Annotated in this window: 57 protein-coding genes (2 of these 57 cut by a window edge); 12 read left to right on the top strand and 45 right to left on the bottom strand. The window is 63.0% G+C overall.

The features are described 5' to 3' along the window. Nucleotides 1-688 carry the 5' portion of an ABC transporter substrate-binding protein gene (locus K0P03_RS01970; RefSeq protein WP_272788757.1) on the bottom strand. It extends 671 nt beyond the left edge of the window, so 688 of the gene's 1,359 nt are visible here — the first part of the coding sequence; the start codon lies at nucleotides 686-688; its stop codon lies off the left edge, out of view. A 311-nt stretch (nucleotides 689-999) separates the two neighbouring features. Between K0P03_RS01970 and K0P03_RS01965 the strand changes: the two genes are divergently transcribed. Further along, nucleotides 1,000-2,028: a substrate-binding domain-containing protein gene (locus K0P03_RS01965; RefSeq protein WP_037408163.1), complete on the top strand. Its 1,029-nt coding sequence runs from the start codon at nucleotides 1,000-1,002 to the stop codon at nucleotides 2,026-2,028. A gap of 190 nt (nucleotides 2,029-2,218) precedes the next feature. Here the strand turns inward: K0P03_RS01965 and folD are convergent, their stop codons facing one another. After that, a complete protein-coding gene (folD, locus tag K0P03_RS01960) occupies nucleotides 2,219-3,118 on the bottom strand; it encodes a bifunctional methylenetetrahydrofolate dehydrogenase/methenyltetrahydrofolate cyclohydrolase FolD (protein WP_023515738.1) in 900 nt (299 codons plus the stop codon). A gap of 526 nt (nucleotides 3,119-3,644) precedes the next feature. Here folD and K0P03_RS01955 point away from each other — a divergent pair. Further along, the gene (locus tag K0P03_RS01955) at nucleotides 3,645-4,448 is read left to right on the top strand and encodes a WecB/TagA/CpsF family glycosyltransferase (protein ID WP_272788756.1); all 804 of its coding nucleotides are present in this window, start codon (nucleotides 3,645-3,647) and stop codon (nucleotides 4,446-4,448) included. An 82-nt stretch (nucleotides 4,449-4,530) separates the two neighbouring features. Here the strand turns inward: K0P03_RS01955 and K0P03_RS01950 are convergent, their stop codons facing one another. The 20 genes from K0P03_RS01950 to K0P03_RS01855 form a co-directional block, all read right to left on the bottom strand. Next, the gene (locus tag K0P03_RS01950) at nucleotides 4,531-5,061 is read right to left on the bottom strand and encodes a hypothetical protein (RefSeq protein ID WP_272788755.1); all 531 of its coding nucleotides are present in this window, start codon (nucleotides 5,059-5,061) and stop codon (nucleotides 4,531-4,533) included. Then, nucleotides 5,058-5,426, bottom strand: a complete 369-nt coding sequence (locus K0P03_RS01945) for a hypothetical protein (protein WP_023515741.1) — start codon at nucleotides 5,424-5,426, stop codon at nucleotides 5,058-5,060. The genes K0P03_RS01950 and K0P03_RS01945 overlap by 4 nt, the downstream gene beginning before the upstream one ends. A 15-nt stretch (nucleotides 5,427-5,441) precedes the next feature. Next, nucleotides 5,442-5,999, bottom strand: coding sequence for a rod-binding protein (locus tag K0P03_RS01940; RefSeq protein WP_023515742.1), 558 nt, complete (start codon nucleotides 5,997-5,999; stop codon nucleotides 5,442-5,444). A 280-nt stretch (nucleotides 6,000-6,279) separates the two neighbouring features. After that, the gene (locus tag K0P03_RS01935; RefSeq protein ID WP_024270947.1) at nucleotides 6,280-6,678 is read right to left on the bottom strand and encodes a hypothetical protein; all 399 of its coding nucleotides are present in this window, start codon (nucleotides 6,676-6,678) and stop codon (nucleotides 6,280-6,282) included. Nucleotides 6,679-6,680: 2 nt separating this feature from the next. Then, nucleotides 6,681-7,433, bottom strand: a complete 753-nt coding sequence (gene fliR, locus K0P03_RS01930; RefSeq protein WP_023517399.1) for a flagellar biosynthetic protein FliR — start codon at nucleotides 7,431-7,433, stop codon at nucleotides 6,681-6,683. Next, nucleotides 7,430-9,517: a flagellar biosynthesis protein FlhA gene (gene flhA, locus K0P03_RS01925; protein WP_024270946.1), complete on the bottom strand. Its 2,088-nt coding sequence runs from the start codon at nucleotides 9,515-9,517 to the stop codon at nucleotides 7,430-7,432. Before flhA ends, fliR begins: the two co-directional genes overlap by 4 nt. Nucleotides 9,518-9,624: 107 nt before the next feature. Continuing rightward, the gene (gene fliQ, locus K0P03_RS01920) at nucleotides 9,625-9,891 is read right to left on the bottom strand and encodes a flagellar biosynthesis protein FliQ (RefSeq protein WP_023516601.1); all 267 of its coding nucleotides are present in this window, start codon (nucleotides 9,889-9,891) and stop codon (nucleotides 9,625-9,627) included. Then, nucleotides 9,888-10,337, bottom strand: a complete 450-nt coding sequence (gene flgD, locus K0P03_RS01915; protein ID WP_024270945.1) for a flagellar hook assembly protein FlgD — start codon at nucleotides 10,335-10,337, stop codon at nucleotides 9,888-9,890. Before flgD ends, fliQ begins: the two co-directional genes overlap by 4 nt. Then, nucleotides 10,331-10,777: a flagellar biosynthesis repressor FlbT gene (gene flbT / locus K0P03_RS01910; protein ID WP_024270944.1), complete on the bottom strand. Its 447-nt coding sequence runs from the start codon at nucleotides 10,775-10,777 to the stop codon at nucleotides 10,331-10,333. Before flbT ends, flgD begins: the two co-directional genes overlap by 7 nt. After that, nucleotides 10,774-11,127 carry a flagellar biosynthesis regulator FlaF gene (gene flaF, locus K0P03_RS01905; protein WP_024270943.1) on the bottom strand — a complete coding sequence of 118 codons (354 nt, stop codon included), beginning with the start codon at nucleotides 11,125-11,127 and terminating at the stop codon, nucleotides 10,774-10,776. Before flaF ends, flbT begins: the two co-directional genes overlap by 4 nt. 38 nt (nucleotides 11,128-11,165) lie before the next feature. Then, a complete protein-coding gene (locus tag K0P03_RS01900; RefSeq protein WP_024270942.1) occupies nucleotides 11,166-12,224 on the bottom strand; it encodes a flagellar hook-associated family protein in 1,059 nt (352 codons plus the stop codon). 3 nt (nucleotides 12,225-12,227) lie between these two features. Beyond that, on the bottom strand, nucleotides 12,228-13,640 hold the full coding sequence (flgK, locus tag K0P03_RS01895; protein ID WP_272788754.1) for a flagellar hook-associated protein FlgK: 1,413 nt from the start codon (nucleotides 13,638-13,640) through the stop codon (nucleotides 12,228-12,230). A gap of 44 nt (nucleotides 13,641-13,684) precedes the next feature. Continuing rightward, nucleotides 13,685-14,911, bottom strand: coding sequence for a flagellar hook protein FlgE (locus K0P03_RS01890; protein WP_023515618.1), 1,227 nt, complete (start codon nucleotides 14,909-14,911; stop codon nucleotides 13,685-13,687). Between the two features lie 100 nt (nucleotides 14,912-15,011). Next, a complete protein-coding gene (rem, locus tag K0P03_RS01885) occupies nucleotides 15,012-15,686 on the bottom strand; it encodes a transcriptional activator Rem (protein WP_023515619.1) in 675 nt (224 codons plus the stop codon). A 281-nt stretch (nucleotides 15,687-15,967) separates the two neighbouring features. Next, nucleotides 15,968-16,546, bottom strand: a complete 579-nt coding sequence (locus K0P03_RS01880; protein ID WP_050745445.1) for a transglycosylase SLT domain-containing protein — start codon at nucleotides 16,544-16,546, stop codon at nucleotides 15,968-15,970. Next, nucleotides 16,470-17,882: a flagellar hook-length control protein FliK gene (gene fliK / locus K0P03_RS01875; protein WP_272788753.1), complete on the bottom strand. Its 1,413-nt coding sequence runs from the start codon at nucleotides 17,880-17,882 to the stop codon at nucleotides 16,470-16,472. The genes K0P03_RS01880 and fliK overlap by 77 nt, the downstream gene beginning before the upstream one ends. Next, complete coding sequence (gene motC, locus K0P03_RS01870; RefSeq protein WP_130516289.1) at nucleotides 17,879-19,216, bottom strand: chemotaxis protein MotC; 1,338 nt, start codon at nucleotides 19,214-19,216, stop codon at nucleotides 17,879-17,881. The genes fliK and motC overlap by 4 nt, the downstream gene beginning before the upstream one ends. A gap of 4 nt (nucleotides 19,217-19,220) precedes the next feature. Then, a complete protein-coding gene (locus tag K0P03_RS01865; protein ID WP_023515230.1) occupies nucleotides 19,221-20,444 on the bottom strand; it encodes a MotB family protein in 1,224 nt (407 codons plus the stop codon). Continuing rightward, a complete protein-coding gene (locus K0P03_RS01860) occupies nucleotides 20,441-21,094 on the bottom strand; it encodes a hypothetical protein (protein WP_023515229.1) in 654 nt (217 codons plus the stop codon). The genes K0P03_RS01865 and K0P03_RS01860 overlap by 4 nt, the downstream gene beginning before the upstream one ends. Nucleotides 21,095-21,408: 314 nt before the next feature. Next, nucleotides 21,409-22,371: a flagellin N-terminal helical domain-containing protein gene (locus K0P03_RS01855; RefSeq protein ID WP_023515228.1), complete on the bottom strand. Its 963-nt coding sequence runs from the start codon at nucleotides 22,369-22,371 to the stop codon at nucleotides 21,409-21,411. A 774-nt stretch (nucleotides 22,372-23,145) separates the two neighbouring features. On the opposite strand from K0P03_RS01855, the gene K0P03_RS01850 reads away from it, so the two are divergent. The 4 genes from K0P03_RS01850 (at nucleotide 23,146) to glf (ending at nucleotide 31,964) form a co-directional block, all read left to right on the top strand. Then, entirely contained in the window at nucleotides 23,146-27,225 is a 4,080-nt protein-coding gene (locus K0P03_RS01850) for a beta strand repeat-containing protein (protein ID WP_272788752.1), read from the top strand. A gap of 180 nt (nucleotides 27,226-27,405) precedes the next feature. Further along, nucleotides 27,406-29,454, top strand: coding sequence for an O-linked N-acetylglucosamine transferase, SPINDLY family protein (locus K0P03_RS01845; protein WP_272788751.1), 2,049 nt, complete (start codon nucleotides 27,406-27,408; stop codon nucleotides 29,452-29,454). 47 nt (nucleotides 29,455-29,501) lie between these two features. Beyond that, nucleotides 29,502-30,794, top strand: a complete 1,293-nt coding sequence (locus K0P03_RS01840) for a hypothetical protein (RefSeq protein WP_272788750.1) — start codon at nucleotides 29,502-29,504, stop codon at nucleotides 30,792-30,794. A gap of 12 nt (nucleotides 30,795-30,806) precedes the next feature. Further along, complete coding sequence (gene glf / locus K0P03_RS01835) at nucleotides 30,807-31,964, top strand: UDP-galactopyranose mutase (protein ID WP_272788749.1); 1,158 nt, start codon at nucleotides 30,807-30,809, stop codon at nucleotides 31,962-31,964. 79 nt (nucleotides 31,965-32,043) lie between these two features. On the opposite strand, the gene K0P03_RS01830 is transcribed toward glf, so the two are convergent. The 16 genes from K0P03_RS01830 to K0P03_RS01755 form a co-directional block, all read right to left on the bottom strand. Further along, the gene (locus K0P03_RS01830) at nucleotides 32,044-33,225 is read right to left on the bottom strand and encodes a flagellin N-terminal helical domain-containing protein (protein WP_024270502.1); all 1,182 of its coding nucleotides are present in this window, start codon (nucleotides 33,223-33,225) and stop codon (nucleotides 32,044-32,046) included. Between the two features lie 327 nt (nucleotides 33,226-33,552). Further along, entirely contained in the window at nucleotides 33,553-34,734 is a 1,182-nt protein-coding gene (locus K0P03_RS01825) for a flagellin N-terminal helical domain-containing protein (RefSeq protein WP_272788748.1), read from the bottom strand. 293 nt (nucleotides 34,735-35,027) lie between these two features. Further along, nucleotides 35,028-35,774, bottom strand: a complete 747-nt coding sequence (fliP, locus tag K0P03_RS01820) for a flagellar type III secretion system pore protein FliP (RefSeq protein ID WP_024270504.1) — start codon at nucleotides 35,772-35,774, stop codon at nucleotides 35,028-35,030. Next, on the bottom strand, nucleotides 35,771-36,289 hold the full coding sequence (locus K0P03_RS01815; RefSeq protein ID WP_272788747.1) for a flagellar basal body-associated FliL family protein: 519 nt from the start codon (nucleotides 36,287-36,289) through the stop codon (nucleotides 35,771-35,773). The genes fliP and K0P03_RS01815 overlap by 4 nt, the downstream gene beginning before the upstream one ends. Nucleotides 36,290-36,318: 29 nt before the next feature. After that, a complete protein-coding gene (gene flgH / locus K0P03_RS01810; RefSeq protein ID WP_023517384.1) occupies nucleotides 36,319-37,029 on the bottom strand; it encodes a flagellar basal body L-ring protein FlgH in 711 nt (236 codons plus the stop codon). Further along, nucleotides 37,026-37,574: a MotE family protein gene (locus K0P03_RS01805; RefSeq protein ID WP_023517383.1), complete on the bottom strand. Its 549-nt coding sequence runs from the start codon at nucleotides 37,572-37,574 to the stop codon at nucleotides 37,026-37,028. Before K0P03_RS01805 ends, flgH begins: the two co-directional genes overlap by 4 nt. Then, nucleotides 37,571-38,683: a flagellar basal body P-ring protein FlgI gene (locus K0P03_RS01800; RefSeq protein ID WP_037407019.1), complete on the bottom strand. Its 1,113-nt coding sequence runs from the start codon at nucleotides 38,681-38,683 to the stop codon at nucleotides 37,571-37,573. Before K0P03_RS01800 ends, K0P03_RS01805 begins: the two co-directional genes overlap by 4 nt. Continuing rightward, entirely contained in the window at nucleotides 38,683-39,192 is a 510-nt protein-coding gene (gene flgA / locus K0P03_RS01795) for a flagellar basal body P-ring formation chaperone FlgA (protein ID WP_272788746.1), read from the bottom strand. Before flgA ends, K0P03_RS01800 begins: the two co-directional genes overlap by 1 nt. Before the next feature lie 19 nt (nucleotides 39,193-39,211). After that, nucleotides 39,212-39,994 (bottom strand): flagellar basal-body rod protein FlgG, encoded by a 783-nt coding sequence (gene flgG, locus K0P03_RS01790; protein ID WP_272788745.1) that lies wholly within the window; start codon nucleotides 39,992-39,994, stop codon nucleotides 39,212-39,214. 9 nt (nucleotides 39,995-40,003) lie between these two features. Next, nucleotides 40,004-40,342: a flagellar hook-basal body complex protein FliE gene (locus K0P03_RS01785; RefSeq protein ID WP_023516326.1), complete on the bottom strand. Its 339-nt coding sequence runs from the start codon at nucleotides 40,340-40,342 to the stop codon at nucleotides 40,004-40,006. Then, on the bottom strand, nucleotides 40,339-40,758 hold the full coding sequence (flgC, locus tag K0P03_RS01780) for a flagellar basal body rod protein FlgC (protein WP_024270506.1): 420 nt from the start codon (nucleotides 40,756-40,758) through the stop codon (nucleotides 40,339-40,341). The genes K0P03_RS01785 and flgC overlap by 4 nt, the downstream gene beginning before the upstream one ends. Before the next feature lie 3 nt (nucleotides 40,759-40,761). Continuing rightward, a complete protein-coding gene (flgB, locus tag K0P03_RS01775; protein WP_024270507.1) occupies nucleotides 40,762-41,145 on the bottom strand; it encodes a flagellar basal body rod protein FlgB in 384 nt (127 codons plus the stop codon). Nucleotides 41,146-41,452: 307 nt separating this feature from the next. Continuing rightward, entirely contained in the window at nucleotides 41,453-42,019 is a 567-nt protein-coding gene (locus K0P03_RS01770) for a hypothetical protein (RefSeq protein ID WP_023516097.1), read from the bottom strand. Continuing rightward, nucleotides 42,016-43,401, bottom strand: a complete 1,386-nt coding sequence (gene fliI, locus K0P03_RS01765; RefSeq protein ID WP_088016502.1) for a flagellar protein export ATPase FliI — start codon at nucleotides 43,399-43,401, stop codon at nucleotides 42,016-42,018. The genes K0P03_RS01770 and fliI overlap by 4 nt, the downstream gene beginning before the upstream one ends. 27 nt (nucleotides 43,402-43,428) lie before the next feature. Next, on the bottom strand, nucleotides 43,429-44,154 hold the full coding sequence (flgF, locus tag K0P03_RS01760) for a flagellar basal-body rod protein FlgF (RefSeq protein WP_023516095.1): 726 nt from the start codon (nucleotides 44,152-44,154) through the stop codon (nucleotides 43,429-43,431). Between the two features lies 1 nt (nucleotide 44,155). Beyond that, entirely contained in the window at nucleotides 44,156-44,935 is a 780-nt protein-coding gene (locus tag K0P03_RS01755) for a DUF1217 domain-containing protein (protein WP_023516094.1), read from the bottom strand. A gap of 172 nt (nucleotides 44,936-45,107) precedes the next feature. On the opposite strand from K0P03_RS01755, the gene motA reads away from it, so the two are divergent. The 6 genes from motA (at nucleotide 45,108) to K0P03_RS01725 (ending at nucleotide 50,301) form a co-directional block, all read left to right on the top strand. Continuing rightward, the gene (gene motA, locus K0P03_RS01750) at nucleotides 45,108-45,980 is read left to right on the top strand and encodes a flagellar motor stator protein MotA (protein WP_024270508.1); all 873 of its coding nucleotides are present in this window, start codon (nucleotides 45,108-45,110) and stop codon (nucleotides 45,978-45,980) included. Nucleotides 45,981-46,019: 39 nt separating this feature from the next. Next, on the top strand, nucleotides 46,020-46,931 hold the full coding sequence (locus K0P03_RS01745) for a FliM/FliN family flagellar motor switch protein (protein ID WP_037407022.1): 912 nt from the start codon (nucleotides 46,020-46,022) through the stop codon (nucleotides 46,929-46,931). Nucleotides 46,932-46,993: 62 nt separating this feature from the next. Further along, nucleotides 46,994-47,590: a flagellar motor switch protein FliN gene (gene fliN / locus K0P03_RS01740; RefSeq protein WP_272788744.1), complete on the top strand. Its 597-nt coding sequence runs from the start codon at nucleotides 46,994-46,996 to the stop codon at nucleotides 47,588-47,590. A 30-nt stretch (nucleotides 47,591-47,620) separates the two neighbouring features. Then, entirely contained in the window at nucleotides 47,621-48,661 is a 1,041-nt protein-coding gene (gene fliG, locus K0P03_RS01735) for a flagellar motor switch protein FliG (protein WP_272788743.1), read from the top strand. A gap of 57 nt (nucleotides 48,662-48,718) precedes the next feature. Continuing rightward, nucleotides 48,719-49,852, top strand: coding sequence for a flagellar biosynthesis protein FlhB (gene flhB / locus K0P03_RS01730; RefSeq protein WP_081870590.1), 1,134 nt, complete (start codon nucleotides 48,719-48,721; stop codon nucleotides 49,850-49,852). Nucleotides 49,853-49,857: 5 nt separating this feature from the next. Continuing rightward, nucleotides 49,858-50,301, top strand: coding sequence for a hypothetical protein (locus tag K0P03_RS01725; protein WP_024270512.1), 444 nt, complete (start codon nucleotides 49,858-49,860; stop codon nucleotides 50,299-50,301). Nucleotides 50,302-50,480: 179 nt separating this feature from the next. Here K0P03_RS01725 and visR read toward each other — a convergent pair whose 3' ends face one another. The 7 genes from visR to cheB all read right to left on the bottom strand — a co-directional run. Continuing rightward, nucleotides 50,481-51,224, bottom strand: coding sequence for a transcriptional regulator VisR (gene visR, locus K0P03_RS01720; RefSeq protein WP_023517008.1), 744 nt, complete (start codon nucleotides 51,222-51,224; stop codon nucleotides 50,481-50,483). Nucleotides 51,225-51,359: 135 nt separating this feature from the next. Then, the gene (gene visN / locus K0P03_RS01715; RefSeq protein WP_088016503.1) at nucleotides 51,360-52,103 is read right to left on the bottom strand and encodes a transcriptional regulator VisN; all 744 of its coding nucleotides are present in this window, start codon (nucleotides 52,101-52,103) and stop codon (nucleotides 51,360-51,362) included. A gap of 564 nt (nucleotides 52,104-52,667) precedes the next feature. Continuing rightward, nucleotides 52,668-54,362, bottom strand: coding sequence for a flagellar basal-body MS-ring/collar protein FliF (gene fliF / locus K0P03_RS01710; protein WP_023516891.1), 1,695 nt, complete (start codon nucleotides 54,360-54,362; stop codon nucleotides 52,668-52,670). Nucleotides 54,363-54,628: 266 nt separating this feature from the next. Then, a complete protein-coding gene (gene cheT, locus K0P03_RS01705) occupies nucleotides 54,629-55,018 on the bottom strand; it encodes a chemotaxis protein CheT (protein WP_023516890.1) in 390 nt (129 codons plus the stop codon). A gap of 96 nt (nucleotides 55,019-55,114) precedes the next feature. Further along, a complete protein-coding gene (gene cheD / locus K0P03_RS01700) occupies nucleotides 55,115-55,669 on the bottom strand; it encodes a chemoreceptor glutamine deamidase CheD (protein WP_023514235.1) in 555 nt (184 codons plus the stop codon). Continuing rightward, a complete protein-coding gene (locus K0P03_RS01695) occupies nucleotides 55,666-56,055 on the bottom strand; it encodes a response regulator (protein WP_023514236.1) in 390 nt (129 codons plus the stop codon). The genes cheD and K0P03_RS01695 overlap by 4 nt, the downstream gene beginning before the upstream one ends. Beyond that, on the bottom strand, nucleotides 56,055-56,099 hold the end of the coding sequence (cheB, locus tag K0P03_RS01690) for a protein-glutamate O-methylesterase CheB (RefSeq protein ID WP_037407012.1). It continues 1,014 nt past the right edge of the window; 45 of the gene's 1,059 nt are visible here — the last part of the coding sequence; the start codon falls outside the window, past its right edge — the gene reads right to left on this strand; its stop codon occupies nucleotides 56,055-56,057. The genes K0P03_RS01695 and cheB overlap by 1 nt, the downstream gene beginning before the upstream one ends.

Below are 56,099 nucleotides of genomic sequence, written 5' to 3'. Positions count from 1 at the left end.
GGTCTTCGACCCAGTCGGTCGCCGGCCAGCCGGTCGCGCCGCCGGAACCGAGACCAATGCACCAGGGCGTGCCGCCGTCGGCGACGATCTGCTCGGTCAGCGCCTTCAGGTCTTCCATGGTCTTCGGCACTTCGTAGCCGGCATCTTCAAAATTTTCCGGCACGTACCAGACGAGGGACTTCACGTCGATCTTGTAGGGGAAGGCGAAGAGCGCGGCATTGCCGTCCTTGCCCTTGTAGGTCGAAAGATCGACCCAGGACTGGCCGGCGGCGTAATTGTCGAGCAGCCATTGCTTGGTCTCGTCGCCGAGCGGGGTCAGATAACCCTTGGAGGCAAGGTCAGCGATGAGGCCCGGCTGCGGCAGGATGGCGACGTCAGGCGGGCTGCCGGCCTGGGTGTCGATGACGATCTGCTGCTCGTAGTTTTCGGAAGAGGAATATTTGATCTCGACGCCCGTCGCCTCGGTGAAATAGGCGTAGACGATCTTGAAAAGCGCCTCGTCCTCACCGCGCCAGGGGCCGAAAATGGTCAGCGTCTGACCCTTGAGGTCGTGGCCCTTCTTGAAATCCTCGAAACTCTGCCAGTTGAACTTGGAATCCTCGCCCGGCTTGAATTTCAAGTCGGCCGCAGCGGCGCCGCTCGCCATCAAAAGAGCGAGCACGGCCGTCATCAGCAATGTCTTTTTCACGAGATTTGCCTCCCATAGCAAACCCGCCCTCTCCCGGGGCAGGCATTCTCTAAAATACCCCAAAATTCAAAGCGCTTTGGATTTCCTTTCATCCCATTTCCTTCCGAGCTTCGTCAAGTACCCCTCAGAGGTTTGTGGATAAAAACGCAGGATTTAACGCAGTGCAGCGTAGTTTTGCGGCGCAAAAAGGCCAAATCCGCTTTTCCTAAATGATTTGCTGATGTTACATGCCAAAACGCTTTGGGACACATCCAGGGAACGAAAAGAGAAGACATCCAAAGCGCTTTTAATGTTTCAAGAAAGCTAAGCATGTGAATCTCAAGCAATTATCGCAGTTGCTGGGCCTCTCCCAGACAACCGTGAGCAGAGCATTGAACGGTTATCCGGAGGTCAATGCCGAGACACGCCAGCGCGTGCTCGACGCTGTCCGCGAGACTGGATACCGGCCGAACCGGGCGGCGCAACGGCTGGCAACGGGCCGGGCGGGCTCGATCGGCCTTGTCATGCCGACGGCCGACGGCATCGAATCCGACGTGCATTTCGGCGAATTCCTCGCCGGCCTCGGCGACGAGGCGGTCAAACACGACTTTCATTTCGTCATCAACCCGAGCCATCCGGAAGAAGAGGTCGCCACCTGCCGACGGCTGGTGGCGAGCGGCAATGTGGATGCGCTGTTCCTCGCCTATATGCGCGAGAAGGACCCGCGCATTGCCATGATGAAGACGTTGAAGACGCCCTTCGTCGTGCACGGTCGGTCGATCGGCGTGCCGACGGACTATCCCTATCTCGACATCGACAACACCGGCGCCTTCTACGATGCGACACGGCTGCTGGTGCAGCTCGGTCACCGGCATCTCGCGCTGATCAACGGACCGGATTATCTCGCCTTCTCGATCCGCCGCAAGAAAGGCACGGAGCGGGCGCTTGCCGAGCACGGCCTCACCTTGCGCGACGACTGCGTGCAGCATTCGCAAATGACGGACGAACACGGGTTTCGCGCCATGGAGCGCTTCCTCCAGCTTGAAGCGCCGCCGACCGCGGTCCTGTGTTCCAGCACGGTCCTGGCGCTTGGCGCCGTCCGGGCGATTAACCAGGCAGGGCTGAAGCTCGGCGTAGACATTTCGCTCATCGCCCATGACGACGTGCTGCCCATGCTGAAGCCGGAGAATTTCATGGTGCCGCTGACGACGACCCGCTCGTCGCTGCGTGCCGCCGGCCAGCGCATCGCCCGCCGCCTCATCGCCGACATCCTGACGCTCGAGACGCTCCCACAGCAGGAGCTCTGGAAGACGGACCTCATCGTGCGCGCTTCGACAGGCCCGGCGCCGGCGGGGAAGTAGGCTTCTGAGGAGGGCACTGCGCCGGGCCCTGCCCCTCACCCGAACCCTCTCCCCCCAAGGCGGGGAGAGGGGACGCCCCCACGAATGACGAGTGACTGAAGAAGGCGGCGCGGCACTTCTTCCCCGCTTGCGGGGGGAAGGTGGCCGGCAGGCCGGATGAGGGGCCGCTCTGGACCGATGATGTTTCCGCTCAGAACTTCGGTGGCGTGCGCCCGGCCTTGCGATAGGCGGCAATGACCGTGTTGGCCATCAGCATTGCAATGGTCATCGGACCGACACCACCGGGAACCGGGGTGATGGCGCCGGCAACCTTGGCAACCTCATCGAAGGCGACGTCGCCGACGAGACGGGACTTCCCCTCCCCCTTTTCCGGCGCGGCGATGCGGTTGATGCCGACATCGATGACGGTCGCGCCCGGCTTCACCCAGTCGGCCTTTACCATTTCCGGGCGGCCGACAGCAGCAACGAGGATATCGGCGTTGCGGCAGGCGCCCGCGAGGTCTTTCGTGCGCGAATGGGCGGTCGTCACCGTCGCGTTTGCGGCGAGGAGCAGAGCGGACATCGGCTTGCCGAAGAGGTTCGAGCGGCCGATCACCACGGCGTTGAGGCCGGACAAGTCCTCGCCATGCGTGCGGCGTACGAAAACCATGGCGCCGGCCGGCGTGCAGGAGACGAGCCCTCCTTCGAGATCGCCCGTCGCGACCTTGCCGGCGTTGACGACGTGCAGGCCGTCAACATCCTTTTCCGGCTTGATCGACTGGATGATCGGCTCGGAATCGAGGTGCTTCGGCAGTGGCAGCTGGACCAGGATGCCATGGATGGTCTCGTCGGCGTTGAGCGTCTCGACGAGGCGGGCAAGCTCCTCCTGCGTGGTCTGCTCCGGCAGCGTATGCTGGATGGAGGTAAAGCCGCATTCCTTGGCCATGCGGCTCTTGGAAGAGACATAGGCATGGCTTGCCGGATCGTCGCCGACGATGATGACGGCAAGACCAGGCTTCACGCCGGCATCCTTCTCCAGGGCAGCGGCAGCGGACTTCACGGTGTCAATCACGGAAGCGGCAACCTGCTTCCCATCGATAATGGTGGTCACATTTCTCTCCCTGGATGAAGTGCGCCCACTCTAGTGGGACGCCCGCGCGGCGGGATGGCCTCTTAACGCCCTATGCTGTCCAAAACGCATAATTTCAAGCATATCCTGCCGGAAAGCACAGATCCGGCCGACGAATGCGCTTTTTCCTGTCAGCAATGAAAGGCAGGACCGCGGCATGACGGAACCGCGCACAGCCATGCAGAAAGTCCTTTTTTGACGCAGATTGCGGGATTCTTTTTCTTGAAGCAGCCGGAGTAGGAAAACTCAAATGGTTGTTTTTCAAAGAATTTATCGGCAGCGCACCATCATGGTTAGCAATGCGTGAACACGGTCCGCCGCCTTTTCGGGAAATCCTTAAACGGCCTTTCAGGGGAACTTGCTAAATCGGCAGGCACCAATAGCAGCCTTGCGGGAACAGCATGACGCCCTATCCCACAGATCCCGTCGAACCCGCCGCTTTCGAGGTCATGACGACCTTGAAGACAGGCCGCTGCCCGTCTGCGGATGTTTCGAAAGGACCCTTGCCATGAACCTCGTGTCCGGCAACATCACCGCCTCGCAGCGGGATATTCTCGGCCTGCCGGTCTGCGATCTTGGCTGGGCGGAAGCCTTCGCCTTCGCGGAGGAGGTGGCGACCATGCCCTTCGGCCAAAGCGTCATCGCCTTCATCAATGCCGGCAATGCCAACCTGATGATGCGCGATCCGGAATACCGTTCCGTACTGGAGCGCCAGGTCGTGCTGCCCGACGGCGACGGCGTCGATATCGCCTCCATGGTGTTCCACGGCCGCAAGTTCCCGGCGAACCTGACAAGCATCGCCTTCGTTCCAGCGCTTCTCACCTACATTGCAAAACCGATGCGCGTTGCGCTGATCGGTGCACAATCCGAGACGCTGGTGCGCGCCGCGGACACTCTTCGCCAGCATACGCCCTGGCACGAGTTCCTGCCCATTGCCGACGGCCATTTCGACCAGGGCCAGTCGGATGCGATCATGGAGCGAGTGCGGGAGGCGAATGTCGACATCCTGCTCGTTTCCATGGGTAGCCCGGCGCAGGAGAAATGGATCGACCGGCATGTCGGCCCCGGCCATGCACGGCTGGTGCTCAGTCTCGGCCCGCTGTTCGATGCGCTCGCCGGCAACACCCCCGCGATCCCCGAGGCCGTTCGGCGGTTCCGGCTCGGCTGGTTCTACCGGCTGATGAAGGCGCCGTCGCGCCTGCCCCAGCACAGGGCACAGGCTGCCTTCGCCTATCATGTGCTGCGCTACAAGCTGTCCGGCACGGTGATGGTACGGGACGACGGTCACACGGCAAAGGCCGGCTTGCTCTGAGGCGGCCGGCCAGACTCATACGAATGCATGTATCCGCGCTAAGCGCCTGAAGCCTCTCCGGTTCCCTTCGGCCGGAATTGCCTTAGTGGCCGCCGCTCTTCTCCGCCGGTTTGCCGGCCGGAACTTCGCCCTTGACGAGCGTCTGGCCACGCTTGGGCGCGGGGTCCTGCACGGATGCGGTGGTGATGTAGTCGATCTGCTCGACATAGACCTCGGCTATGACCTCCGCCCCGAAACGGCGGTTCAGCCCTTCCTTGACGATACCGCGGAAGGCCTCGACGTCGAAGCTGCCAACCGTTGCAACGTCGATCATCTTCTTGCCGACGAGCAGCGTATAAAGCTCGTCGGTGATCATCTGCGGCAGGGGAACGGTCTGCTTGGCCGCCAGCTCCTTGTTCGCCTTGTAGGCAAGCTTGGTCAGCAGGTAACCACTGACGCCGCCCTCCCCGATCACAGGCACCGTCGTCGTGTATCCGCTGACGAATTCCAGCGCCGCCTCGCGCTCGGCCGCGGCCGTGTCCACCTTGGGGGCCGAGGCCATCTTCAGCGAAAAATAGACCGAGGCGAGCGTGATGGCGAGAATCCAGACGCCGGTGCCGATGAGCTTGATCATGTGCCGTAACCCAGGCGGAACTGCTCCTGCGAATAGGTACCGTCCGCCTCGAGATCCTGCACGGCATTCTTCAGGATAGAGACGACTTCGCGCACGGCCTCCAGATGGGCGGAAACGCGCTGGGCGTTGGTGGCGAGCTTTTCACGCACCCGGCCGAGCTGACTGGAGAAGGTCTGCGGCACCTCGTCAGGGCGCACGTCGCGTGTCAGCATCGCCAGCTCATAGAGGCAGCGGCTCTTGTGGGCGTTCGAGGTTGGCAGATCGAAATCGGGATCACGACCGATATTGTCGTTCTCGTTGTCGATGATCGTTTCGAGCCGGCCGAGGACGGTGCGGATCCGCAGTTCGTTGGTTGCCTGTTCCATTTTGTTGTTCTCCGCTTAGATCTTCGTCTCGTGTTCTTTGATGCCCGGCGTCAGATCGGCAAAGGCTTGCCGCTGCAGGGCCTGCACCATGCCGGCTGCGACACGGTCGGTATTCTTGTCCTTCTCGGGCGAAGCCGCGCCGATGCCGCTGCTCTTGGCAAGGCTTTCGGCAATGCCGATGCCGCCGCCCTTGGCAAGCGCCTCGCCGAGCTGATCGGCCATCATGCCGCGCCACATTTCGCCGGCCGTGCCCTTGCCGTACATTTCCTCGCTGTCGGTCGGCAGCATGGACTTCACAAAATTCTGCAGCACCATCGATTCGAACTTGCGCATATGCTCCGGCACGGCCTTGCCGCCCACGGCGGACACGCCTTGTGCCGACTGGGCGCCGGCCGCATCCCGGTTGAGAATGCTGCCGACGGTGGCCTGGAAGCCTGCGCCGGCCTCGGCAAGGCTCGTCGCCTCGAAGGCGGCCTTGTTCGACTTCAGCCTGGCTTGCGCTTCCTGAACCTGGGTCGGGTCGGCAGCACGCACGACATCGAGCACCAGGTCGCTGGGGGGAGAAATTGCCACGTCCTTGAGCCTTTCAGGTGATCCTCGTGAGCCGAACCCGTCCTCATGGCGGTTCGCCGGCCTCTGACCGTTCAGGACAGCAGATCCGCCCGCGCCGCACCTGCGGCTGCTTCGGCAAACCCCGTCATCGTCCTGATGCGACTATCGCTGCTCAACCTTACGGGAGGCTGGTGGCAGATGACGAAGTCGTGACGCGGCTGCAGAGTAAATCCATATTGACGCAAGCTTGAAAAGGCCGCGAGAAATCGCCTGTCCTTACAGCGCCTTATTCCAAAACCACCTAATCGTCATTGCCCTTGTAGGCGATGTGCTGGTCGATGAGGTCGTAGATCGAATTGTCGGCGGCCTCGCGCTCCTCGGCGCTGCGGGCTTCCTTGCGATGCTCTTCCATGCGGTCGCCCTTGGTGCGCTCGCGCACCACGCGCATCTCGTGCATCTGCTGCACATTGGCCAGCATCTGGTCCTGCTGCTGCAACTTGCTGTACTGGCCGGAATAGTGCCGCGAAAAGCCGCGATGGATCGGATCCAGCGAGTTGATGGCGCCCGCGACGACCTCCATCGTCTCGCTGACCTCCTCGCGCTGGCGCGTGGTATTGGCAAGGTCGATCTCCGCCATCTTCTCCAGATGGCGCTGCACGCTGACGAGACGCTTCAGCTTGTCCGAGCGGTTCTGCGCCATCGCTATTCCCCCCGGAAGACCGGGGTGAAGCCGGCCGCAAAGATCTCGAGCAGAGAGGAGATGCCGAAGTAGAGCAGGAGCAGCCCCCCGGTGATGATGAAGGGCAGCGAGACGAAATAGATCGGGATCTGCGGCGCCAGCTTGTTGATGAGGCCGACGGCCACGTTGAAGACGAGACCGTAGAGGATGAAGGGGCTCGCGAGCCTCAGCATGATCATGAAGGTCTGGCTCAGCGTATCGGTGAGCGTGATCAGCGCGCCCTGCGGATTGAAGCCGGCACCGATCGGCATGACATTGTAGGATTCCACCAGCGCCCGCATTACGACATGATGGAAATCCAGCATGAAGAGCACCATCAGGCCGGCAAAGGAAAGCAGGTTCGTCAGCTGGTTTTCTGCCGTGTCCTCAAGCACATCGGGCGTCGGCGGCGCATTGAAGCCCATCATCATCGTCAATACCGTGCCGGCGAATTGCAGACCAAGCACATAGTAGCGGGCGATGAGGCCGATAACGGCGCCCGTCAGGGTCTCGAAGACGATCAGCGAGAGATAGCTGTCGAGCGAGCCCGACGTGCGGGGGTAGATCGTGTCCCACAGGATCGGCAGCACCGCCATGGAAACCGCCACCGCAAGGAACAGACGGATCTGTACGGTGAGGCGCGCGGAAGAGAAGCCCGGCAGCAGCATGAAGCACCCGCCGACACGGCAGAAGGCGGCGAACAGCGCCAGCACCGTGCCCTGCGGGTCCGTTATCATGAAATGGAGCCGAGGATCTTGATCTCGATGCCCTTGGCGAGCTCGACATGCGAGAGAACCGGCAATGTGGCGAAGAGGCGCTCGATGATCATGCGCACATAAGAGCGGGATTCGGGCGACGTGACCAGTACAAAGGGCGTGCCGCGATCGAGAAACTCGCGGATAACCCGGGTTGCCTGCTCGGAAAACTCCTCAAGCTGGCGCGGATCGATATCGAATTCGACGATTTCGCCCTTGGTGTCGCGCTTGAGCGCCTGGTGGAAGACCATGTCCCACTTGTTGCCGAGGCGCAGCACGGGCAACACGCCGTTCTCCGCAAGGTCGCCGCAGATCTGCTGCGACATGCGGATGCGCACGTGCTCGACGATCTGCTCGGTCTTGCGCACATGCGGGGCAAGCTCGGCGACCGCTTCCAGGATGAGATGCAGGTTGCGGATCGAGACGCGCTCGGCGAGCAGCAGCTTGAGGACGGCCTGAAGGCCGGAATAGGACATGTGCGACGAGCAGATCTCGTCCGCGAGCTTGCGGTATTCCGGATCCAGGCGCTCGATGAGCACCTTGACGTCCTTGTAGGACAGGAGCTGCGGCAGGTTGTTGCGGATGACTTCGGACAGGTGCGTGAGAACCACCGAGACGTTGTCGATCGGGTGGAAACCTTCACGGCGCAGGTCGTCTGCGAAGGTTTCAAGGATCGACACGGCCGGCATTCCGAAGGCGGGCTCGCGGATATCGTCACCCGGCACGCTCGGCTTGCGGCCGCCGCCGGTGACGACGAGGACTTCGCCGACGCGCACGATGTTGGATGCGATCGTCGTGCCATGGATTCGGATCTGATAGGACTTGTCGGGAATGGAGATGTCATCCGACACCTTGATTTCCGGCACGACGAAGCCGTACTGCCCAGCGAACTTCTTGCGCATCTTGCCGACGCGGAAGGCAAGCTCCTGATGCGCGCCGAGAAGGCGCGTGGAGACCTGCTTGCCGAGCAGAAGCTCGATTTCGGCAGTCTTCAGCACCGACTTGACCGAATCCTTCTCCTGGTCACGGCTTTGCTGGACCTGCTGGGCCTCCTGCTCGCGCTTGACGCGGTTTTCCTCGGCAATGCGGCGCGGAATGATCCAGGCGCCGAAGGCCATGAGGCCGCCCAGTGCCATGAACGGGAAGAACGGCAGGCCCGGCATCAGCGCCAGCAGGATCATCAGGCCGGAGGCGACGAAGAGCGCGCGCGGATAACCCGAGAGCTGGTTGACGACGGCCTGGTCGGTGGAGCCCGCCGTGCCGCCGCGCGAGACGATAAGGCCGGCGGCGAGCGAGACGATGAGGGCCGGGATCTGCGAGACGAGGCCGTCACCGACCGACAGCTTGACGAAGACGTCGGCGGCTTCGCCGAGCTCCATGCCGTGGCGGAAATAGCCGATGATGATGCCGCCGAAGACGTTGATAGCGGTGATGAGCAGGCCGGCAATGGCATCGCCGCGCACGAATTTCGAGGCACCGTCCATCGAGCCGAAGAAGGAGCTTTCCTCTTCCAGTTCGCGGCGACGCAGCTGCGCCTGCTTCTCGTCGATGAGGCCGGCCGAAAGGTCGGCGTCGATCGACATCTGCTTGCCGGGAATGGCATCGAGGGTGAAGCGGGCGCCGACTTCCGCGATGCGCGTCGCGCCCTTGGTGATGACGATGAAGTTCACCACGATGAGGATCATGAAGACGATGATACCGATGACGAAATCACCGGACATGACAAGGCTTGCAAAGCCGGCGATCACCCCGCCCGCAGCGTCGTGTCCCTCGTTGCCATGCGAGAGGATGACGCGCGTCGTCGCGATGTTGAGCGCGAGGCGCACCATGGTCGCGATGAGGAGAACTGTCGGGAAGGACGAGAAGTCGAGCGGGCGCTGGATCCACAGCGCGACCATCAGGATCAGCACCGAGAAGGCGATGGAGAACGCCAGCCCGATGTCGATCATGAAGGCCGGGATCGGCAGGAAGAGGATCGACAGGATTGTCAGGATGCCGACGGCGAATGCGATATCGCGGCCGCTGGGGCTGACCTTCGGAAGGTTTATTGCCGGTACTTGCGCCATCTGAATGCGTCCCGTCTCGTCATGAGAGGCGGCGGCGCGTCACACGCGTCGCCCATTTCATCTCATGACCTACCCGGCGAAGCTTGCGCGAGGGTGGCAGGAGCGGACTAGAAGCCGCTTTCTATTCGGGAGAAGACGATGTTCGTGAAAATGGAGATCTGCGAGCCGATGAACGGGGCAGAGATGGCGATCGTCACGAAGATCGCCAGGATTTTCGGCACGAAGGTGAGGGTCATTTCCTGCACCTGGGTCAGCGCCTGCACAAAGGCAATGGCGACGCCGACGATCATAGCCGCAAGCACGGCCGGGCCGGAGGCCACGACCACCGTCCAGATGGCGGCTTGCGCTATATCGAGGGCGTCTGCCTCATTCACGTTTCGGGATCACTCGCCTTGGGTTCGCTGATCTTCACGCCGGGGCCGATGACGAGGGTCTTGCCCGAATCAAGTGTCGCGACGATGCCGTCATTGTATAGCGTGACTTCCTTGACCACGCCAGAAATCTTGCCGTCCTCGCTGGTAACGGTGCGACCGATGACGGAGTTGGCTTCTTGCAGCGAGGTGCGCTGCAGCAGGCTTTCCAGGTTCTTGTTCGTCTTGATGGTCTGCTCGACCTGAGAGAAGGTCGCGAGCTGCGCCATCTGCTGGGTCGCGTCCATCGGCTCGGTCGGATCCTGGTTCTTCATCTGCGCCACGAGCAGCTTCAGGAAGCTCTCGTAGTTGATGGTCGCCGACTTCTCGTCGGTGCCGGATTCGGCGCCGGTGACGGTCGGAGTGTAGGGCTTTTCTGCCGCCGATGCGGCGCCGACGGGCGTTACCATGGTGCAATCTCCCTGCGGATCTGTTCGATCGTGGCCGGTGCCATTTCCTGGTTGTTGAGGATGCGATCCTCGATCGGGTAGAGCGCGCGGATCGCCTTCAGGGCTTCGAAGGCGCGGCCCTGCGTGACCAGCGCGTCGACGCGCTTGAGCTCCGCCAGCACTTCCTCGTTCTTGAAGCACGAGAGCAGCATGATCACCGACTTGCGGAACATGGCGATCGACTGTTCGGCGCCTTCCGGATTGATCAGCGACATCTGCGCGATGAAATAGAGCTGGCGAAGCGGCGTGGTCGCCTGTTCCGGCTGCAGGACGTGGTTTTCCAGAAGGAACGTGACATCGTTCAGGAACTCGATCGCGACCTTGCGATCGACCCTGAGAACTGCGCCGTTGACGAAAATGCGCTCACCAGACTTCAGCGATATACGCAGTGTACTTTTCATTTTATGCCATCCTTGATGATGGTGGTGATGTCGATGATGCCCTGGAAGTTCGAGGATTCGCGTTTGCGGATCTTCTCGATTTCCTTGAGTATCCAGATGGCGATGGAGATGAGGTTGGCTCGCAGCTCCGCTTCGAGCTGGTTTTCCGAATCTCCGAGATCTTCGATGAAGCGGATCCAGACGCGGCGCGTGAAGTAGATCGCCTCGATAGCCTCCCGGCTCTGGTTGCCGCCATCGCTGGCCATTGCCGCTTTCAGGAGCGCAATCGACCGGTCGAGGACCTGCCGTTCCCGATCTTTCGAGACGGCGACGCCTTCCTCCATGATCTCGGCATATGAAAACTGGTACATTCAGACATCCTTCATGTGTGTCCGTACCCTCTGGTTCATCAGAGGTAGTTCAGTAGGCTCAGGTTCTGGATCCTCGACGTGAGCGTGTAAGCGAGAGAAAGCTGCGATTCGAGTGTGGTTACGCGCGTCGCCGCTTCGTAGGTATCGATGCCTTCCATGTCCTTGATGCTGGTGCTCAGGATGGTGACCTGGGCATCGAGCGATGTATTGGCCTGGCTGACGCGTGCTTCGGAAATGCCGAGCTTCGAACGCTCGCCATCGACGCCGGAGATCGCGCGTCCCATGTAGTCGATCGCGGCATCGCTGACGGTCTTGCGGGCCTGTTCGCTGATGCCGAGCGACAGCATTTCCTGGCCGATGACGAGGCCGAGCGCCATGTATCGCATGCCGTCGACATTGGTGTTGGTCGAGCTTTGCACCGTCTCGGCAGCGCTGATGCGGCTCTGCATGTTCTCGTCGGACGCATTCGACCAGTTCGTCTGCCAGTCCACCGGGTCCATGAAGCTGGTTTCAAGACTGTCGATGAAAGCCTGCATATCCGTCGCCGAAATGGCCGCGACGGCCGGATCGGTCTGCGGAAAGCCGAAATGCGCGGCAAACGCGGCATCGAAGGCGACCTTCGCATCCGAGGCCGGCGACGTTTCCAGATAGTCCTTCAGCGGCATCACGTCGGTATTGATGCCCGCGAAGAGATACTCGCCGCTGAACGAGGTGTTGGCAGCCGAGGTGAAGGTGGAAAGCGCGTTGCCGAGGTTTTCCTTGGCGAGATCCAGCTGGTCCTGCGAGGTGATGCCGGAAAGCGCAATCAGCACGCCCATCGCGTCGTTCGCCGCCGTCGACATCTGGCCGAGCGCCTCCTGCGAAGCGGCGAGACGCTGCGTCGTCAGCGCGTTTGTGCTCTTCAGCGATTCCATGCGCTGGAGATCGCGGTGCAGGTTCAGCGTGCGCGCGGTCTTGGCACCCAGTACGGCGCCGACATCGGCATGACGGCCGGTGACCGTTTCTTCTTGGAGCTGCAACATCTCCTTCTGCGCGCTGGCCACGGTGAGCCGCATCGCATTTTGAAGGGACATGTTGGAAACGAAAGAAGTCTTCATAACTTACCCCGCCGCCTGGAGGAGAGAGGCGATCATCTCATCGACCGCCGCCACGAGTTTGGCCGACGCCTTGTAGGACTGCTCGAGATCGAGCAGCAGGGCCAGTTCCTCGTCGAGGCTGACGGCCGTGACGTTGAGAAGCGCTTCTTGAGTGCGACCGAGCAGGGCAGACTTGTCTCCACCCGCCGTCGTCGCCGCGCTGCGGATCTCTTCCAGCCAGCCGACCGAACTGCTGGAAAAGGAAAGCAAGGTCGTTGTCGTTTCGATGGACGCGTCCGGATCGAAGGACACCGGTGCCTCGAAGGCCGACGCATAGCCATTCAGAAGCTCGGAGAAACTGGCATTGTTGTCCGTGTTGTAGACGGCGTTGATCCCGTCCCGCAGCTTTGTCGGGTTTCCGCCTTCGCTGGAGATGACATCGGGATTGACCCTGATGACCGCAGCAAGACCCGGATCCGTAACAGCGGGCAGGCCGTTGCTGATGAAGAGCCCCTCGACCCCGCCTTCGGAAAACACCTCGATCGCACCGCGCGCGATCTCGTCGAGTTGCTTCTGGAAGGTCGGCGCGACGTAGTCGCGAACCTGCAGCAGGGCGGCGATCGACCCTTGTGCGCTGGTGTTGCCGCCGGCGCCCGCCTGGACCGGCACCCCGTCGATGAGGACCTGGTTGCCGTCGACGGCCGCGGTGAAGGTGGTCGTGGGCAGGAAGCTCACGGTGCGCGGCACCGTTTCGAACAGGACCGTGCCGTCGCTGGTATAGAGCGCAAGGTCATTGTTCGTGCGGTTGACTGTCGTAACGCCGATGAGACCCGAGATTTCGGTCAGCAGCTTGTCGCGCTGGTCGAGCGCGTCGTTGACATCGGTGCCGGCAGCCGTGCCTTGGCGGACCTTGTCATTGTAGGTCTTGAATTCCGTGAGCAGGCGGTTGAGTTCCACCACCGCCGTATCGATGTCGGCATCCGCCTCCGCCCGCAGCTTCTGCAGGGCGTTCGACGTGCTGTTCAGCGCATTGGCGACGTCGATCGCATCCGACACCACCGTCTCGGCGAGCGAGACTTCGCTCGGCTTGTCGGCAAAGGTCTGGAGATTGTCGCGCAGTTTCGCCAGATAGGTGGAGGGGGCGAGTTCGTAGTCCTCGCCGCCCATCATCATCTTCATCTGCGTGAGACCGGCCAGGAGTGTTTCCTGGCCGCTCGACTTGGAGATCGAAAGCAGATTCTGCTTCAGCAGCGCCTCGTTCTGGGCACGCTGCGTTTCCACCACGGTGGCACCGGAGGACGCCGTGGCGAGGATCGCCGCGCGGCGCGCGTAGTTCGGGTTGCTTGCATTGGCAATGTTCTTCGACGCGACGGCCGATTGCAGGCCTACGTTGGAGAAACTGGACTGAGCAGTCTTCATTGCTGCTGAAAGCGACATCGGATCTACCTAACTCTCGAATGCACGCGCGGCGTCATGCCGGCTTATCTCTTCAGATTGACGAGGACTTCCATCAGCTCGGAACCGGTCTGGAAGACCTTCGAGTTGGCCGTGTAGTTGCGCTGCGACTCGATCATGCTCGTCAGCTCTTCGGCGATGTCGACGTTGGAGTCTTCCAGCGCGCCGGAGATGATGGTGCCGTAGCCGCCATTGCCGGCGTAACCCATGACGACGACGCCCGAATCGCTGCTCTGCGAGTAGACGTTGCCCGGCAGCGGCTTGAGGTTGTCCGGGCTCTGCACGTTCGCCATCGCGATACGGTACTTCGGCGCAAGGTCGCCGTTCTCGTATTTCAGGTAGACGATGCCGTCGTCGCTGATCTCGTAGCCGGCAACACCGCTCGGGCCGATGCCGTCGATGTCGCCCTTGGCCGCGAAGTCCGCCGCAAGCTGCGTGCTGCCGCCGGTGGCGCCGCCGATTGAGATTTCCAACGGGTTGAGCACGCCGCCGCCGATGGTCGTGGGACCGGCGAGCGTGATGTCCGTCGGAGAGACGAGCTTGCCGTTCGTGTCGAAGGTCAGGGTCGTCGCGGCCAGGAGCGGCGTGACCGTGCCGCTGTCCGGATCGGTGTAGCTGACTTCCAGGCTCCACTCGTTCGGCGTACCGGTAGTGGAATACTTGAAGTCGAGCTTGCGCGTGTTGCCGAGGCTGTCATAGGCGACGAGCGAGGTGGTCTTGGAGAAGGGATCCTCGGCATTCGACGGCAGATTGGTGTGCAGGTAGCCCTTTTCGGACGCCTTCACGTTCAGTTCGCCGGATGCAAGGTTGATCTGCTCGAGGCCGGCAAAGCCGTTGATGACGATCGTCGGATCTTCGGTCGAGGAATAGGGGTAACCCATCAGCGTGAAGCCGGACGAGTTCTTCAGCGTACCGTCGTTCATCGGCGTGAAGGCGCCGGCGCGCGTCATGTATTCGACGCCGTCGGAACCCTGGACGATGAAGAAGCCCTTGCCGTTGATGGCAAGGTCGGTCGCCGAGGTCGTGTAGGTGAAGGTGCCCTGTGCGGAGATGGAGTACCGCACGTCCGTGTTGACGCCGCCGGAATTGTAGGCGCCGCCAGTGGAGGGCAGGATAAGGGAGGAGAACTGGGTTCCGGCCTTCTTGTAGCCGGTCGTGTTCGCGTTGGCGATGTTGTCGGCAACGGTGCTCAGGCGGTTCGCCTGTGCGTTCATGCCGGAAACACCCGTTCTCATCGTACCGTAGAGGCTCATGTCATTTCCCCGTTCGTCTCGTCACTACGACCCTATGGGACGGGCCTTGCGTGAAGCTGGCTGCCGGGGTCCGCCTTCCCCGCCAGCCGGCAATGTCGTGTCAGCTCTGCCAGTCGATGCAGTAGCCAAGGAAGCGCTTGGAATCGATCGGGTCGAAACCGAGCTTCTTGCGCAGCTTTTTCCGCAGCTTGCTGATGTGGCTCTCGACCACGTTCTCCTCGACGTCCTCGTCGAAGATGCCGTAGATCGCGTTGAAGATCTGGGTCTTGGAAAGCCGGCGGCCGCGGTTGGCGACCAAGTATTCGAGGATGCGGCGCTCACGGCGCGGAAGGGGGAAGACGTCCCCGGTGATTTCGGGATCGCGGCCATCGGAGAAGACGCGGATCGGACCGATATCGGTGTAGTTGGACAACGCCTTCAGGCGGCGCCGGATGGCCGCCGCACGGGCCAGGATTTCACGCGGATGAACCGGCTTGCGCACGACATCGTCGACGCCGCTGTCGAACAGCGCAAGGGTGGTTTCCAGGGAGGGCGTGTCGCTGACCGCGATCACAGGGGCCTGCGAGCGATCACGGATCGCGCGCGGCAGCTCCATGGAGAGCTGGCCCTGCCCGATCAGGAATGCCTCGACCGCATCGATGTCCGAATCGGCAGCGGTATTCACCCACTCGCCGAACTCACGGGGATCGAACCCCGTCGAGGGCACGCCCTCGCGACCAAAAAGAGAAGTATAGCCGTCTTTAACGAGCTCGCGCTCATCAACCACTACGATCATTCGTCCGCCTCCGAATCAGTGTGGTGCCTCGTTCAGGCAGTGGTACGAATCGGGCGAATCACCGGCAACTAGAGGAAGTGACTGGGTGGAATTAACAGTTGATTAAGAATTGCGTGCCGATTTGATCTATATATAGTAGGTTAATTCGGATTTTGCCACAATTTTACGGTGGAAAAGTTAACAAAGGTTAACGCTTCGCCTTGTCATCCCAAAACAGGGCGCATTCCTGCCACAATACGGCACAGGCCCCATCAAGGTCGAAATCTCAACTTTTAATAGAATTACTGACAGAACTGTTTCGCGTTCGCCGTCCAGCTTCCATAGCCCGTCGCGACCAGGTTTGCGATCACCCGGCAGACGTAGCGCTTCTGCGCGGGGTCATTGTTGGGACCGGCGTGATAGCGCGCCACGGCCATCGTCCAGGTCTCGTGCCGGGCGTGCAACCGCGCGAGGAATGCCGCCGCATACTCGACATTCTTGCGCGGGTCGAACATTTCCGCAGGCGAGGAAAACTGCTCGCCGTGGAAGTAGTGGTTGATCTGCATGCAGCCGAGATCGATCAGCTTGGCGCCCCGCGCCCGTGCCGCCTCGAAGGCCTGCAGGGCGTCCTGCCGGTCGCGGCCGAAGAAGGCCTTGCCTTCGATGTTCATGGCATAGGGTTGCAGCGAGCCCTTCCGGCCGGTCTCGGTGAGACCGACGGAATAGAGGATGCCGGCGGGGATGTCGTATTTCGCGGCCGCGGCCAGGATTTCCCGCTCGCACGCCCCGACGGAGGCTTCCGCGTCAGAGATAGACACCACCAGAGCGCTGAGGCTGGCCGCCAGCAAGGCCAGGAGCGTTGTCCGACGTGGTGCCTTCATGGGATGGTCCCTCGTGTGAAAAATTGCCTGCGCCCTCTCCACTACTCCCCTGACGGCCATTGCCGCCCTCGCGGGCCTGCGGCTGGTTGGAGAACTGCTGTTGCTGCTGGCTCTGGCTGTCACCCTGCTGCGCATTCGAACTCCTGTCGGCCGGCGCGAGCTGGACGTTGACCTGATCGACGGCAAAGCCCTGCCCGCGCAATGCGCGCACGATGGCGTCCTGATCGTCGGTGAGCTGGCGATAGGCCTCGCCCGTCTCCACCTGCAGCGAGACGACGAGATCGTCGCCATGCAGGCGCAGCGTCGCCGTGACGAGACCGAGCTCGATCGGATGCATCTGGATCTTCAGCGTGTTGACGACCTTGCCGGTCGCTGCGGCCTCCGAGTGGCTGAGCCCGCCGGTGGCGCTCAGCGACGCCGCCCATTGCGGGTCCTGCGAAATCGCCGTCGTCACGGCAGCCGCGTTGCCGGCCTGAGCAAGGCCGATATAGCGGCGCGCATCGACCACGGTCACCGTCTCACCCTTCGGCCCGGTCGGGGTGGCATCCCGGAAGGTCGCACGATCGCCCTTGTCGGAAAGACTCATGTCGAGGTCCCGCCCCTTGCCATCGGCACGGATCAACCGGAAGAGCTGATCGGTATCGGACTGCGGCACCTCGCCGGCATCTGCCACGTGGGCTCCGTCGGCCTTGGCAGCAGCGTCGGCATGGGCATCGACCTTGGCCGATCCCTTGCCACCCGTCTGTACTTTTCCATCCGCCCCGGCGCCCGGAACGCCAGCCTTGGCGGCCGCCTCCAGCGACACTGCATTCGGCGCGGCCAGCATTTCGAGAAGATTGCCGACATCCGTCCCGACTTTCGGTGCAGCCTCCTGCGTTCCGTCCGCCGCCGCAGCGTCCGCGTCCACGGCCGCCTCCTCATCAAGGTGCGCGGCGGTCTTGCCGTCACGCAGTTCGCCCTGTGTCTTGCGCCCCTGCCGGCTCGCCGCCTCCAGCAAGGCAGCCGCCTTCTCGTCGAAAGGCCTGCTGTCCGCGTCGGCGGCATCCACCGCATGCTTGCCGGCGGCCTCCGCCGATCCCGCGGCATCACGGCGCCCGAGCTTTACACGGGTCTGATCCGTTTCTCCGCCGTCCTGCTCACCGCGGACAGCCGCACCGGAAATCGACAACCGCGCGCCCTTGCGCCCGCCGTCGCCTTCGCGCCCCGAAAGGCTGGCGATCGCACTGGCGAAACCGCCGTCCTCCGAAGCGCCGGCGGTTTGACCGTGGCTGGCCTTGCTCTTCCCGGGTGCCTGCCCCTGCACGACGCCCAGAACTCCACTACCGATGGTGCTCAACTGCCTTCTCCTTTCAAGAGCGCGTCGATTTCGTCGAGCTTGGACCTGCCGCCCGAGACGAATGTATCGAAGGCCGGGTCGATGCCGGCACTTTCTGGCTGCTCTTTCTTTTCCTGTTCCGGCTCGACCGCGGCGGCGACCGGCGTCTCTTCGCCACCCGCCCGCGGATCCATCGCCCGGTCTGCCAACTCGGCTTCGCTCAGTCCATCGGACGAGGCGTCCTCGGCCTGCTGCACGGGCTTGGCGAGGTCCGTCTCGGTCTGCGTCTCCGCCGCCACGGATACCGCCGGTTCGCGCAAGACCTCCTCGGCCACCGCGCGGGCCGCCGCCTTCAAGGCGCGGTCCTTGGTCGACAGTTTGTCGTCGGGAATTGCGATGATCGATTCCATCGCCTCCGCAACATCCCCTGATGGCACCGAGGCAAGGCCCGAATAGAGGTCTGCCAGCACCTTCGGCACGCTCTCCCCGTCGCCGGACAGCACCTGAGCCCGCTCGGCGGCAAGCGAAGCAAGCTTGTTCTTGCCCGAGATCGCCGCAAGGCGCGCCATACGCAGATAGACCTCGCGCTGGCGCGGCACGTCCATGAAGGAGAGGATTTCAAGGATGTCGTCCTCCTTGATCGCCTCGAAGTGATCGACCGCCAGTTTTACGAAGAGATCCGCGAACTGGCTGGCATAGGGCGAGCGCAGGTAGCGCCGTGCGTAGCGGTTGGCATAGGCCATGCTCTTGTCGATCCAGTCCGCCTCGCTGGCGATATAGATCGAGCGGCGCAGCGCCGCCTCCTCGACGATCGTGCCGGGGGCAACGAGCCGCGCCCAGTCGAAATAGGTAAGCGCGAGTGCCGGGTCCTTGCGCATGACCGAATTGGCCGACACCAGCGCCAGATAGGGGCCGACGCGCGAGCGCTTGTATTCCGGGAAGATTTCCGCGAGCGACTTGACGCTCTGGGTGCCGCGGCCGCTGAGGTAGCTGCGCAGGGCATCGGTCAGGCGGGAATCGAAGTGCCCGTCGACATCCTTCTTGATGAGCACTTCCAGCGTCTCGGGGTTGCCGCCGCTCATCGCATAGACGAGCGCGGCATCCACGTTGCGCGGATCGTCGAAGAGCGCGGATTCCCCCGTTCGCAGGCGCTCATCGATGGTGCTCAAAAGGAAACGCTGCATCTCCATTGCCGAGTGATCGCCAAGCGCCACCGTGTCCTGCACATATTGCAGAGAGCGGATCATCTTGTAGGGCGCAAGATCGTCGAGGTCTTCGGCGCGCGCGGGTGCGACGGCAGAGAGCGCTGCGCACAAGACCGTACCTGTCAGGAGAAAGCGCCGCAAGAAACCCATGGCGTCAACCGCCCTCGGCCTGGATAAGGATTTCGATACGGCGGTTGGCATCGGCCATCGGATCGGCCGGAACCTTCAGCCGCCGATCGGCAAAGCCGGTCACCTGACTCACGCGCTTCTCCTCAAGGCCGCCGCGCACCAGCATGTAGTAGGCGCTTTGCGCACGATCCATGGAAAGCTTCCAGTTGTCGTTCTTGCCACCGGCGAAGGGACGCGCATCGGTATGGCCACGGATGGCAATGGCGCCCGGCCGGCCCTCGAGGACCTTGCCGATCTTCTCCATCGCCAGCACCATTTCGCGCTTGGGAACGGCCGAACCGACATTGAACATCGGCGTGTCGAGCTGGTCGGTAAGGCTGACGAGCAACCCACCCTCGGCCGGCGTCACGCTGAGCCCCTCGGCCAGCTTGCCAAGCGTGCCGATCTGCTCCGCCAGCTGTTTCTTCAGTTCGTCAGCCTTCTTTTCCTCGGCGGTCTTCTTCTCGTCTTCCTTGGCCTTGGCAGCCTCGGCAACGGCCTTTTCCGCTTCGGCCTTCGCGGCAGCAGCCTTCTCCGCCTCTTCCTTGGCGAGGGCTTCCTTCACGGTGTCGTCGCTCGCGGCCGCCATCTGCTGGCCGGTCTTGCCCTCGCTGCCGGCGTCCGTCGCCTGCGAGATCTCCACCTGCTGGGTCCAGAAATCAGGGTCGAACGGATCGCGATAGGCTTCGCCGCCATTGGCGCCGGTCGCCGGGCCGGACGTGGCTGCCCCGCCCTCGCCCTTGGCGCTGACATTGGCCTGCTGGCCGACTTCCTGTGCGATCTCCGACAGGACGGAATAGGGGTTTTCGAAGAAGTTGGCCTCGGAATACTTCGCTTCCTCGCCGGCCGTCGTCTTCTCGTCCTTGCCGCTTTCCGCGCCGTTGCCGCTCGCCTGCTGCTGGCCCTGCTCCTTGGACTTGTCCTGTGTCGCCTCGCCTTCAGCACTGTTGGCGGGCTTCTTCACCGATTTGTCGGCCGGCTTGTCGTCGGTCAGCTTGATCGGGTTGAAATAGGAGGCGACCGAGGCCTGCGTCTTCTCGTTTGCGGCATTGACGAGCCACATCACGAGGAAGAAGGCCATCATCGCGGTCATAAAGTCGGCATAGGCGATCTTCCAGGCGGCCGAATGGTGGTCGCCCTCATGATCGCCATGGCGTTTGACGATAATGATCTCGTTCTTGCCGTGGTGGTGATTTTCGCCTTCGCTCATGCAAGCACCTTGCGTACGGTGTCAGCCCAGGCCGCCAGCCGCGTTACCAGGACGGTTTCGCCGAACTCCACCGTCAAATCGACATCCTGCATCTCGACATGCCGGAAGACCGGCGCGGGTTCGTCGAAATGCGATTCCAGTTGCTGGAAGAGGTTTGCCGGCCCCTTCACGGTTATCGTCATGCCTTCGTCGCCCTGCAGGCCCTCGGTGATCATGCGGGCGAGATCGGCGACAGCCCCTCTTGCCAGCACGTCGTTCATCACCGGCGCCAGAACCTCGGCCGTATCGGCGGCGACGCGCTCGGCCACCTCGCCCGTCAGCGTGGAAAACCGCTCGGCAAGGGCACGGGCGTAATCCTTCTCGTAGCGCGCCTTCAGACTGTCGAGTTCAGCCTGGTGCGCCTCCTTGAGGGCTGTGATCTCGGCATCATGCTTGCTGCGAAGCTCTGTTTCGGCTTCCGCCTTGCCATCCGCAAAGGCCTCGGCGCGTTCGGCGGCCAGGTCCACCGGCGGCTCGGCCGGCGGCATGGCAAACGCCTGTGCCGCAACGCCGCCCCCCTCGTCGCCAAAGGACGGCGGCTGGAAGGTGGGCATCTTGGGGCGCGGCGGCGCGCCGAAATCCTTGAGGTAACGGGCGAGCTGCACGCTCATCGCGCATCCTCCCGTCCTGCCGCGTGCCGGACGAACGCAGGAACGGCCCGGCGGGAACCCCGCGGACCGTTTTGACGCTCGCTCTCGAAAACACTGGAACCTGACACCACCGCTGACCTGTCTCCTCGGACACGCACCTTCCGCAAGACGCAAGGCACACAATCTTCCTGATCGTGCCACCGAGCCTAGGGCTCCAAACTTGTGCGAGGATGAAGATGAAAGGTGTTGGGCCGCGCCAGGGCAAATAGCGCGGCCCAACCGCCCGCCTCGGCCGATGACCAACGGCCAGGGCGGAAGAGAAGAATTCACTGCCCTTACTGGCGGAAGAGCTGGAGGATGTTTTCCGCGCTCGAATTGGCGATCGACAGCGACTGGATGCCGAGCTGCTGCTGCGTCTGCAGCGCCTTCAGGCGGGTCGATTCCTCGTTCATGTCCGCATCGACAAGGCGGCCGATGCCCTTGTCGATCACGTCATTGAGGCTGCCGACGAAGCTCTCCTGCATCTCGATGCGGCTGCTGATGGCGCCGAGCGTGGACGCCGCGTTCGTGAGGTCCTTGAGAATATCGTCGACGACGCTGATCATGTCGTCGAGATCGGCATAGTCGGTGTTGCCGTCGATCTCGATGGGATCCCCGGAGGCCACCGGATCCGATGCGATCAGATAGTATTCCCGGGCGGTGCCCGTCGGATCGTCCACCAGTTCATCGGCGTCGATGGGCCGGGTGAGGTAACCCCGGGTGGGGTCCTGGACGTCGATCAGCACGGAATTCTGGGTGTCGAAATCGAGCGTGGCGACCTTGACGTTGCCGCTCGCGGTTCGAACGAAGGAGGCGACGACGGATTTGACGCCGAGCGGATCCGTGCCGGAATTATAGAGCCAGTTCTCACCGGAGAAGGAGGCCGACTGGGCGGCCGAGACGAGCTGGTTCTTTAGCTCCTTCAGTTCATCATTGATCTTGTTCTTGTCGACGCCCGGCTCGCGGGCGGCCACCAGCTTGGCCTTGATCTCGCTCATCACCTCGATGACGTTCTCGAGCGCCGTATAGGCGGTATCGACCTTGGCAGCACCGAGGCCGAGAGCGTCGGCGACGGTCGAGATGGCGCGATTGTCGGAACGCATCGTCGTCGCGATCGACCAGTAGGCGGCGTTGTCGGCGGCGGTTTCGACGCGCATGCCTGACGAAACGCGGCCCTGGGTGGTTTCAAGTCCGTTGTCGATGGAACGGAGGGTCTGCAGCGCCGCCATGGCGGCGGAGTTGGTCAATATGCTGGTCATTGGCACTTGCCCTGAAAAGGAATTGTCGGGGACATGCCGGAGTGAGGCGGGGACCGGTAACGACGAAGGGCTTCATGCATCCGGCGCCGCTCGTTTGCCCTGGGCGCCAGTCCGTCGTTCTTAACAAAGGGTTAATGCTGAATGGTTAACAAATGGTTAACGCGGGAGATGCGACAGCAGAAAGATGAAAATACAGTTTATTTCCCAAAGCCAGTTTTCGCCGTTTTTGAAGAAAGGCGACGCTACGGGGCTCCTTCCCCCATAGTCCTTTCACGAGGCGCCGTGCCGTCCCCGGACACGCCGCACTACAACCAGCACGCTTCCACACCGAGGGCCTGCCTATCGGGGGATGGGGCAAGGTGGGATACAACCTGCGCTGCGCGCCTGTTAACCCAAAATTAAAAGCTGCCGATTAGAACTTAACGTGGTCGAAAAGGGCTGGCTGGGGCAATTTTTCTGCCCGGCTCGGTCTGCCCTGAAAAAGCATAGCCAATGGATGGCGTTTGCGACCGATGGCGTAGGGATCGGGGCTGCCATCAGCCCCGCGCATGATGCCCTTCCAATGCGCTGGCTCGTTCGAGCCATGTTTCATGTGACATTGTTTTCGTCCAACCGGACGTCCGGACCGTTAGCGCCGAAGATGGCGCTCGACCGAGCGGTATACGGCGGGTGCTTTGCGCGCCTGGGGACCCGAGGAGAAGATCGAACCTCTTCCCGCACGGTCGGTGGAACGAAAACGACGTTTGTCATCCGCTAACACAAGGGCGCGCGTCCATGACTTCGATTATCACCAATCTGACTCCCAGCCAGATCCGGAACCTTTCCACGAATGCGATCCAGCTCCTCAACACCGAGGACGTTGCGGCACTGACCTCCGAAAAGGTCGCGGCGCTCAGCGCTGCCCAGCTCAACGCCTTCACGTCGACGAGCCTGCTTTCCTTCACCTCGGACCAGATCGGCTCGATCGCCGTCAAGTCCATCGCCGGCCTCAGCGCCGCGCAGATCTCGTCGCTGACCTCCGGCCATATTACGGGCCTCAAGGCCACCCAGGCCGCGGCCCTCACCAGCGCGCAGGTCGCGACCTTCACCACGGACGAAATCGCCGTGCTGAACTCCTCGCAGATCGCAGCCCTCGGCTACCAGGTCCTTTCCACCATCGATTCCGCGGAAATCGCGCTCTTCACCACCGATGAGCTCGGCGCCATCAACGTCAAGGCAATCGCCGGCATCACCACAGCCGCCCTCGCCGGCATCGCGACGGCGAGCATCGCCGCCCTCGGTACCGCACAGATCGCCGTCCTCTCCAGCGGCCAGCTCAACGCCCTCTCCACCGGCCAACTCGGCGCCCTCACCACCGGCCAGCTCGCCGGCCTGACGGCAAAGCAGGTTGGCACGCTCTCCTCGACGCAGATCGCCGCTCTCAGCACCGCCCAGATCGCATCGCTCTCCAGCGCGCAGATCAGCGCCTTCACCAGCGGCCAGGCTGCAGCCCTGTCGACGGGCCAGATCGCCGCCCTCACCTCCACGCAGGTCGCCGGCCTCAGCGGTGCGGCAGTCAAGACCCTCGATTCGGCGGAGCTTGCCCTCTTCAGCACGGACGAACTGGCAGCCATCAACGTCAAGGCCTTCGCCAGCCTCGACGCCGCCGCCCTCGCCGGCATCGCATCAGGCAGCATCGCCAGCCTGAACAGCGCGCATGTCGCCGCCCTGACCAGCGGGCAGGCTGCAGCCCTGTCGACGGCCCAGATCGCCGCCCTGACCAGCTCGCAGGTCGCAGCGCTCAGCGCCGCCGCCCTGAAGACCATCGATTCGGCGGAACTGGCCCTGTTCAGCACGGATGAACTGGCCGCCATCGGCGCGAAGGCCATTGCCGGCCTCGACACCGGTGCCCTTGCCGGCATCACGACCGCTGCCGTCGGCGCCCTCGGCACCGGCCAGATCGCAGCCCTCTCCAGCGCTCAGCTCAACGCCCTGTCCACCGGCCAGGTCGCCGCCCTCGGCACAAGCCAGCTTGCCGGCCTGAGCGCCAAGCAGTTCGCGACGCTCTCCAGCGCCCAGGTTGGTGCCCTCAGCACCGGCCAGATCGCTTCGCTGAGCAGCGCCCAGGTCGGCGCCCTGACCAGCGGTCAGGCAGCGGCCCTCTCTACGGCCCAGATCACCGCCCTCACTAGCTCGCAGGTTGCAGCACTGAGTGCAGCCGCTCTCAAGACGGTCGACTCGGCGGAAATCGCCCTGTTCAGCACGGATGAGCTGGCCGCCATCAACGTCAAGGCTCTTGCCGGTCTCGAAGCTTCGGCTATTGCCGGCATCACGACCGCCGCTATCGCCGCCCTCGACAGCAAGCAGATCGGTGCCCTCACCAGCACCCAGCTGAACGCGCTGTCCACCGGCCAGCTTGCAGCTCTCACCAGCGGCCAGATCGCCGGCCTGAGCGCCAAGCAGATCGCGACAGTCAACAGCTCGCAGATCGCAGCGCTCAGCACCGGCCAGATCGCCGGCCTGTCGAGCGGCCAGATCGGCGCCCTGACCAGCGGCCAGGCAGCAGCTCTGTCGACGGGCCAGATTGCAGCCCTCACCAGCTCGCAGGCTGCAGCGCTCAGCGCCGCGACCCTGAAGACCATCGACTCGGCGGAACTCGCGCTGTTCAGCACGGATGAGCTGGCGGCCATCAACGTCAAGGCTCTCGCCGGCCTCGACGCCGCAGCTCTCGCCGGCATCACCACGGCTGCCATCACCGCCCTCGACAGCAAGCAGATCGGTGCCCTCACCAGCACCCAGTTCAATGCCCTGTCGACCGGCCAGCTCGCAGCCCTGACGACCGGCCAGCTCGCAGGCCTGAGCGCCAAGCAGGTCGCCACGATCAGCTCCACGCAGATCGCAGCCCTCAGCACCGGCCAGATCGCCTCGCTGGGCAGCGCCCAGATCGGCGCCCTGACCAGCGGCCAGGCAGCAGCCCTCTCGACGGGCCAGGTTGCCGCCCTCACCAGCTCGCAGGTCGCAGCCCTCAGCGCCACCGCCCTGAAGACCATCGACTCGGCCGAACTCGCCCTGTTCAGCACGGATGAACTGGCTGCCATCAACGTCAAGGCCCTTGCCGGCCTCGAAGCCTCCGCTCTCGCCGGTATCACGACGGCCGCCATCGCAGCCCTCGACAGCAAGCAGGTCGGTGCCCTCACCAGCACCCAGCTGAATGCGCTCTCCACCGGTCAGCTCGCAGCTCTCTCCAGCGGCCAGATCGCCGGCCTGAGCGCCAAGCAGGTCGCCACGATCAACTCGACGCAGATCGCAGCACTCAGCACCGGCCAGATCGCCGGCCTGTCGAGCGCCCAGATCGGCGCCCTGACCAGCGGTCAGGCAGCGGCCCTCTCGACGGGTCAGGTTGCAGCCCTCACCAGCTCGCAGGTCGCAGCCCTCAGCGCGGCGGTCGTCAAGACCCTCGACGCGGCGGAACTGGCTCTGTTCAGCACCGATGAACTGGCCGCCATCAACGTCAAGGCCCTCGCCGGCCTCGAAACCTCGGCCCTCGCCGGCATCACGACGGCCGCCATCGCAGCCCTCGACAGCAAGCAGGTCGGTGCCCTCACCAGCACCCAGCTGAATGCCCTGTCGACCGGCCAGCTCGCAGCCCTCACGACCGGCCAGCTCGCAGGTCTCAGCGCCAAGCAGGTTGCCACGATCAACGGTTCGCAGATCGCAGCCCTCAGCACCGGCCAGATCGCCTCGCTGGGCAGCGCCCAGATCGGCGCCCTGACCAGCGCTCAGGCAACGTCCCTGACGACCGGCCAGATCGCAGCGCTGACGAGCTCACAGGTCGCAGCGCTCAGCGCCGCCGCCCTGAAGACCATCGACTCGGCGGAACTGGCCCTGTTCAGCACGGATGAACTGGCCGCCATCAACGTCAAGGCCCTCGCAGGTCTCGAAGCTTCGGCCCTCGCCGGTATCACGACGGCCGCCATCGCAGCCCTCGACAGCAAGCAGGTCGGTGCCCTCACCAGCACCCAGCTGAATGCCCTGTCGACCGGCCAGATCGCAGCCCTCGGCACCGGCCAGCTTGCAGGCCTCAGCGCCAAGCAGGTTGCAACGATCGACGGTTCGCAGATCGCAGCCCTCACCACCGGCCAGATCGCTTCGCTGGGCAGCGCCCAGATCGGCGCCCTGACCAGCGGCCAGGCAGCGTCCCTGACGACCGGCCAGATCGCAGCCCTGACGAGCTCGCAGGTCGCAGCGCTCAGCGCCGCCGCCCTGAAGACCATCGACTCGGCGGAACTGGCTCTGTTCAGCACCGATGAACTGGCTGCCATCAACCTCAAGGCCCTCGCCGGCCTCGAAGGTTCGGCCCTCGCCGGCATCACCACGGCCGCCATCGCAGCCCTCGACAGCAAGCAGATCGGTGCTCTCACCAGCACCCAGCTGAATGCCCTGTCGACCGGCCAGCTTGCTGCTCTCTCGACCGGCCAGATCGCCGGCCTGAGCGCCAAGCAGATCGCAACGGTCAACAGCTCGCAGATCGCGGCCCTCAGCACCGGCCAGATCGCTGCTCTCGACTCCAAGCAGATTGCGGGCCTGACCAGCGGCCAGATCGAGGCTCTGTCGACGACCCAGGTCGCGGCTCTGACCAGCTCGCAGATCGCGGGCCTCAGCGCAGCCGCCATCCAGGCGATGAGCTCGGAAGACATCAAGACCTTCACGACCGACGAAATCGCTGCAATCGGCCTGAAGGCCCTGCAGGGCCTGGCCACCGAGGACATCGCAGCCCTCGGTTCCGCCCAGATCCTGGCCCTCAAGGCCGAGCAGATCGCCGCGATGAACTCGGCACAGGTCGAAGCGGTCATCCAGGCCTACGCCGCGATCTAATCCAGACATGCAGCGGCGCGGTCCACACCGCGCCGCTGCTCTTTCTTCCGCCCCCTGCGGCGGCCTTCCCTTCCCGCAAAACGACCAGCCCGACGCAAGTCAACTCCGATAGCAAGGCAGACGAGCTCCTTTCGAGCCGTTCAACCGCCCGGCCAGCAGGCCCCCTTGCCGCAGGATGTCATGACCGTCAGCACCCCCATTCTCGCCGATCCCGCCGCATCGTTCCTCAACATCCTCGGACGGGCCCGCAACCAGCAGCTTTCGCTGGCCGAGCTGTTCCAGATGACGGAAGGCCTGACGGCGGCCGGGGCGACGGCGCAGGCGGGCGAACTCTACAAGATCTGGATCGCCTTCAACGACAGCAACCCTTTGCTGCACCTTGCCTATTTCAATTATGCGGTTGCACTCTCGAAGGCCGGCGATGCGGCCGGCGCGCTGCAAGCCCTTCGCGCCGCGGTGCGCATCAACCCGCAATTCGGGCAGGCGCATATCAATCTCGGCAGGACGCTCGAAGACTGCGGTTTGACGGGACAGGCCGTACAACAATGGCGCATCTATGCCGATGCGACCGCCGACGTCACGCCGGACAGGATCAGCAATCGCCTGCTCAGCCTTCAGCATATCGGCCGCGTTCTGGAGGGCACAGGACATCTGGAGGAGGCCGAGGCCGCGCTCTGGCAGGCCATGGAGCTGCAGCCATCGCGTCCCGAGGCGGCACAGCACTGGATCTCGCTGCGCATGCGCCAGTGTAAGTGGCCGGTCTTCACGCCCTCCCTCCACGTTACGCCACGTCATTTCATGGATGCGACCTCGTCCATGACGATCGCCTGCTACACGGACGATCCCATTTTCCACCTGGCAAAGGCCCACCGCTACTGCCGCACGAATGTCGGCCGCCCGGCCGATCTCCAGGACTTCGCGCGCAATCCGGTGCAACAGAAATCCGGAACCGGGCAGCGGCTACGCATCGGCTACGTCTCCTCGGACCTGCGTCAGCACGCGGTCGGTTTCGCGCTCAGCGAAGTGCTCGAACTGCATGACAAGGCGAGTGTCGAGATCTTCGCCTATTATTGCGGCGACCCGGCGCCTCTCGACCAGACCCAGGCACGCATCAAGCAGGCTGTCGACCATTGGCGCGATATCACCGCGCTCAGCGACATCGACGCCGCCCGCCAGATCGCTGCCGACGCGATCGACGTGCTCGTCGACGTCAACGGCTATACCAAGCATGCCCGCACCAAGATCTTCGCCTACCGGCCGGCACCCGTCATCGTGAACTTCTGCGGCTACCCGGGCACCGTGGCAAGCCCCTACCACCAGTACATGATCGCCGACGAGCATATCGTGCCGCCGGAAAACGAGATCTACTACACCGAGAAGGTCCTGCGCATCGCGTGCAACCAGCCGGTGGACCGCAAGCGTGCCGTCTCTCCGCGCCCGACACGCGCCAGTGTCGGCCTGCCCGAAAACGCCTTCGTCTTCGCGAGCTTCAACGGCATGCAAAAGATCACCGCCGCCTGCTTCGGGCGCTGGATGGCGATCCTCCTTGCAACGCCCGGCAGCGTATTGTGGCTGCTTGCCGGCGACGACAGCGTCAACGAGCGCCTGAAGCAGATCGCGACCCAGAACGGCGTTGCGCCGGAGCGCATCATCTTCGCCGGCAAGGCACAGAACCCCGACCACCTCGCCCGCATCGGCCTTGCCGATCTCTTCCTCGACACCTTCCCCTACGGCGCCCACTCGACGGCGGCCGACGCCATCACCCAAGGCCTGCCGGTGCTGACCATCGAGGGCAAGAGCTTCGCCTCGCGCTTCTGCGCCAGCATCGCTTCGGCTGCCGGCATTCCCGAGATGATCTGCTCCGGCCCGGATGACTACGTGCAAAAGGCCGTCGCCTTTGCCCGGAACCCGGCAAGCCTTGCCGCAGTGAAGGGCTCGCTCCAGCGCCAGCGGGAGACCTGCGCACTGCGCGACATGCCGGCCCTTGCCCGCCGCCTCGAAGCGCTGTTCTGGCAGATGCAGGGTGACGCCGAACGCGGTGAAACGCCGGTGCCAGACCTGCGCAACCTCGACGTCTACTACGAAATCGGCGCCGAGCTTGCTGCCGCCGGGATCGAGTTCGAGACCGACGAGGCCTACCGGCTGCGCTACCGTGAGGCACTCGCCCGCCTCGATGAACACGCCCCGCTCTGGCCCGATGCCCGCCTCTGGCCCGCACCGGCCCCCTGACCCTTAGGCCCGCCCGCAATCCTGAAGTTCTGAATGACGAGGACAGCATGACCCCCGTAATCCTGGTGACCTTTGCCGGACGGCAGAAGCGAATGGAAATCCTCACCCAGTATGTCCGCCGGGCGATGGATCTCGGGATCATCGACGAGTGGCACATCTGGGATTTCACCCGCTCGGCTGAAGACCATGCCTGGGTGAGCCGGGAGTTCGGCCCGGTGCGCTACATGGGCTCGAAAGTGCCCTACCAGCCGGTCGGGGGCGTTTCGCGCCAGGCCTCGTTCCGCACCAGTGCCCGCATCCGGCACGACCTGCACATCACCCTCACCCCGCATGACCGGCCGAACGATCACTATGAATTCGTGGTCGGCGGCTGGCGGAACACCCATTCGGCGATGCGCAAGATCCCGCGCGAAAAGCTGGAGAACCCCGAGCGCGGCGACGATGCCAACCTGTGGAGCGCGCCGACGCCCGGTGTGCTCTCTCCCGGCCGGCCGAACGATGTCGTGCTGTCACTCGATGCGGCCGGCGCACCGACGCTGCGCGTCAACGGCGTGACCATCGGCAGCTGGCCGGAACTCGACTTCTCTGCCGGCGCGGGCGTGCAGATGCGCGGCGGCTGGGGCGCGGACCTCGAGCTCTGCGATGCCGGCGCCGCCACGCGGCGCTATATCGGCAATCCGAACGAGCAGATGCCCTACTGGCAGGCCTACGACTATTATGCCACGCGGCTGGAGGCCTTCTCCGATGCGGTGTTCCTGAAATGCGACGACGACATCGTCTATCTCGACATCGACGAACTTGACGGCTTCATCCAGTTCCGGCGGAACAACCCGCATTACTTCGTCGTCTCGGCCAATGTGGTGAACAACGGCGTCTGCGCCTATTTCCAGCAGGCCGCCGGCTCCATTCCACCCGCTGTCGGCCATTTCGAGTTGCCGCCGGGCGGCTTCGGCGGCAGCCTCTGGGAGAGCGCCGAGCGGGCCGTGAAACTTCACGACTTCTTCCTCGGCCAGGGCGGCAGGACGCTCGCCCTTCCGGCCAGGGTCGTCGACTGGACGGAGCGGCAGTCGATCAACTTCATCGCCTGGCTCGGCCGCGATCTCGTGCACATGGCCCTGCCCCAGGGCGACGACGAGCACGCACTGACCATCGGCGTTCCGACGCTCCTGCAGCGCCCGACGGCAATCTATTCGGATTTCACCGTCAGCCACCTGAGCTTCGGTCCGCAGGAGCGCGGATGGGACCCAAGCCCGCTCGTCGAGGCCTATGAAGTACTCATGCGCGAACGCCTCTTTCCGGTTGACGAGGCGCCGCAGCTCGCCCTGCGGGCGACAGGCTGAGGGCCGGGTTCCATGCGCATGAAGGAAAAAATCCTCATCGTCGGCGCCGGCCTTTCCGGCGCCGTCATCGGCCGCACGCTTGCCGAGGCCGGCTACACTATCGAGATCGTCGACCAGCGAAACCATATCGGCGGCAACTGCCACACCGAACGGGACGAGGCGACCGGCGTGATGGTGCATGTCTACGGGCCGCATATCTTCCACACGGACGACATAGAAGTGTGGGACTATGTGAACGGTTTCATGACCTTCATGCCCTACAAGAACCGCGTGAAGGCGACGAGCGGCGGGCAAGTCTATTCGCTGCCGATCAACCTGCATACGATCAACCAGTTCTTCGGCAAGAGCTTCCGGCCGGACGAGGCGCGCGCCTTCCTGGAAGAGCAGGCGGACAAGACGATCACCGACCCGCAGACCTTCGAGGAGCAGGCACTGCGCTTCGTCGGGCGCGACCTCTACGAGGCCTTCTTCAAGGGCTATACGCAGAAACAGTGGGGTTGTTCGCCGACCGAGCTGCCGGCCTCGATCCTGAAGCGCCTGCCGGTGCGCTTCAACTATGAGGACAACTATTTCTTCCACAAATACCAGGGCATGCCGGAGACCGGCTATACCGAGATGATCGCACGGATCCTCGATCATCCGAACATCACGGTGGCCCTGGAGACCGGCTTCCGGCGCGGCGAGAAGACCGGCTACAGCCATGTCTTCTATTCCGGTCCGCTCGACGGCTACTTCGACTACGAACTCGGCCGGCTCGGCTATCGCACGCTCGATTTCGAGCGCTTCACCTATGAGGGCGACTATCAGGGCTGTGCGGTGATGAACTATGGCGACGTCTCGGTGCCGTACACCCGTATCACCGAGCACAAGCATTTCTCGCCCTGGGAGAACCCCGCGGGCTCGGTGTGCTACCGCGAGTTCTCGCGCGCCTGCGAGCCGGACGACATTCCCTACTACCCAATCCGCCTGGTGGACGAAAAGGCGCAGCTTGCCGACTATGTCGCCCGCGCGGAACAGGAGGCCGACGTTACCTTCGTCGGGCGCCTCGGCACCTACCGCTATCTCGACATGGACGTGACGATCCGCGAGGCACTCGATACGGCGCGGCTCTATCTCTCCCGCCGCGCGGAGAATGCCGCAATGTCGACCTTCCTGCACCCGCCACTCTGACGCGGGCCAGCCAAACGAAAGAAGGCCCCGGATAGTCCGGGGCCTTCTGGGAACCGTGAAAGGTCCTGTCGTCTTCGGATTAACGGAAGAGCGTGAGGATGCTTTCCGAAGCCGAGTTGGCGATCGACAGCGACTGGATGCCCAGCTGCTGCTGCGTCTGCAGCGCCTTCAGGCGGGTCGATTCTTCGTTCATGTCGGCGTCAACCAGACGGCCGATACCCTTGTCGATGGATTCCGTCAGCTTGGAGACGAACTCTTCCTGGAGATCGATGCGCATGCCGAGCGAACCGAGGTCGGCGGCCGCGCTGGTCATGTCTTCGAGCGCCGTGTCGACCATCTGGATCAGGTCGTCGAGTTCGGCACCAGTGGTGGTGTTGGTGATCGTGAAGCCGGAAACGGTGGCGTCCGGAATGGTGGAGGTCGCCGTCTGCGTTTCGTCGATGGCCCACACAGCACCGCCGCTGTCCGTCGCGAAAATCTCGTGGTCCGTTGCACCGGACTGATCAACCGCAGCAACCCACGTATCATCGGCGACCTTGACGTAGCCGGCAAAACCGTTCGTGCCGCCAGAAGCCACGACACCGAGGGAGTCAAACGTCGCACCGTCTGCGATGACCTCAGCGGTCGTGTAGCGAATGACATTGTAGGTGTCGGTCGTACCACCGATGTTGACGTTGACGGCCACGCCGTTGCCGTCAATGGCGGTTTCGCGGTCGAGGATACCCTGCTTGCCGCCGGTCGAGTCGAACAGGACCGTGGTCGCGTCGAGGTCGTAGTCGACCTTCTTCACCGACACATTGCCGCTGGCATCACGAACGAACGACGCAACGACGCTCGTCTTGGTACCGACATCCGCCTTCAGCCAGTTTTCGCCGGAGAAGGAGGCAGCATCGGAGATGCTGACGAGTTGCTGCTGCAGCTGGGTGATTTCTTCCTGGATCTTGTCCTTGTCGACGCCGTCTTCCGTGGCGGCGACCAGCTTCTTCTTGATTTCCTTGACGACTTCGACCGAGGAATTCATACCGGCATAGGCGGTATCAACCTTGGCGGCACCAAGGCCGAGGGCGTCCTGAACGGCGGAGAGTGCCATGTTGTCGGAGCGCATGGTGGTCGCGATCGACCAGTAAGCGGCGTTGTCGGACGCGCTACCGACGCGCAGGCCCGAAGATACGCGCGCCTGCGTTTCTTCCATGCTGCTGCTGATGGAGCGCAAGGTCTGGAGCGCGGACATGGCCGCAACGTTGGTAAGAATGCTCGTCATAAGAGTACTTGCCCCTGATTGGCTGAACGATAAGGGACATTCCGGGTTTCACCGGGAGCGGCAGTCAGCATCATGCCCACTAAATCCTTGATTTTTCAAAGATCAGTTTGCCGCTTCGATGGCCTTAGCTAATGCCAACATGGTTAAAGCTTTCCTAAGCGGCGCAGAAATTCGGGGGCAGATGGAGTTTTTTTACAACCTTCGCGCGCACGCGCGTGCCAGAAAAGGGTTAAAAAAACGATAAGGCCGCCCCCTTTCGGGAGCGGCCTTATCGAGGTGTTTGATCGAACGGTCAGCCCCCGTTCGTCATTCCCATGTGCTTGCCGATTAACGGAAGAGCGACAGGATGTTCTGCGACGAGCTGTTGGCGATCGACAGCGACTGGATGGCCAGCTGCTGCTGCGTCTGCAGCGCCTTCAGGCGGGTCGATTCTTCGTTCATGTCGGCGTCGACCAGGCGACCAACGCCCTTGTCGATGGATTCCGTGAGCTTGGAAACGAACTCGTCCTGGAGGTCGATGCGCATGCCGAGCGAGCCGAGGTCAGCAGCCGCGCTGGTCATGTCTTCGAGCGCCGTGTCGACCATCTGGATCAGGTCGTCGAGTTCGGGACCCGTCGTTGCAGCGGTGATCGTGAAGCCCGAAACCGTCGCATCCGGAATGGTGGACGTCGCCAGCTTCGTTGCGTCGATGGCCCATACGGCACCGCCGCTATCCGTTGCGAAGATCTCGTGATCCGTCGCGCCAGACTGGTCGATCGCTTCTACCCAGGTATCGTCAGCAACCTTGACGTAGCCGGGGCGACCAGCCGTACCGCCAACTGCAACGTCGCCGCCGGAGTCGAATGCTGCGTTGTCGGCGATGACCTCGGCGGTCGTGTAACGGACCACGTTGTAGGTGCTCGTCGTGCCGCCGATGTTGACGTTGACTGCAATACCGTTGCCGTCGATCGAGGTCTCGCGGTCGAGGATACCAGCTTTGCCGCCGGTTGCGTCGAACAGAACCGTCGAAGCGTCGAGGGCGTAGTCGACCTTCTTGACCGAAACGTTGCCGCTGGCATCACGAACGAAGGATGCAACGACACTCGTGTTGTCGCCGACATTCGCCTTCAGCCAGTTTTCGCCGGAGAAGGAGGCAGCATCCGAGATGCTCACGAGCTGCTGCTGCAGCTGGGTGATTTCTTCCTGGATCTTGACCTTGTCAACGCCATCTTCCGTTGCCGTTACCAGCTTCTTCTTGATTTCCTTGACGACTTCGATCGAGGAATTCATACCGGCATAGGCGGTGTCAACCTTGGCGGCACCAAGGCCGAGAGCGTCCTGAACGGCGGAGAGCGCCATGTTGTCGGAGCGCATGGTGGTCGCGATCGACCAGTAAGCAGCGTTGTCGGACGCGCTACCGACGCGCAGGCCCGAAGATACGCGCGCCTGCGTTTCTTCCATGCCGCTGTTGATGGAGCGCAGCGTCTGGAGGGCAGACATGGCTGCTGCGTTGGTGAGAATGCTCGTCATTATCGTTGTCCCTTTGAACATAATACTGGTGGGGGACATACCGGACTGAAAACTTTACCGGTTACGGCGGTTCGGCATCATGCCAACTCGGTTTCTCCAGGGATCTGAAGGGATACCAAACCCGTCGTGTCTGAGCAAAACTCGCAGCCAATCATTGCCAACTCCTTAAATCGACAAAGTGCTTTCGAGCGACCGCCAAGTATGGTTAACCGCTGGTAAAATTTTATGGTTAAGAAAAGCTGACGCGCCTGAGCAACGCCAGGACGGCCACGCGATTTTACTGCCGGAATACTTTAGCTGAAGGAGCGGACCAGGCTGCCAACGAGCAGGTTCCAGCCGTCGATGAGGACGAAGAACAGGATCTTGAAGGGCAGCGAGATCGAGGTCGGCGGCAACATCATCATACCCATGGCCATGGTGATGGTGGCAACGATCATGTCGATGACGAGAAAAGGCAGCACGACGAGGAAGCCGATCTCGAAGCCGCGGCGGATTTCCGAGATCATGAAGGCCGGGATGACGACGCGCAGGTCCGCGACGTTGTTTTCGACGACCGTCTGGCCGCGCTCTTCCGCAAGCGAGATGAAGAGTTCGAGGTCCTTGTCACGGGTATTGGCGACCATGAACTCTCGGAAAGGTTCGGCGATGCGCTTGGCCGCCTCCGTCTCGTCGATCTGGTTGGCGATCAGCGGTTCCACGCCGTTCTGCCAGGCCCGGTCGAAGGTCGGAGCCATGACGTAGAAGGTCATGAACAGCGCCAGCGAGACGAGGATCATGTTGGAGGGCGTCGTGGCGAGGCCCATGCCGGAACGAAGAATCGAGAACGCGATGACGAAGCGCGGAAAGCTCGTCACCATGATGAGGATGCCGGGCGCCACTGAAAGCACCGTGAGCAGGCCGAAAGTGCGGATGATCCAGGAGGCGACCGACCCGTCGACCTGCGCGTTCAGCAAATCACCCGGCAGCTGCAATTGCTGCTGGGCGTAGGCCACGCCGGTCATCGCCATCATGGCGACGAAGGTCAGAAGGGCTCGAATCATTCGATCACAAAGGTCCGGAACATGACGTTGGTTACGCGCCCTTCGGACCGAAGGTCAACCCGCTCCTGCAGGTCTTCCCGGAGATATTGGAACCCGCGCGGCCCCTGCACCTGCTGCAGCGAGACCGTGCGCATGTAGGCGAGGATGTCCTGGTGGATTTCCTCGGCCAGCTTGACGTCGGGCACGCCCTTGAACATCAGCGCCACTTCGAGGCGGATGCGGTTGTCCGAGGGATAGGCGAGGTTGCTGGTGATCGGGTCGAGCAGCACGATGCCGTTTGCCTCGGTCGAGATATGCGGCACTTCCTGCGCCGCCTCGCCTTCCGCACCTCCCTCGCCGCCGGCTTCCGCCTTCGCCACCTCTTCCGCCGGCTTTTCGGCGGGCGGCGGGGCCAGCATGTTGCCCACCAGCCAGCCGCCGCCAGCCGCAAGCAGCGTCAGCACGGCGATGGCCGCGATGGTGATGACCAGGGTCGGCTTCTTCTTTTCCGCGACGACCGCGTCTTCGTCCGCCATGTTCGTCTTCCAGTCTTGTCAGGGCTTGGTCAAAGCGGCGAGAGCAGATCGACGGCCTGCTGGCCCCATGGCGGCTGCTGCACTTCGGTCAGGCGACCACGACCACCATAGGAGATGCGGGCTTCCGCGATGCGCTCATAGGCGATCTGGTTGTCGGCATCGACATCCTGCGGGCGCACGATACCGGCGACGTTGAGGATGCGCAGCTCGTGGTTGACGCGCACTTCCTGCGAACCGCTGATCAGGAGATTGCCGTTCTCGATGACGCCCGTCACGACAGCGGCAACGAGCAGGTTCAGTCGCTCGGACCGTTCCGTCGAGCCGTCGCCCTTGGTGCTGGTCGAGGAGCCGTATTTAAGGTCGGCTTCCGTATCGACCTTGAAATTGTTGCCCGAGCCGCCGAAACCGAAGTTCATGCCGCTTTTGTTGGTACGCGAACGGTCGGTCTTGTTGTCGAACGTGGCGCGATCGTTGACGCGGATGTTGACGGTCAGGATGTCGCCGACCTTGAAGGCGCGCGAATCCTTGAAGAGCGCAGACTGCTGGTCGCTCCAGATCGAATAGCCGGCGACCGCGGTGCGCGGCTGCTTGGGATACATGGCCATCTGCGGCGTTTCCGCGTAGTTGAGGCCGCTGCCGATCGGGCTCATCGAGGGAGCCCTGCCGATTTCGTCGATGGCCTGGCTCGTGCAGCTCGAAAGCGTGAGCGCCACGGCGAGTGCGGAGGCGATCTTCTTCATGACGGGTCCTTTGCCTTTGACGTATTCGGATCGCCCGCAATGGCGATGAGACGGGTGAGCAGCGCAGCCTTGTCGGCCGGCATTTCAGCCAGAATGGTGCTCGACTGGCGCGGCGGCAGCTTCATGACGATCGCCGAGGCGATCTCCGGATTGATTTCGGCAAGCTGCGCAGCCGCGGCGTCAGGCTTCATCTTGCGATAGATCTCGACGAGCCCGCCCTCGGCCGTCTTGAGGAAGTTGTTGCGACGGTTCAGCCAGTCCTCGTATTCGGCGCGACGGGTTTCCAGCGTCTTGATGCGCGCGTCGATATCCTTCTGGAGGTTTTCCAGTTCCTGCTTCTGAAGCAGGTAGCGCTGGTCGCGCGCAGCGTCTGCGATATTCGTGCAGAACTCGCGGATCTCGTCGGCGGTCGCCTTGGTCGTCATGATGACGGGGCGTTCCTCGGCGAAGGCGCCGGGAATGGCCATGAGCACGAAGCCGGCCAGCGGCAGTGCGAGCTTGCGCACCAGCGTCTTCACGGCAACAAGAGTCGTGACATCGGTCATTGCAGTACCAGTTCTGCCTGGAGGGCGCCTGCGGTCTTGATGCTCTGCAGGATGGAGATGATGCCATCCGGCTTGACGCCGATACTGTTGAGACCGGTGACCAGCGAGCGCAGGCTCGAACCGTCGAGCAGGGCGACCGTGCCGCCATCCTGCTGGACGAGGATGTCCGTGTTCGGCTCGATCGCCGTCTCGCCTCTGGAGAAGGGTTCCGGCTGCACGACCTTCGGCATTTCGTTGATCTGCACCGTGAGCGTTCCGTAGCTCACCGCGACAGGTGAGATGCGGACGTCCTGGCCGATGACGATCGTCCCGGTACGCTCGTTGACGACGACACGCGCGGGCGCATCGGTCTCGATGACGAGGTTCTCGATATCGGCCATCAGGCGGGAGAGATCCGCCATCTTCGGCTTGGAAACGTAGACCGACTGCGAATCGCGCGACTCGGCGATCGGCGATCCGTACTGTGCGGCCGCATAGCGGTTGATCGCGTCCGCCATGCCGACGGACGTGGAGAAATCGGGGTTGCGCAGCTGCAGCACGAGATCGGAGCTGTCCTTGAAGCGCGAGGGAAGCTCACGCTCGATGATCGCGCCGTTCGGTACGCGGCCGGCCGTGGTGACGCCCTGCTGCACCGTGGCGGCCTCACCGCCGGCGCTGATGCCGGTGACGACGATCGAACCCTGCGCGACTGCGTAGATCTGGCCGTCGGCGCCGGAGAGCGAGGTCATGACAAGCGTGCCGCCACGCAACGACGAGGCATCGCCGAGCGAACCGACGGTCACGTCGATGCGGCTGCCGGGGCTCGCGAAGGGCGGCAGGTTGGCGGTGACGAGCACGGCCGCGATGTTCTTCGCGCGCGTCTGGGTGCCCACCATGGAGATGCCGAGATTCTGCAGCATCGCCCGCATGGACTGTTCCGTGAAGGGCGAGGACCGCATGCTGTCGCCCGTACCCTGGAGGCCGACGACGAGGCCGTAGCCGATCAGCTGGTTGTCGCGGCCGGCCTGCAGCGAGGCGACATCCTTGATGCGGGCTGCCGGCAACGCCGGCCCGGCTGCCAGCATGAGGCAGGCGAGGACGGCAAGGGCACGGGAGAATAGATCACGCATCATTTCGCCACCACATGCACGGTTCCGTCCGCCATGACCGTGCCGGAGACGATCACGCCCGAATCCTTGTTGCGGACCCGGATGAGTTCGCCGACGGCGGCATCCTGCAGAGGCGTGCCGTTGGTGCGGATGACGAGCGAGCCATCGTCGAAGACCATCTGCACGGTGGTGCCACGGTTCACGAGAAAAGGTTCACGCAGGGCCGAGACGAGGATGACGCGGCCGGGCAACAGGGTGCGCTTGGTGATGAGCCCGTTGACGTCGGAGATGCTTTCGGCAAATCCCTTGACGATGTTCGGGTTGGTCACCTCGACCACCTCGAGCTGCCCCGCCTGGATCTCCTCGCCGGGATAGATGATGCGCTTGGGCACGACGGCGGTGCGCACATCGGCCAGAGCCGCATCGGCCACGAGAAGACCGACGAGCGCGGCGGGCGCGACGAGGGCCGCGCGCCACCGGGCTGACAGGGTCTTTCCACTCCGAAGAGCTGCTTTCAGGCGAAACATCATGTTCCCCGCGTGTTGGGTGTTATCTCAGGTTCTTGCTGACCACGGCCGCCATTTCGTCCGCGGCCTGGATGATCTTGGAGTTCATCTCATAGGCGCGCTGGGCGGAGATCAGATCGGTGATTTCCTTGACCGGATCGACGTTGGAGGCTTCGAGGTAGTTCTGCTGGATATAGGCGAAGCCCGCTTCGTCAGGCGCGCCGACATTGGCCGGGCCGGAGGCAGCGGTTTCGCGGAAGAGGTTTTCGCCGAGCGGCTCAAGACCGGCTTCGTTGACGAAATTCGCCAGCGTGATCTGGCCGAGTTCCTGCTGCTCGCCGCTGACCGTCGCATAAACCTGGCCGGACTTGCTGACGGTAATCTCCGTCGCATCCTGCGGCACGTTGATGCCCGGCACGACCGTATAGCCGTCGAGGGTGACGAGCTGGCCTTCGGCATTTGTGTTGAAGGCGCCGGCGCGGGTGTAGAGCGTCGACCCGTCCGCGGCCTCGATCTGGAACCAGCCACGGCCGATCAGCGCGAGGTCGAAAGAATTGCCCGTGCTCGTCAGGCCGCCCTGGAGATGCAGGTTGCGGATGGCGGCTGTCTTGACGCCGAGGCCGATGATGGCGCCTTCCGGCACCACTGCCTGGTTGGCACGGTTCGGCACGCCGGCGGCGCGTTCGGTCTGGTAGAGCAGGTCGGAGAATTCGGCGCGGGCGCGCTTGAAGCCGGTCGTGTTGATGTTCGCGATGTTGTTCGCGATGACTTCAAGGTTGGTCTGCTGCGCGTTCATGCCGGTGGCGGCGATGGCAAGGGCTTTCATGTCCGGTCCTCAGATCTGCATTCTTGCGACTTCGAGATAGGCGGTGACGACCTTGTCGCGGATGGCGATCGCGGTCTGCAGCGTCTGCTCGGCACTCATGACGGCATCGACCACTTCGCGGGTCGTCGCCTTGCCTTGGATGGCTTCGAACGACTTGGTCTCGCTGAGTTTCAGCGCGTTGGTCATATCCGTCGCCATGTCACCCATCACCTGGGCGAAGCTCATCTGGGTTCCCGTTCCCTGCACGGCCGCACCGGAGGCGGAAACCGAATTGGACGTCTCGGTGGTGACGCCCGAGAGGGCGTTTGTGGAGAAGAGCGAACCGACGCCCTTTACGCTTTCGATCATTGCGAGGCCCTCAGGAGGTCGATGGTCGCCGAGATCAGGTCACGCGACTGCTTGATGCTCTGCAGGTTGGCTTCATAGGAACGATTGGCTTCCCGCATGTCGGCCATTTCGATCAGCATGTTGACGTTCGGCATCTTGACGATGCCCTCGGCATTGGCCGCCGGGTTGCCGGGATCGTATTCCGTCGAGAACTCGCCCTCGTCGAAGCCGAGGCGTTCGACCTCGACGAGCGAGGCACCGGACGCCCGGTCGAGTTCGGCCGCAAAGGTCACCGTCTTGCGGCGGAAGGGATCGGCACCGGGGACGTCGCCGGTCGAACGGGCGTTCGCCAGGTTCTCCGAGACGATGCGGATACGGGTGGATTGCGCCTCAAGTCCCGAGGCCGCGACTTTCAGTGAAGCTAAGAGCGGATCCATTTTTTACCTTCTGACTGTCATCAGCATCATGCGATGAAAGGCCTTGACGAGGCCGGCATTCAACTCGAACTCACGCTTGACCTGGCCCTCTTTCATGAGTTCCTCGGCAAGGCCGACCGTGTTGCCGGACTCCTGCACGCCGATCCCGTCGGTGGGCTTGGTTTCGACGACGCGGCTCGCCATCTCGCCGCCATCGGTGAGATGGCCCGGCTGGGTCGCCGCCATGCGGATGCCCGTCGTTTCGAGCACCGCCTGAAAGGGCGTGACGTCCTTCGCCTTGAAAGCGGGGGTGTTGGCGTTGGCGATGTTGCCTGCAACCACACTCTGGCGGACGGATAGCCATTCGGCTTGTTTCGAGGCCAGTTCAAACAGTTGTATCGGTTGCATGACAAGCTCCATCCTTGTTCATGGCGAACCTACGGAGCCAATCTTGCGTCAGACTTGCTGCGCGGCGGTTTATCGGCAACCTGCTGAATTTGCGGGAGAATAAGTGCTGCGTCTTTCGCATACGCGCGGGGTGCGCGCCCTCATCCGGCCTGCCGGCCACCTTCTCCCCGCAGGTGGGGCGAAGGGATATGCCGTACCGGTTTCCTCAACCACCCCCGCTCGAGGGGCAAGCCTCCTCTCCCGCTTGCGGGAAGAGGGCTAGGGTGAGGGCAAAGCCACGGGCAATCGCCTTGCCCGCGGAGGTTCGTCAGTTGCGCTTGATGATGTCGCCGTTCGAGGTGACGATGACCCACGCGCCGTCGCGCTGTTCGAGGGTCGCAAGACGGCTGTTGTCCGGCAGGATCGAGCCGACGCGCACGATATACATGCCGCTGGCATCCTCGATCAGCGCCCGACCGTTCGCCACATGCATCAGCCGAAAGCCGGACGAGGCCGGCAGCGGCTGGTCGAGGCCAGTTTCGACCGGTGTGCCGAGCGTCTTGTCCTTCTCGCCGACGCTGGGCGCGGTGGCCGTCGAGACCGGGTCGAGGCTTTCCAGCCCCGGATCGTTGTCGTCGTCCACCATGGCGGCGGGCGAAACGCTCATCACTTCCTTTGCCGCCGTTTCCGGCAGGTCGCGCGTCGTGCCCTCCCAGAGGGCCGGCACGGAGAATTTTTCCGGGTTCAGGAAGACATACCACGGGAAGAAGGCCGCCATGGCGGCGAGCAGCACGCCCGTGCCCACCAACAGCTTGTCGCCCGTCGAATAGCGTCCCTTTTCCGCGCGCTTCATCGGCTGAATGGTCTGGTCCGCGTCGAAATCCGTCACTGTCATCCCCTTCTCGTTGCCGGCGCACCGCCCTGCCCGGCCGCATTCTTCAGCGCCGTGGCAAGATCGGAGAATGCATCGCCGGCAGGCCGTTCGCCCGGCGTCTGTTTCAGAACCTCATAGATGATCGGCACCTGCTTGATCGCCATGTCGAGATCGGGATCGGCTCCCGGCCGGTAGCCGCCGATGAGGCGCAGGTCGCGCGTTTCCTCGAAGCGATGGATCAGCGCCTTCAGCCGTGCGACCAGCCGCTCCTGGTCCGGCGTCCAGGCCTTGCGGGCAAGACGCGAGATCGAGGCGAGCGGGTTGATCGGCGGATAGCGGCCCTCTTCGGCAAGGCTTCGCTCCAACACGATATGACCATCGAGGATACCGCGCGTCGAATCGGCGATCGGGTCGTTGTGGTTGTCGCCGTCGACGAGGATCGAGATGATCGCCGTGATCGTGCCCGCGCCCTCCGCACCCGGCCCGGCCCGCTCCAGAAGGCGCGGCAGCTCGGTGAAGACGGAGGCAGGATAGCCGCGGGCGATCGGCGGTTCGCCGGAGGCCGTCGCCACCTCGCGGATCGCATGGGCGAAGCGCGTCACGCTGTCGATGATCAGGAGCACGTTGTCGCCCTGGTCGCGATAGTGTTCGGCGATCGTCACGGCGGTCAGCGGCGCCATCTTGCGCAGCATCGGGCTTTCGTCACTGGTCGCGACGACCGCGACGGATTTCGCCAGGTTGTCGCCCAGCGTGTCCTCGATGAATTCGCGCACTTCGCGGCCGCGTTCGCCGACCAGCGCAATGACCACTTTGTCGAAGGCATCGGCCCGCGCCAGCATCGAGAGCAGCGTCGACTTGCCGACACCCGAGCCGGCGAAGATGCCGAGGCGCTGGCCGAGGCAGAGCGGGGCGAAGATATCGACCGCGCGCACGCCGGTGGAAAACCCCGTCTCGACACGCTTGCGCGTCATCGAGGGCGGGGCGGAATTGGAAATCGAGCGCCGCACGCCGCCCTGGACGAGCGGGCCCAGTCCATCGATCGGCTCGCCGAGCGCATTGATCGTACGACCGCACCAGTCCGATGTCGGCGCGACGCGGAACGCGCCCTTGCGGATGACCACGTCGTGGATGCCGATCGGCTCGCCCGGCTCGATCGGGCAGACGACGACCGTCTCTGGTTCGACGCGGACGACCTCGCCGAGATGGATGCCGGTCGGGCTGCGATGCGCGACGAATTCGCCGAGCCGCACATGGCGCGACAGGCCGCTGACCGTGTAGTTCCCGGCCGCAATGGTCTGGACATGGCCGCCATGCGCCACGGAGAATTCCGGGGAGGAGTACCGTTTGACGAGGCCTGCCAGCGCATTCAGCTTGCCGCCGGCCCTGCCCGTTTCGCTGCTCATGCCGTCCTGTGCCGAACTCATGGGCGCTTACCGGTTTCCGCCGAAGGTGCGGATGGCTTCCTTCAGCGATTCCTCTGAGTCGCGCATCAGCGAGGCGACGCTTTCGAAGGCGCGCGTGACCTGGATCAGCTGCGTCATCTCGCCGATGGCATTGACGTTGGATTCCTCGATGTAGCCCTGCACCACACCGGCATCGATGCGATCGACGACCGGTTCCGGCGGGATGTTGGTGATGATGCCGCTGTTGCCGGCGCGCACGAAGCCGCCGGAAAGGTCTGCCTGGAACAGGCCGAGTGCGGCGATGGGCTGGCCGTTCTGGTTGAGCTGGCCGTCGGCGCTGAGCAGGATCGGCCCATTGGCGAGATCGAGCTGGATCGGTCCGCCGCCGGCATCGAGCACGGCATAACCGTTGAGGGTGACGAGCTCGCCGGCATCCGTCACCGTGAAGCGTCCGTCGCGCGTCAGCGTCGGGCCGGAAGGCGTCTGCACCTGGAACCAGGCATCGCCCTTGATGGCGAAGTCGAGCGTGCCGCCCGTCTCGGTCATGCCGCCACTGCGCGTGGAGAGGAACTCGTTGCCCTGCGACACGAAAGCGACGTCGGCGACCTTCTGGTCGCTGACGACCTGGTTGAACTTTATTTCCGTGGCACGGAAGCCGACCGTCGTCGAGTTCGCGACGTTGTCGGCCAGCGTCGTCAGGCGGCGGTCGAGCGCAAGCTGGGACGAAAGCGATACATAGAGTCCGGTCTGCACGTCAGCGACCTCCGAGTTTCAGATTGTTGATGGAAATGAGGAGATCCGTCGAAATGCCTGTCAGGCTCGACGGCTGGAAAGCGGTCATCGGGTCATAACTGCCCGACGGGTTTTCCAGTTCCCACATGGAGGTGAAGCGCTCGAGGAACTTGCCGACCTTCGAGGTGTCCTTGAAGTCCTCGAGATTGAGCACGTCCTCGTAAAATTCCGCCTGCCGGTCGATATCGGTGGCCGCAAATTCTGCCGGAAGCTGCAGCGCGGTGCGCACGACCTGCGCCAGCGCATCATCGGCGATGATCGAGTAACCCGATGTGATGGAGGTTGCCATGCGCTCGAAGTAGAGCGCGAGCCGCACGCCGGTATTGTCCTCGCCGGCGCTGACCTCCAGCGTCTGGCGGGTATATTTGTCGACGACGCCCTTCTGCGCACGCTCGAAGGTGGTAGCAACCTCACCGTGCCTCGCGAAGTTCAGCGACTGTGCCAGCTCCTTGTAGCGCGTGTCCGAGAGCTGGTTGGCGAAAGCCGCCTTGTCGTCCACGCCTTCCGTCAGCACCTTGCGCATGAAGGCCTTGGCATAGGCCATGTCCTCCAGCCCGTGCGCCTTCATCGCGTAGTTGTAGAGCCTGGCATCGGCGAAGAAATCGTCGACCGACTTCACGCTGCCGATCTTGGCGAGATAGTATTCCGTCTCGCGCTTGACGTCCGGCTGCTCCGAAACGCGCTTCAGCGACGTCTGGAGGTCTGCGGTAATCAGCTTGTAGCTCGTATAGGTGGTCGTCACGATGGGCCGCCGATCAAGGTTCGGGAGGGCATGAATGCCCGTTTTGAACCATGATCCTCGCGGCTTTTGCTTGCGCGAACCTGATCGGTAAACCTGCCGTTAGGTACAGCTTCACGCAAGGCTGGAACCGTATTTCCGGAACGGTCAGAATTGTGTCGGGACACCTGCGCTCATGAACATCATTATCGGTCTAATCGTTACCTTCGGCTGCGTCCTTGGCGGCTACATGGCCATGGGTGGTCATCTGGAAGTGCTGAACCAGCCCTTCGAACTCCTGATCATCGGCGGCGCCGGGATCGGCGGCTTCATCGTGGCCAACACGATGAAGGTGATCAAGGAGACCGGAAAGGCGCTCGGCGAGGCCTTCAAGCACAAGGTTCCGAAGGAGCGCCACTACCTCGATACGCTCGGCGTGCTCTACAGCCTGATGCGGGACCTGCGCACCAAGTCGCGCAACGAGATCGAGGCGCATATCGACAATCCGGCCGAATCGCCGATCTTCCAGTCCGCCCCGACGGTGCTCGCCAACAAGGAACTGACCGCCTTCATCTGCGACTACGTCCGCCTCATCATCATCGGCAATGCCCGCAGCCACGAGATCGAGGCGCTGATGGACGAGGAAATCCAGACAATCACCCGCGACAAGATGAAACCCTATCATGCGCTTGGCACGATGGGCGACGCCTTCCCGGCCATCGGCATCGTCGCCGCCGTTCTCGGCGTCATCAAGGCCATGGGCGCCATCAACGAGAGCCCGGAAGTGCTCGGCGGCAAGATCGCCGCCGCCCTCGTCGGCACGCTGCTCGGGGTGTTCCTGTCCTATTCGATCGTCACGCCGATCATCACCAACATCAAGGTGGTGCGCGAAAAGCAGAACCGCCTCTACATCATCGTCAAGCAGACGCTGCTCGCCTACATGAACGGCTCCGTGCCGCAGGTGGCGCTGGAATATGGCCGCAAGACCATCTCCTCCTACGAGCGCCCGTCGATCGACGCGGTGGAACAGGAAATGATGAATCCCGGCGGCGGTTCGAAGGCGGCCTAAGAGATGAAGGATGCACGCGTGACCGAAGCCCCTTCCGCCATGGACCCGATCGTTCTCGCCCGCCTCACCGGCCGGCTCGGCGACCAGGCGACAATCTCCAAGCTCTGCGCCAGCCTCGGCGACGTCTTCGCCGAATTCCTGCCGGACATGCTGGAAAACGAACTCGGTTTCGAAGTTGCGGTCTCCTATGCGGGGTTTGCGACGGGCAAATACGGCCCGCTGGTCGAAGGCCTCGGCGGTGCCATGGCCTGCTGCGACGCGTCGCTGCGCAACTGGTGCGATCGATTCACGCTGATCTGCGACAGCCCGATGATCATCACGCTGGTCGAGAACATGCTTGGCGCCGTCAGCGATGCGATCGACGACCCGGAACCGCGCCCGCTCTCCAAGATCGAGCTCGACCTTGCGGCGATGATGTTCGACCGGATTTCCGGCGTTCTGAAGTCCGCGGTCATGGGCGCCAACGGATTCGAACCCTTCCTTGGCCCGGCGCACAATGTGGAAACCCGCAAGGCCTGCGAGGACGGTACGGACGAGGCCTTCGTCGCCATGGTCAACATGGCCGTCGGCATCGGCCCAGTGCTTTCGACCTTCCACGTCATCGTGCCGCAAGCCGTTCTCCTGAAATCGAACATCACCGCGCCGAAGCCTGCCAATGCGCCGAAGACCCGCGTCGAGTGGAGCGAGCAGCTCGGCGAGCAGGTCCGCCGCTCCAAGGTGTCGCTCGAGGCGCGCATCCGCCTGGAAGCGCAGACTCTCGACACGATCAGCCGCCTGCAGGCAGGTGACATCATCCCGTTCAACGAGGCCGGCGACGTTCGCGTGGAGGTCAATGCGAACGGCCGCAACCTCTATGTCTGCGAATTCGGCCGCTCCGGCGCCCGCTACACGGTTCGCGTCAAGGATACATACGGCTCGGAGGAAGACATCCTCCAGCACCTCATCGGATAGTTTGGGCATGATGCCTGCCTGGCGGCACGCCTCGGGCAAGTTTCGAATGGAATAGTGGTCTTATGGCACCGAAGAAAACACCCATCGTTGACGACATGACGTCTTCCCTCAATGCGGGCGACCAGGAACTGGAGCAGGCGATCGACGACCTGCGCGGCGTTCTTCAGAAAGATACTTCCGGCGGCTTTGCCACCGACCTTCCGGCGACCGTCGACAACGACCCGCTGGCCGCCTTCGGCGGCAATTTCGGCTCCTCGGACTTCGGCGGTGGCGCGACCACTCCGGACTTCGGCGCCGGCGCTGGCGCCAGCTTCGGCGGTTCGGATTTCGGTGGCGGAACCGATTTCGGCGGCAGCGACTTCGGCGCCGAGCCGGGCGAAGCCGCACGGCCGGGCAGCGCATTGCAGTCCAATCTCGACCTCATCATGGATATCCCGATCGATCTGCAGATCGTGCTCGGCTCCTCGCAGATGCAGGTCTCCAGCCTCATGAACCTTTCCGAGGGCGCCACGATCGCGCTGGACCGCCGCATCGGCGAACCCGTCGAGGTCATGGTCAACGGTCGCGTCATCGGCCGCGGCGAGATCACCGTTCTTGAAAACGACGACACCCGCTTCGGGGTCAAGCTCATCGAAGTGAAGAGTACACGCAAAGTCTGATACCGGTTGAGGTCTCAGGGGGATGGATCCATGATGGATTTCGAAAATTTCGGCACCTCCACTGCGGTCGGTGCACCGCTGTCGCAGGTCGAGAAGGCGGCAGCCGTGCTTCTCGCCATGGGCAAGGGTGTTGCCGGCAAGCTCTTGAAATATTTCACACAGAGCGAACTTCAGGCGATTATCGCCGCTGCGCAGAACCTGCGCGCCATCCCGCCCCATGAGCTGATCGATCTCGTCAACGAGTTCGAGGACCTCTTCACCGAAGGGGCCGGCCTGATGGACAATGCCAAGATGATGGAAGGCATTCTCGAAGAGGGCCTGACGCCGGACGAAGTGGATGGCCTGCTCGGCCGTCGCGCCGCCTTCCAGGCCTACGAGACGACCATCTGGGACCGCCTGCAGGATGCGGATCCGGTCTTCGTGGCAAAGTTCCTGCTCAACGAGCACCCGCAGACCATCGCCTACATCCTCTCCATGATGCCCTCGGCCTTCGGCGCCAAGGTGCTTCTGGAAATCCCGGACGATCACCGCGCGGACATCATCAACCGCACCGTCAATCTGAAGGATGCGAGCCCGAAGGCGACCGCGATCGTCGAGGCACGCGTCATCGAAATGATCAACGCGCTGGACGCCGAACGCAATTCGATCGGTTCGAACAAGGTCGCAGACCTCATGAACGAGCTGGAGAAGTCGCAGGTCGACGAAATGCTTGCCTCGCTCGAAACGGTCTCCACCGAATCGGTCAAGAAGGTCCGTCCGAAGATCTTCCTCTTCGAAGACGTGCTCTACATGCCGCAGAGAAGCCGCGTGTCGCTGTTCAACGACGTTTCCGGCGACATCATCACGGCGGCGCTGCGCGGTGCCTCGATGGTACTGCGCGAATCGGTCCTCTCGTCGATCGGCGCACGCCAGCGCCGCATGATCGAATCCGATCTTGCGGCCGGCGACCAGGGCGTCAACCCGCGCGAAGTGGCGATCGCCCGCCGCTCGATCACGCAGGAAGCCATCCGTCTCGCCGCGGCCGGACAAATCCAGTTGAAGGAAAAGGACGAGGAGCGCCAGGCAGCCTGATCCTCCTTGACACGGTAGCGCCGCAGGCGGAGCGTATCTGCGGCCCGAATCTCCAGAATGGGGGTTCGGGCCGTTTGTTTTTGGCCGCCCTCGACGGCCCGGGAGCGCGACGTGTCGGACGACGACAAGGACAGTAAAACAGAACTTCCGACCGAGAAGAAGATTCGCGACGCGATGGAGAAGGGCAACACACCCTTTTCGCGCGAGATCACCATCTTCGCCTCGACGCTCGCGATCTATCTCTTTCTCGTCTTCTTCATGCCGGGCGGCGTTTCCCGCATGAACGAAACGCTGCGCGACTTCTTCGAGCAGCCGGAGGCCTGGAACCTCAAGACCGGCACCGACGTCATCGCCATCTTCCGCCACCTGGGCTGGGAAGCCGGTGCGATGCTTCTGCCCATCCTCGCGATGATGATGCTCTTCGGCATCGCCTCCTCGGTTCTGCAGAACCTGCCGAGCCCGGTCATGGAGCGCGTGCGCCCGCAGATCTCCCGCCTCAGTCCGATGAAGGGCCTCAGCCGCCTCTTCGGCAAGCAGGGCCTCGTCGAGTTCGGCAAGTCGCTGATCAAGATCCTCATCGTCTCGCTGGTCGTGGCATTCGCCATGCGCGGCGACTACTTCGCCTCGCTCGACACCATGTTTTCCGAGCCGGCGGCGCTCGTCTACATGATGACGTCCGACATCAACAAAGTGCTGCTGATCATCCTTTTCGCCACCGCGCTGATCGCCGGCATCGACTTCGCCTGGACGCGTCATCACTGGTTTTCAGAGCTGATGATGACGAAACAGGAAGTGAAGGAGGAAATGAAACAGTCGCAGGGCGACCCGATCGTGAAGGCCCGCATGCGCTCGATCCAGCGCGACCGCGCACGGCGCCGCATGATCACGGCCGTGCCGCGCGCCACGCTCGTCATCGCCAACCCGACCCACTTCGCCGTCGCACTGCGCTACGTGCGCGAGGAGGGCGATGCCCCGGTGATCGTCGCAAAGGGCCAGGACCTCGTCGCACTGAAGATTCGTGAGATCGCCGAGGAGAACGGAATACCGGTTTTCGAAGACCCGCCGCTCGCACGCTCAATGTTTGCGCAAGTCTCGGTGGATAGTGTCATTCCGCCGGTGTTCTACAAAGCCGTGGCGGAGCTGATTCACCGGGTTTATGCAGCTTCGCCCCAGACCAGACGGGTAAACTAGATCCGATGAGAAAATGCACCTACTCCGCCGAGCGCGAGAAGATTGTTGCAGAAGCAATCTGCCCGGTCGCCACTGAGCTTCGCCTGCTCGATGCCGCCGATCTCGTCTCGTTGTTGCGTTTCGAGTGCTACGGGAACCTCGCCGACCTGGTCTCTTCGGCGGCTGAACTCTATTTCCTGCCGGGCACCGTGAATTTCGGTGCCGGCGGCGATTATCGTCTCGACTGGGACACCGAGCCGGAAGTGACGCTCGACATGGAACTGCGCCCGCAGGGCGTGACGGTCTATGCCAAGCTGATGCTCCAGAAGGACAAGGCCGGCGTGGAGGTCACGCACGTGGCGTTCAACAACCCGTCCGCCGATCCTGACGACAATACGGATTTCTTGCGCAAGAGCCTGGCGGAGGCGAAGTACGTGAAGTCCAATTCAGGCTCGCAGCACGCTCATTGAGCGTTCGGAGTCTCTCTGCTTTTCTTCGAATCGCGAAAGCGCACTCAACTCATCCTCGGCCTTGAGCCGAGGAACCGTGCCTTGCGCACAGGGGTGGAGGCTCAGGGCAAGCCCAAGCACAACGAAGGGAAAGCGCCCGGGAGTTCAACGGCGGCTCGGCCACTTCGCCGCCCGCTTCTTCAAGTAATATATCCAAGCCGGATGGCCTTGGCGATCGCCTGGATGCGGTTGACGGCGTCGAGCTTGGTCGTCGCCGTGCCGAGATAGGCGTTCACGGTGTGCACGGAAAGGCCCATCTTCTCGGCGATCGCCTCGGAGATGCAGCCGTCGCCGGCCATCTGAAGGCAGGCGATCTCGCGCTCGCTGAGCGCTTCGGAAGGGGCAAGCTTCCGCTCTTCCCCGGCCAGCATGTCGATGAGCACCTGGCAGCTCTTCATGTGCATGTCGACGATGAGATCGCTGGACGGAGCGATGAAGGTGCCTGTGAAGACGACATAGCCGTTGCCATGAGCGCCGAGCCTGACGGGAAAGGCGATGCCCGACCAGGGCAGCAGCCGCGCGGGAAGGCGCGCCGTGAAGGGTTCGGCCCCCGATTCGGCGAACTGGTTGTCGCCGGCCCCTTCCCAGAGCAGCGGCAGCATCGAGGCCTCAAGATGGGCCAGCATGGCAGCACCGTGTGCTTCGAGAAGCGCACGCGCGTTGCCATCCACATTTTGCGCCCAGTTGTGTAGCGACAGGGTCAACTTGCGGGCTGCCGGCAGACCATGGCCGCTGAGACGGAGCACCGCGAAATGCTCCGCACCGATGACCGTCTGCATCACCTGCAGGCGGGAAACGAAATCGGATGCCCGTGCCGCCTTCGGTGGACGCGCGAGGCGAATTTCCGTCTCCAGGACAGCGGGGGAGGAAAGCTGGATGTCCATGGCAGTTCTCCTGTCTGTTTGTTCTGCGCCGTTCCGGACGCAGAACCGCTCAAGCGCCTTGCTGTAATCGCGACGGCATGTTGTCTTGCCGCATTGTCCGGAGCCGAAGCCGTGCTGCTTCGACCGGAAATGCGTCTAGACGAGGCTGTTCCGAACGGCCCAGGCGATCGCTTCCGACCGCGTCTTTGTCGCGGTCTTGCGCATCACGCTGGTGATGTAGTTGTTGATCGTGTTGCGCGAAATACCGAGGATGACGGCGATTTCGTCGCTCGTCTTGCCTTCGGCGATCCAGTAGAGGCACTCGATCTCGCGCTCGGTCAGGTCCATCTCGCGATCGTGCCGGGCGATCACCCCCTGGCAGCAGACGCTGGCGAAATAGCCGGTCATGACGCCGACATCGCGCAACTTGCTTTGGGAGAGGATGAAATGCTCCGGGAAGAGCAGCAGGAGCGACATGCGCACCCGGCCGACCTGGAAGGCGATGACGCAGTATTCGCGGCTGACGCCGCTCGGCATGGCAATATCGTCAGCCATGTGATTGAAACAAGGTTTCAGCAGGCTGAGGCACTTGTCGAGTTCGCTCATGCGGGACTGGCTGGCGACGACGGCGCCGGCGATGCTGCGCACCAAGTCGAAAGGCCAGTCCGAGGCGACGACCGTCTCCATGCCCGCTTCGGGCGAGATGTCGTGCCGGACGAGAAGGTAGTGGGAGGCGCTGACATAGTCGGTCAGCGCCCTCAGACCGCAGGACAGGCCGGCGCGATCCGCACAGCGTCCCAGGTGTTGAACCAAAAGTTCACGCGCACTCTTACGCTCACCCGTCTCGGCAGAGAATCCATAGGATTCCCAGGCCGCGACATCCGACCGGATCGTTTCCATGATAGCCCCCTGTTCCGATTCCGAACGGAGATCCATGCCTCCTTCCCGTCAAAGGTTCGGAACCGTCCGAACCCCTTCCCGGTCAGGCCGCATCGGCAAGAATCACCAAGCGAATCAGTAACTAAAGTGTACATCGGCTATCGCTAAAAACCACCGCCATCTTCTCGGGATTTACTTTTGCCGGCTTCTGTGAGTCTGCACATGCAAGATGATTTGCTTTCCGGCGGCCGGCATGAGACGAGGGGTTAAGCCATTGTTAACCATTAATTATTGGCACACTGCGATCGACACCGCAGAGAAAGACGCTGCTAATTCGTGGAAAAATTGTGATCCAGCGCCCAATCACTCAACCGGAGCGGCGATAAATTTTTTTCACCGATCACGCGCCCGTGAGCGCAAGCGCATGCGGCACCGGTGCCAACACGACAAATTTGCTGCAACGGGACTGAATGAGCGTTGCCGAAAAGCGACAGGCGGGCGTCAAAAACGGACATCGCCGTTTTTCGGCGCAAACGAAAACGCGGCCGTTTCCGGCCGCGTTGCTGTTCCTTCCGAGTGCCCTGTTCAGGCTGCTTCCTTCTCGGCCGACCACTTGCGCAGGATCTTCGCAGCGCGCTCCTCGCTGATCTCGACCATGCGGCCGAGGCGGCGCTCTGGACCTTCCTTGACACGGCGGTTGAAGGCACCGTCGCCATCGTCGCCGGCATTGAGCAGGTCGTCCGTGCTGTCGAAGCCGAAGTCCGCACCGAAGCCATCCATGAGGGCCGCTCCGGGGCCGCCGGCGCCGGCGGCGGGAGAGAAGTCGGGCAGTTCGAGGCCGCCCATGTCGCTATCCAGCGCATTGGCCGAGGCACCGCCACCCGTGACCGAGCGAACCGCCGGACGAAGGCCGAACCAGACCACCACGAAGGCGACACCGAGGAAGGCGAGTGCGTTGATGATGCCGCCGAGATTGCGCGTCAGCACTTCCATGATGCCGGGACCTGCCACCGCCTCGTCGAGAAGCTGGTGATCGAGGAACTCCATGGCGGTGATGGTGATGACGTCGCCGCGCTCGGCATTGAGGCCTGCGGCGGACGAGACGATCTTCTGCATCTCCGCGACATAGGCATCGACCTTCGCCTGGTCGGCCGGCTCGCCCACCATGGCTGCGACACGGGCGCGATTGACCACGACGGCGACCGACAGCTTCTCGACCGTGTAGCTGTTGCGCATGGTGGCAACGGTCTTGCTGTTGATCTCGTAGTTGGTCTGCTCTTCCTTCTTGTCGGCCTCGTCACTCGACTGCGGACCGTTGGCACCGCCCTGGGGGCCGCCCTGCGGAATGTTCTGCTCGACGGTTGCGGCCTTGTTGTCGGCCTGCTGCTGCGACTTCTGGCTTTCGCGCGTCACCCGGACGGAGCGCTCGACGCGCGATTCCGGATCGTAGACCGTCTCCTGGATCTGCTGGGTATCCATGTTGAGCGCCGCGGTGACACTGGCGCGGAAGTTGTCCATGCCAAGGAAGGGCGCGAGCGCCTTTTCGATGTTGCGCTCGACTTCGCTCTGCACGGTCTGTACGGCCGTCAGCGAACGGTTGATCGCGCCGTTCTCGGCATCGTCGCCGGAGGCGAGCAGCTGGCCGGCAGAATCGAGGATGGTAACGCCGTCGACCTCGAGGCCAGGAACGGAGGCGGCGACGAGGTGGCGGATCGCGGCGGCCGATTCACGGCCGGCCTGCGCGCTCGCACGGATCATGACGGAGGCGGTCGGCACCTGCTCGGCTTTGCGGAAGTTGCCGCGCTCCGGCATGACGATGTGCACGCGGGCGGCGGCGATGCCGCTGATCTGCTGGATGGTGCGGGCAATCTCGCCTTCGAGCGCCCGGACACGCGTTACTTCCTGCATGAACGAGGTAAGGCCGAGAGAGCCGACCTTGTCGAAAAGCTCGTAGCCGGAATTGGCGCTGTTCGGCAGACCGCGTTCGGCGAGATAGAGGCGCGCCTTGCCCGTCTGGCCGACCGGAACCTCGATGCTCGATCCATCCGTGCCGGTGTTGAAATCGATATTCGCTTCGGCGAGCGCCAGACTGATCTGGTTCGCATCGGTCTTTTCCAGACCGACATAAAGCGTCTCGTAGGCGGGCTTGTTGACCAGGATCCCTGCGGCGAGCACGAGACCGATCGAGACGACGGCGGCTCCCGCCAGCATCGCGAGTTTCGCCTGCCCCAGCGAAGCCAGGTTCTTGTAGACTTTCGTCAACTGTTCCAACAGATTCATTCTGTTCCCGCACGGACTAGTCGCCTGGGCCCCGGCCAACATGCCGGCACGATCAGACGCATTTTCAATCTCGTGGGACGGAACCGGCACATTTCCGCACGCGCCGATCTGCCCCATGGAATACGCGGATCTAACTGATCCGGGCTGGAGACTAGACCGCGAAACTTGCGCGAGCATTTCGTTGCCGCGCGCCGGGCAAAAGCGGCAGAACGAAAGACGGCGCCTGGAGGGCGCCGTCGAACATTCTGATTATATTGGGAAATAGCCTAAAATGCCTCGAAATCGCCAGCAGCCTTGCCGAGCGGCTGGGAGTGGCCGTGGCGCATTCCGTTGCTCAGCGCCTTCTGCATGTCCGCAAGTTTCACCAGATTGAGCGCCGTCGTGACATCGACGATCCAGCTATCGGGAATGCTTGCAGTGATGGTGTCGATGAACTCGGCAAGCCCGCGCGTCTTCTGCACGGCAAGATCGATGCCCTGCAGCACCATCATGCGCTCGGCAGCATCCAGCACGGCATCGCCATGGATGCCGGCGAGCTGCGGTTCGATGCGTTCGATCAGATAGGCGACATCGTGCAGTTCGGACACGATCCGCATCAGGACATCCGGAAGGGCTTCCTCCATGGCAGGGACTGCACTCAGATACTCGGCTTGCATGGATTACCCTTTTCCCCGTACGAGGCCGTCACCCTCTGGGACGGCCGGCTACGCAACACTGTTCGTACTTTCGCGCCCTTGCGACGAAACCGCCGCTCAGAAGAATTCGATCGAGCTTTCGACAGGCTTGGCAACGGGTGCGGGCCGCTGCTCCAGTGCCACCGTCTTCTGCGTCTCGACGCCCGTCAGGGCATATTGCCGGGCCCGGCCGCTCGACGGCCAGTATTCCAGCTTCCGGCCGTGCTCGCCGCCGGTGCTTTCACCAACGACCTTGATGCCTTCGTCCATCAGGAACTGCCGGGCAAAGCGCGCATTCTGCTCGCCGACATTGGAGAAGCGCGCGATCGTCCTCGCCCCGCCGAAGATCTTCGCCTCCAGCCGGTCACGCCGCGCGCCCTGCTTCAGGAGGCCGTTGATCAGAAGCTCCATCAGATGCACGCCGTAGCGCGTGGCGTCCCCCCCCGAGGCCATGGCTTCGGCCGAGCCGGGGAGCAGGAAGTGATTCATCCCCCCGACGCCAACGACCGGGTCGCGCATGCAGGCGGCCACACAGGACCCGAGAATGGTGGTGAGCACCACATTCGGGTCGTTGAGGACCTTGTATTCGCCCTGAATGACATGGACGCGGCGCGTCCCGGCGTCTGATATCATTTCAATGCCCCGAACACGGCTTCGATGGCCGCCTTCATCTTCTCGATGGTGAACGGCTTGGCGAGGACGTTGTTCGCACCGAGGGCCGCCGCCTTCTGCACCAGCGCACGGTCGCCCTGCGCGGTGAGAATGATGAAGGCCGCCTTCTTGGTGGTGGGGTTCGACCGCACTGCCTGAAGGAACTCGATGCCGTCCATCTTCGGCATGTTGAAGTCGGAGATGACGAGATGGTGCGGCTGCTGGGACATGATGGCCATGCCCTGCGCGCCGTCGCCGGCCGCCGTGATCTGCTTGAAGCCGAGCTGCTGCAGGGCATCGCCCAGAAGCAGGCGGCTCGTCACCTGATCGTCAACGATAAGAACTTTGATTTTTTCAGCGATAGACATTATTCGCTCCCTTCTCTACGGGCCGCAGTTATTTTCAAGACTTC

Origin of the sequence: Shinella sp. HY16 (genome assembly GCF_028534175.1) — a bacterium.
GTDB lineage: Bacteria > Pseudomonadota > Alphaproteobacteria > Rhizobiales > Rhizobiaceae > Shinella.
This window is presented reverse-complemented; position numbering and strand designations above follow the sequence as displayed.

Bases quoted from the DNA above. Each gene is read 5' to 3' on its own strand.
- K0P03_RS01955 (WP_272788756.1), top strand. From the start codon at position 3,645: ATGAACCTCGTGTCCGGCAACATCACCGCCTCGCAGCGGGATATTCTC.
- K0P03_RS01950 (WP_272788755.1), bottom strand. From the start codon at position 5,061: ATGATCAAGCTCATCGGCACCGGCGTCTGGATTCTCGCCATCACGCTC.
- K0P03_RS01945 (WP_023515741.1), bottom strand. From the start codon at position 5,426: ATGGAACAGGCAACCAACGAACTGCGGATCCGCACCGTCCTCGGCCGG.
- K0P03_RS01935 (WP_024270947.1), bottom strand. From the start codon at position 6,678: ATGGCGCAGAACCGCTCGGACAAGCTGAAGCGTCTCGTCAGCGTGCAG.
- fliR (WP_023517399.1), bottom strand. From the start codon at position 7,433: ATGATAACGGACCCGCAGGGCACGGTGCTGGCGCTGTTCGCCGCCTTC.
- flhA (WP_024270946.1), bottom strand. From the start codon at position 9,517: ATGGCGCAAGTACCGGCAATAAACCTTCCGAAGGTCAGCCCCAGCGGC.
- flgD (WP_024270945.1), bottom strand. From the start codon at position 10,337: ATGGTAACGCCCGTCGGCGCCGCATCGGCGGCAGAAAAGCCCTACACT.
- flbT (WP_024270944.1), bottom strand. From the start codon at position 10,777: ATGAAAAGTACACTGCGTATATCGCTGAAGTCTGGTGAGCGCATTTTC.
- flaF (WP_024270943.1), bottom strand. From the start codon at position 11,127: ATGTACCAGTTTTCATATGCCGAGATCATGGAGGAAGGCGTCGCCGTC.
- K0P03_RS01900 (WP_024270942.1), bottom strand. From the start codon at position 12,224: ATGAAGACTTCTTTCGTTTCCAACATGTCCCTTCAAAATGCGATGCGG.
- flgK (WP_272788754.1), bottom strand. From the start codon at position 13,640: ATGTCGCTTTCAGCAGCAATGAAGACTGCTCAGTCCAGTTTCTCCAAC.
- K0P03_RS01890 (WP_023515618.1), bottom strand. From the start codon at position 14,911: ATGAGCCTCTACGGTACGATGAGAACGGGTGTTTCCGGCATGAACGCA.
- rem (WP_023515619.1), bottom strand. From the start codon at position 15,686: ATGATCGTAGTGGTTGATGAGCGCGAGCTCGTTAAAGACGGCTATACT.
- K0P03_RS01880 (WP_050745445.1), bottom strand. From the start codon at position 16,546: ATGAAGGCACCACGTCGGACAACGCTCCTGGCCTTGCTGGCGGCCAGC.
- motC (WP_130516289.1), bottom strand. From the start codon at position 19,216: ATGGGTTTCTTGCGGCGCTTTCTCCTGACAGGTACGGTCTTGTGCGCA.
- K0P03_RS01865 (WP_023515230.1), bottom strand. From the start codon at position 20,444: ATGAGCGAAGGCGAAAATCACCACCACGGCAAGAACGAGATCATTATC.
- K0P03_RS01860 (WP_023515229.1), bottom strand. From the start codon at position 21,094: ATGAGCGTGCAGCTCGCCCGTTACCTCAAGGATTTCGGCGCGCCGCCG.
- K0P03_RS01855 (WP_023515228.1), bottom strand. From the start codon at position 22,371: ATGACCAGCATATTGACCAACTCCGCCGCCATGGCGGCGCTGCAGACC.
- K0P03_RS01850 (WP_272788752.1), top strand. From the start codon at position 23,146: ATGACTTCGATTATCACCAATCTGACTCCCAGCCAGATCCGGAACCTT.
- K0P03_RS01845 (WP_272788751.1), top strand. From the start codon at position 27,406: ATGACCGTCAGCACCCCCATTCTCGCCGATCCCGCCGCATCGTTCCTC.
- K0P03_RS01840 (WP_272788750.1), top strand. From the start codon at position 29,502: ATGACCCCCGTAATCCTGGTGACCTTTGCCGGACGGCAGAAGCGAATG.
- glf (WP_272788749.1), top strand. From the start codon at position 30,807: ATGCGCATGAAGGAAAAAATCCTCATCGTCGGCGCCGGCCTTTCCGGC.
- K0P03_RS01830 (WP_024270502.1), bottom strand. From the start codon at position 33,225: ATGACGAGCATTCTTACCAACGTTGCGGCCATGTCCGCGCTCCAGACC.
- K0P03_RS01825 (WP_272788748.1), bottom strand. From the start codon at position 34,734: ATGACGAGCATTCTCACCAACGCAGCAGCCATGTCTGCCCTCCAGACG.
- fliP (WP_024270504.1), bottom strand. From the start codon at position 35,774: ATGATTCGAGCCCTTCTGACCTTCGTCGCCATGATGGCGATGACCGGC.
- K0P03_RS01815 (WP_272788747.1), bottom strand. From the start codon at position 36,289: ATGGCGGACGAAGACGCGGTCGTCGCGGAAAAGAAGAAGCCGACCCTG.
- flgH (WP_023517384.1), bottom strand. From the start codon at position 37,029: ATGAAGAAGATCGCCTCCGCACTCGCCGTGGCGCTCACGCTTTCGAGC.
- K0P03_RS01805 (WP_023517383.1), bottom strand. From the start codon at position 37,574: ATGACCGATGTCACGACTCTTGTTGCCGTGAAGACGCTGGTGCGCAAG.
- K0P03_RS01800 (WP_037407019.1), bottom strand. From the start codon at position 38,683: ATGCGTGATCTATTCTCCCGTGCCCTTGCCGTCCTCGCCTGCCTCATG.
- flgA (WP_272788746.1), bottom strand. From the start codon at position 39,192: ATGATGTTTCGCCTGAAAGCAGCTCTTCGGAGTGGAAAGACCCTGTCA.
- flgG (WP_272788745.1), bottom strand. From the start codon at position 39,994: ATGAAAGCCCTTGCCATCGCCGCCACCGGCATGAACGCGCAGCAGACC.
- K0P03_RS01785 (WP_023516326.1), bottom strand. From the start codon at position 40,342: ATGATCGAAAGCGTAAAGGGCGTCGGTTCGCTCTTCTCCACAAACGCC.
- flgC (WP_024270506.1), bottom strand. From the start codon at position 40,758: ATGGATCCGCTCTTAGCTTCACTGAAAGTCGCGGCCTCGGGACTTGAG.
- flgB (WP_024270507.1), bottom strand. From the start codon at position 41,145: ATGCAACCGATACAACTGTTTGAACTGGCCTCGAAACAAGCCGAATGG.
- K0P03_RS01770 (WP_023516097.1), bottom strand. From the start codon at position 42,019: ATGACAGTGACGGATTTCGACGCGGACCAGACCATTCAGCCGATGAAG.
- fliI (WP_088016502.1), bottom strand. From the start codon at position 43,401: ATGAGCAGCGAAACGGGCAGGGCCGGCGGCAAGCTGAATGCGCTGGCA.
- motA (WP_024270508.1), top strand. From the start codon at position 45,108: ATGAACATCATTATCGGTCTAATCGTTACCTTCGGCTGCGTCCTTGGC.
- K0P03_RS01745 (WP_037407022.1), top strand. From the start codon at position 46,020: ATGGACCCGATCGTTCTCGCCCGCCTCACCGGCCGGCTCGGCGACCAG.
- fliN (WP_272788744.1), top strand. From the start codon at position 46,994: ATGGCACCGAAGAAAACACCCATCGTTGACGACATGACGTCTTCCCTC.
- fliG (WP_272788743.1), top strand. From the start codon at position 47,621: ATGATGGATTTCGAAAATTTCGGCACCTCCACTGCGGTCGGTGCACCG.
- flhB (WP_081870590.1), top strand. From the start codon at position 48,719: ATGGGGGTTCGGGCCGTTTGTTTTTGGCCGCCCTCGACGGCCCGGGAG.
- K0P03_RS01725 (WP_024270512.1), top strand. From the start codon at position 49,858: ATGAGAAAATGCACCTACTCCGCCGAGCGCGAGAAGATTGTTGCAGAA.
- visR (WP_023517008.1), bottom strand. From the start codon at position 51,224: ATGGACATCCAGCTTTCCTCCCCCGCTGTCCTGGAGACGGAAATTCGC.
- visN (WP_088016503.1), bottom strand. From the start codon at position 52,103: ATGGAAACGATCCGGTCGGATGTCGCGGCCTGGGAATCCTATGGATTC.
- fliF (WP_023516891.1), bottom strand. From the start codon at position 54,362: ATGAATCTGTTGGAACAGTTGACGAAAGTCTACAAGAACCTGGCTTCG.
- cheT (WP_023516890.1), bottom strand. From the start codon at position 55,018: ATGCAAGCCGAGTATCTGAGTGCAGTCCCTGCCATGGAGGAAGCCCTT.
- cheD (WP_023514235.1), bottom strand. From the start codon at position 55,669: ATGATATCAGACGCCGGGACGCGCCGCGTCCATGTCATTCAGGGCGAA.
- K0P03_RS01695 (WP_023514236.1), bottom strand. From the start codon at position 56,055: ATGTCTATCGCTGAAAAAATCAAAGTTCTTATCGTTGACGATCAGGTG.